Genomic DNA, 53,174 nt, shown 5'->3' on the forward strand with positions numbered 1-53,174 from the left:
CATCATGAATATTGATGTGGCAGCCAAGCCGCAAACAATATGATAAGAGGGATTACGGGCAACGATTGGCTGAGCTCCGAATAAGACTCGCATACCTTCCGTCCTTGAGAAGTCTTAGAAAACTGAGAAAGAGGTTTCCACAACGCGATATCGGAAATGTTCTTATAGGATTATCTATTGGAGTATCCTTTCACTGACCCGGTGTTCTTTGTCTCACAAGGTAGGAGGACAGCCACAACTGCAACCCTCCGTGCTTGAATTATAGTGATTAATGCAAGACTGCATTCCGCCGGTGCAAGTTCCCGGAGTTGACTTGCATATGGTGCCACTCTTACAGGTCTTATTTGTTTGGGACATCCACCTTTGTGTTGCATCATCCCAGAATCCTGTAACGTTTGCATTGCCGTGAGGTTTTTTATTGCAGGCTCCCACCACACCACCATCTGGTTTGGTCGTCTCCTCGCTCGACCCCGCTCCACATGTATTGACTTTTATGTCGATGAAGGGTGTCTGACAGCCCTGGAGCGCAAACAGTACCAGTGCTAGGCCTAGGCCTGCATAGGCGCCACTCTCTCGCTTAAGCCCATCAATATTCTTCATTTCCCCCCCCCTCAGTAGTGGATGGATTGTCTCTTTGATCGTGACCGCGGTGGCGCATCATAGCGAGAGTCTTGAGCTTCACGCGAAAGTTCCTGAAAAACTTGTTTTGCTTGGAGAAAGGCCCCCTTTTTTAGTGTGCCGGGGCCATCCTCCAGAACCTTGATCATTGGGATGTCGGTGGTCATGTCTCCGAAGAAAGTCCGCGAGAGAGCAGGAATCCCAATGGCAATGCAGGAGCATCCTAAATCTGGATGTCTATACTTTGCCTCCATCCGTGCGGTAGTGAGCTGTTGCACGAGCTCAGGTGATTCCATTTGCGAAATTCGGAGATCTTTTCCAATTGCCACAACGGTAACGGATGATCGAACCTGCGGTAGCTCATGTTTCGTTGTGGAAATTGGGAAAATCCAACTATGAGTGTTTATTAGTAATTCTCTTAGTAATTCTCCTGTATCACTTTTTGGATTGTCCTGTTCACTGTATGCTCGCAATTGATCTAAACGAACATGGTAGATTGGGAATGGAACTTTTGGTCTTGCCCGACGAGCCTCTTCAACCGAAGCAAACCCCAACTCCGTTGCGTATGATTCTGCAGTGGATGGATCTAAACCTGATATTTTGAAATCAAACAGCCGAGAGAAAGCGTCTTCAATGAGCGACTCTACTTCGGCAGAAGCGGTGAGGTTGTCCAGGATGATATCACTCTGTTTTTCTGCGGATGACCCACCGGCAATCAAAATGATTGATAATGCAGCGATTATCACTGCGGCGTTGAGCTGTCTCCTAGTTCTTACACTCAAAATTCTCACAGCGGGCAATCTTCCCCTAGGCATACGTAATCCCAATCATGTTCGTGATTAACTCCTGCCGCAACCGCGCCGGTCATGAATTGATCGTAACTCCAACGCTTCTTCTTGTGTGATTGATGGTCGATGATCCAGAGATACATCCCTGACCCATTCGTGTCGTAATCGCTAACTACGTATGAATGTCCTCCGCCTCCTTCAAAAAGAAGCAGGAAGATGAAGGGCCCATTGTTGCAGAGCTGCCAGCTAATTTCGTCTGGCTCAAGAGGTCGTGTAATCACCTTGAATGGGAACTCATACGCCCAAAATACCGTTTCTGGTCTTCCATTCCGTGAGCACTTGTATTCCTCTCGCTCCGACCCGCTGCAGCAATCCTTGGGATCGTTTCCGGATGGAACCGTCGAGGCTATTTCGCACTGTTCGAGGCCCATATCATGGGCTTTCATAACCACCTGAGCGCTTGCGATCCAGCACCAGCTATCCGTTTCTTGCCAATTAACTTCACCTTTTCTTTTTGTCCCTGGGCATGAGGGATCAGTTGTATGAGCTATGAAACGGGGAGATTGTGATTGTTCTAAACGTACGGGTCTCGTCGGAAGTCTCTCTATGATTTCGGGAATGTTTTCGTCTTTGAGCCTTTCAACTCCGGAAAATACAGGTAATTGATGTACTTGAACGTGAATTCTTGTGCAGGCTACACAAGACAAGGCCACATAAAACGCCAAAGAGGACAAGACAAAATGTCGCATAGCACTCTCTCCCTGATCATCCGTTCTACATCAATAAATGGGGCCTATTCTTTTTGGTGCGCTTAGTATTTCTGTTCCATATTTTGCTCAATAATCCTTTAATGTGATTCCATTCCCCTTCACGCGGATCTGCCAGGATGCCCCGCTCGGAAGAGCGGGAAGGAATGGCAGCCCGTAGCGTAGCGGAGGAGAAAAAACCCCTCCTGGTTCAGAAAGCCCCGCCTGGAAGGGCGGGGTTCTTTACTGATTTCTAGAATCCTCCAAGTTTCATCCCCCGGGCTACGTAGTCCTGTTGCGTATTTTCCACAATAACCCTTTCGTAGGGAATCCATGCTCCTTCACTGCCTTCGACTGGTTTTGCTCAGCTCGCAGAAGCAAAGTGCACGCCACTGACGCAACAGCGAACGAAGCCTTCACGAAAATTCGCGCAAACGATTCACTGTCGCACTGATGAAGCGCTTCATCCCCGACCGGACTGTCTTCGTGTTTCAAGGGAAGAAGCTGTCGGTGAATCCAAAGAGATTCACTAGTGTATCTAAACTGATTCACCAAAGCTGGTGACGAAGGGATCTACCACATCATCCCTCGAAGGTCTTTGAGCAGCATGAAGCAATGGAGTGGATCGGTCGGAGAGGGGAGGAAATCAAAGCGATCATAAAAGTTTCTCGCGGCCTCAGCTTTGGCATGGACCACCAACGTACGAATTCCTGCAATGTCGGCCGCCTGTTGAGTCCGCAGCGACGCATTCTTTAATAACGCCGGACCGACTCCTTGTTTCTGCCAGTTCAGATCGACCGCCAGCCGGGCAAGTAGCATAATCGGAATGGAGTGCACGGCCAGCTCTTTCTTGACCCGTTCCGGGACGTGTTCTTGCTCTACTGAACCCACTGCGAGAGCGTGGTAGCCGATCACGGTCTCGCTGACCAGCCCCACATAGGTCTGCGATCCTCCGCCGCGTTGATTCTGCAGGGCGTGTTCTTGAAGGAAACGATTGAGGGCTTCCGGTCCACAGTCGAATGCCTCGACAGCATGATGCGGTTGAAGTGTTTCAATACGCCTCGTCAACGTTTGTTTCGAGAGTCGGAGGGAGGCGCGCTGTCAAAAAAGTCTGGTTCCGTTATGAGGCGCTGCATCCGAGGGAGGGGGCGTGTGGGAGCATCCAGTGCAGCCAAAAACGCCCTCCATTGGACTTGCTCAAAGGAAATCTTCGGCGATCGGCCAAGGCTTCGTCTGCTCGAGCCAGTGCGCTTTCAAGGACAAATGCACTTCTGACCTTCCCCCAGTTTCGTGGACACCTGGTTACGCGACGGCCATCCTCGATTCGTACTCGACCGAGGAGCGATAGCCGATAGTCGAGTGCCGACGCGTCCAATTGTAGAACACCTCGATGTATTTGAAGCTGTCCTGCGTGGCTTCGGCTCGTGTGGCCTAGTGCCGATGGGACACGAGCTCGCGCTTCAGTGTCCAGAAGAAGCTCTCAACGCGGGCGTTGTCCCAGCAATTGCCTTTGCGGCTCATGCTGGCCGTGATGCCAGCGGTGGTGAGCAGCTGCTGGGACTTCCCTGCGGCATACTGACTCCCGAGATCGGAGTGATGCAGCAGTCCGGCTTGGGGCTGGCGAGTGGTGATCGCCATGCGGAGGGCCTGTTCGGTAAAATCCCCGGTCAAGCGCGGGCCCATCGCCCAGCCAATGATTGCACGCGAGTAGAGATCCAGCAGCACGGCCAGATACAGCCAACCCTCCAGGGTCCAGACGTAGGTGATATCGCCTGCCCGGACCCGGTTGGGCTGCGACACCGTGAACTGGCGTTGAAGCGTGTTCGCCGCCACGGGCCAGCGGTGCGGCGAGTGCGTCGCGGCCCGCCATTTCTCCACGGTCTTGGCCCGGAGGCCATCGTGGCGCAGCAGTCGAGCCACGCGATTCTCCCCACCCCGGTGGCCTTGGGTGCGGAGCGCTCGCCAGATGCTCGGACTGCCATACGTCTGGCGACTGTCCTGATGGAGCACGCGGATGGTGGCGAGCAGCGTACGATTGGTGGTCGCCCGCCGACTTTCTGCACGTCCTCGCCACGCATAATACCCCGCGGAGGATCCCGCCAGCGCACGGCACATCAGGCGGATCGGATCGCGACGGTCGTGCTCCAGGATCACGCCGTATCTCATTGGGACTCCCTCGCGAAGAACGCCGCCGCACGTTTTAAAAAATCCCGCTCCAGCTTCAATACGGCATTTTCACGCCGCAGCTGGACCAGTTCCGCCTGCTCAGTCTGTAGGGATTGTCGGGTCTGTCCACGCTCCTCTGCCTGCTGCTGCCCCGCTCGCCACCGGTAGAGGAGATGATCGGCAATCCCCAGATCCCGCGCCACCTGGGTCACGGGATGCCCTGACTTCCGTACGAAGCGCACGGTTTCTTCTTTGAATACCGCCGTATACGACCATCGTGTCTTCGTGCTCATGCTGTCCTCCCATTTCCTCGTTCTCCCACTTATGGAAGTGTCTGTGAAATCGAGGGAAGGTCAGACCTGATGCATTTCAGCCATCACGGCCTCGCATCTGTTCCAAGTTAGGACTGCTGCCGTGGATTGAACCTGCAAGCAATCTCGAAGTCATGGTCATCTGGATACGCTCTTGCCATTTCATCAGCGATACGCGCTCGCTCACTGTGGCACTCCTGGGATGTGGGATAGGTCTGTAGCAGCGTCATCCTGCTGATTCCGGGCACAGTGTTCAGCAGAATGATGACCAATAGTCACATAGTGCCTTTCCTTCCGACAATCATCACGATCTGGGGACTGATCGGCCCTATGCTCTGCTCGAAAAGCAGCAAAAGACGAGCCACTGGGGTGATATCGAACGCACATCTCCACAGGAATACGTAAAACAGTCGAATTGTCGCGATGATAGGTCTTTTCCCCCTACAGGATTTCTATCGATGAGGTGAGATGCGGAGATCGACAGTGAACACAAAGAGATTCACTCTGAATCTGATTCGATTCACTGCGAGCAGGCTGAGTTGGGTTTATATGCCTTGACCCATGATGCCGAATATGAAGCCGCTGTCTATGAAGCGATTGCAAAGGAGATGTGGCCCACGTGTGTGCCTTCCGACATTGACATGTGTTGCACATGTGAGTAAGCTGAACGACATGCCCAAGATGATTCAACTTCGAAATGTTCCGGATCAACTCCATCGAAAGCTAAAAGCGCGTGCTGCTACCGAGGGGCAATCGCTCTCGGATTACCTCCTTGCGGAAATCCGTCGCGCCGCCGATCGACCGACTCTGACGGAGATGGCCGAACGTTTGCAACATCGGACAAAAACGACTCCAACACCCTCTCCCGAGGAAGCTGTTCGAGCTGAGCGAGACCGACATTGATCGTGCTCGATGCTTCGGCGATTCTCGAAGTGCTGTTGTCGACACCAGCTGCTCCTTCGGTGTACGGTCGTCTCTCTGTCAATGGAGAAACTCTTCATGCCCCGCACCTATTGGACCTAGAAATCCTCCAAGTGTTACGCCGATATTGCGCGACTGGTGAAATCACCGTAGACCGGGCGGAACAGGCTGTGGCCGACTATCTCGATCTTCCAATTACTCGATATGCCCATGATGTCTGTGTGCGCAGGGTTTGGGAACTCCGGCAAAATTTGACGGCTTATGATGGCGTTTATGTGGCTCTGGCTGAGGCGCTTTCGGCTCCGCTGATTACGCGCGATCGAAGATTAGCGGCGGCGTCTGGACATAGGGCTATTATCGAAGTGGTGTGAGAGAGCGTGTCGGTGATCCATGGTAGCGGTACTTGACGCTGGCGGACTTGCGCTTCAAACTAGCTCAGCACTCAGCACATTGAAGAGCGCGCCCGTAGCTCAGTCGGATAGAGCATCAGCCTTCTAAGCGGTTCCAAGCCTTCCCTCTATCTCCTTGTTCAATCTGTGAAAAACCGCTCCAGTAAAGGTGTTTCGTTGTTTTTTGGGTTCAGTTTGACTCAGTTCACTTGAGGGGAATTTGGGTCAATTTTGCTCTTCTATTAACACGCCCGTAACACGTAGGGTTTTTCTCTAGATATGTCGGATACGCACGACACGCCTTGACCCGTCGTGGGACGCGCTCGGCTCACCGTTCTCTGCCCCGGTTGCTCTTTCGCCTGTCTGGTCGGTTCCTGTGCCCACATGGGTAGTCACTCACCACCCCCTTCCTCTTCGAGTTCCGGATGTCCAGCGAAGAGTTCAGCTCCGCATTCTTGACCATAGGAGTTGCACCGCGGGCTTCGCTGGGGGCAGCCTGACCTCTGAGGCACCGCGTCCGGAGACGCCGTGCCAGGCGGAGTCCGGCACCGTCGTGTCGCGCGACGCGACTCAACCGTGCCAAGAGAACCACCATCGCCCATTGAGGGGTGTGGCACGCCCGTGGCAACCGCGCCATCGTGAACGATGTCACGCCTGCAGCCGGGCGTGGCTACAAACAGGGAGATTCAGTTGCGCCCCGGTGTCGGTGAGGGGCGCAACAATGTGTTGAAAAGAGTTGGCTACGCGAGTCTGGTGTCTGAGACCGTTCATGATCGTGACGGCTCTTCAGAGAGGATCGGGCGGGCAGAACTGATCGGGAGTAGAGATGCGTTTCACCGTGTTATTTCCCGCTCTTTCGCCGCCGTGAGGACGGCGTCCTTGACGTGGCCCGCGTCAGTCACGGAGGTCATGCTCTCGCTCATCATCTTCTCGTGGGCTCCCGCACTTGAATGCCTAACGCACAGGTGTGCTATATCAGACCTGTATGAAGCACCAAGGGCCGGTTGGAACAAGTCAGGAGATTCATTCATCACCCACTGGGCTCGCTGCGCTCGACCCGGCGCTCCGCCAGGCACTCATGCGAGTGAACCCGGAATACTTCGCCTGGTCCCTTGATGCGCAGGAACGCTACCGTGTCAGCATGCCTGAACAGGACGCGTTCCGTCTCCGTCAGGAGTTGGTCAAGGCGCTGTTTGGTATTCAGGCAAAAACTGACGAAGACCTTTCCGAGATCAGCGACCAATTCGGCGATGAGGAACATCTGGTGTTTAACCGGGCGCTGTTGCCTGCCGCTGGGGTAGGTGAGGATTTCTTCTTCCTGAATGAATACCTGGATGAGGGCAAGACTCTGCTCAATTTTGACACCCTCTATGAGTACGACTACGACGACCACTGTTTTCAAGAACAGGCGCGCAAGGAGCAAACCCCGGAGTACGTCGTCAAACCCTACCGTGGCGCGTTCTATTATTCTTGGGCACGCCTTTTTATCAATGGGGCCTTTCACTACGCCTCACTCTGCATGGCGGCCGGCTACGTCTACAGCCGCATCAAGGAGTTCGGACAGGAGAAGGTGTCCACGCTCATTCCACACCGCTACGTGAACGCCAAGGATCACGGTAAGCGCGAGGGCAAGGGGACGATCTTCAGCCAGCGGATCGATGCGGATGGAAAGGAAGCGCAGGCTGAGGAATTGCAACGGAGGTTCTGGGACTACCTGTCACAACGCTACGATGCCCTCTGCACTGAATTTAACGGTGAGGCCCGGAAGGCTGTCTACATGGAGGATCTCAGTCGTCACAACGACCCACACATGACGTTCATCTTTAGCGACAAGACCGCTTTACAAGCCGTGCGATTCCGGCACTTCATGCGCGACTGCCGTCCTCTCGCCGCCGATCGTGCGGAACTGGATGCGGTCATCAACCGTGAACGCCAGGCCCTCGACACCTACCTAGAGTCCACCTGCCTGGATATTTTGACCAACTTCGATCCCAAGGTCGCCCCATTCCGCAAGAAGAACAAGATCATCATCGCTGACGGTGCACTCAACGAGCTGTTGTGATCCGTCCACGCCTTGTTCTCTCGAATAAATGGAATTTTAGTTATTGCGGTACGATGGAGATGTTCGTTGAGCCAACTGGCCAGCTGGCATTGAACGGCACGCCTCCCACGAGAACGCTCAACTAGCGTGGGTGTGTGGGCTAGGAGCTCTGTTTCATGCTCTCTCGATCCCACGGAGAATGAAAACGCGAATGAGGGCTTTATAGGAAATGCTTTGCTGGTCTGCCAGCACTTTCAGTTCTTGGAGGATGCGCTCGTCGAGGGCTACGTTCGTCGGTTTCTTCCGTGCCGTTTTGTATCGTCGCATGACCACGGCGGTAGAGTAGATGGTCTGCGGCGCTGAGGCCTCTAGAGACTTGCACCACTGACTGTGCCAAGCGGAGTACCAATCGGACAGTCTGCTCCTCTCTTATGCAGGTGTCTCTGAAATCGGGGGAAGGTCAGACATTTTCCCGTTTCACACGGGGTCAGTTGCACGCATTGACATTTGCCTATACAAGTGTATACATTGCGAGGTATGATGACAGTGCATGCGAACGGCTTTGACTGGGATCAGGGCAATCGTACCAAATGCGAGAAGCATGGCCTTTCCGTGGCGACGATTGAAGGTCTTTTTGCCCGACCGTTGGCTGTACTGCCGGACGAGGCCCACTCACAGCGCGAGAAACGCTTTTGCGCCATAGGCCACACTGACAAAGGACGCAGTGTGTTCATGGTGTTCACGTTTCGCAAGAAAGGGGACGACGTATTGATCCGGCCCATCAGCGCTCGATACATGCACAAGAAGGAGGTCGACGCGTATGAAAAAGAAAATCCCAACCTTTAAGAGCGACCGCGCGGCGGCGGCGTTCGTCGAAAAGGCTGACCTCACGCAGTATGACTTGTCGGGGGCGCAGTTGACCCGCTTTGAGATCAAACCGAAGGACAAGTCCATCAACCTGCGCCTGTCCGAGGAACTGTATGAGGCTGTCCGCAAACGCGCCGCGCGTGCCGGTGTTCCCTATCAACGGTTTATTCGTCTCGCACTTGAACAGGCTGTTGCTCCGAAGTAGTTGGAGGAGCGCCTCGGATTCACTGCTCTACAGTTCGCGGCGTTTCATAAAGAGTCAGTATGAAACCCGCACCACAGCGGACGGTGTCACGGGTGCAGTCGTGCGTGGCCACAGACTCGGAAGGTCTGTTGCGCCCCCGCGTGAGTGAGGGGCGCAACACGGTGTTGAGAAGAGGTTGGTGTGTGAGTCCGGTGTCTGTGTCCGTTCATGGTCGGCTCGGCTCTTCGAGGGTGACCGATGGGCAGAATGAGGGACACCATCTCGAGGGCGAGGAACCGCCGGTGACGCGACGTGGTGCAACTCCTCTTGTATGGTGTGAATCAACGCCTGTGGCATGGCAACGTCGAGGCGGGGTTGGAGGATTGGGAACGCTTGTCGTTCGACCTTGATCTCGGCCATTAATCAAGTGGTCAGCACACGCTTCGTTAAAAATAAAAGATGCCGTGCGTACCACAGAGAATCATCTTTCATGAGCACGACACATGGCGTACAACGAGAGCATGAGTAAAGCTGGACAGATGTCTATGTCTAACCGCATCAACACTCGTATTGATACTGGCCTGAAGAAGAAGGCCGTGAAAATCTTTGAGCGACTCGGCCTGACTGAAGCCGAAGCCATCCGTCTTTTTTATGCCCAGGTTGAACTTCACCAGGGGATTCCCTTTCCTCTCATGATCCCCAACCCGCACACGCTGGAGGCTTTTGAAGAAGCAAAGCATCCCAAGAAACTCCCCTCGTTCAAAAACTTTCATGCACTCAGAAGCCGCACGGGCACGTAAGCCTTGCTTCACATTCCAACCAGACTGGCTTCTCATCTACAGAATTCAAGCCGCGGTCCTCATTCTCGAACGGACAGGCACGCACGCCGACCTGTTTGACTGACGTTGAGTGCGAACACGATCAGGAGCTGTATCAATGGACGGTTAGGTGTTTCTCGCGACATGGCGGTTTGTCTACCCAAAGCCTCTACAAACAGCCCTGGCTTCTGGTTTGCCTTTCCATCTCGATTACGGCTCGCCCACGCGACGAAGCATGTAGAGCACCTCAAAGATTTCACGCCTCCTGTCTCATGGCAGCTCCCCTGCGGCCTCGCAGGCCGTTCGGTCTTCCCCTGCGTTCAGCGCCAATCTGGATGGGTGCGTCGTTGCCTGCTGGCCGACAAACGCCTCAAGGTCAAGACTGTCTCGGAGCCGATCCGTTGATTAGCCTTCACCTCGACAAGCGGGCGAACTCTGTCGACATGTGAGAACAGAACCCTCTCGCCTCGTCCGTTGAATCTGCTCTGTTATGCCGTGCTGGTGATGAGCGGGGACCAGCTTGTGGTTTCAGGGCCGGTGCCTGTGCGCATCTGGCCGCCGCCCTGGCTTTTCACCGGCGGGCTGCGTCGATCATGCCCGCGCGCCGCCTCTGAGGCGGCTCCTTTCCGCGGGCATTCCTCCGCATCGCGCCCGCCGGCCCGCCAGGTGGCGGCGTCCTCTCTGTCTCCTTTGTCGTCGCTGTGTGGCCTCCACGCCTGGTGAGAGGCCAACACATCAACTCTAACTAAAGGAGACAACAACATGGCACCTCAAGAACAAACACCAAAACCCAAGCCGGTCACCACGCTTCGATGCAGCAGCATCAAGGCGAGCATCTGGAAGAACGAGGGCATGAAAGGCCCGTTCTACAACGTGACCGTGGCCCGCTCGTACAAGGCGTCCGATGGGACCGTGAAGGATTCGGAATCCTTCGGCCTGGCGGACCTTGACGCGCTCGTGGTTGTCGCCCAACAGGCGAAGGTCTGGATCGCGGAGCGGTCGGGTCGCTGACCGCAAACTGGAAGCCTCCGGCCCTCGCGCCGGGGGCTTCCTACATCCGAAGAAAGGAAATAAGACGATGAAAAGCTATCAGGAATTTGCCACGCATCTCGATCACCTGCTTGGCGGTGTCCAGGCCGTCCGCATCACGGTCCCGGGCTTCATGCCACTGTCGGTTGAAAAGATTGGATCCAGTGAAGACGGACACCGATTTGTGTCCCTTTGTCAGTATAGTGAACAGAACGGCGACCTCATGCGTGATCCCGATCTGGTGTTCATGGTCACTGATCTGCCCGACGGCGCCGCAGCCGAACCGGTGTCCTTTCGGAACGACTACCTGGGGATCTTTCAGGAAGTCTATCGGTATGACGAAGTGGGCAGGCGCACTCATGTCCTGCCTTCGCTGAAACAGGACTTGCAGGAGTTTGGCCGAGCTTGGTTTGCCACGCTCCGAGATCAAGGCTTTTTTGCCCCTACAGCGGTTCGAGAGATCCTGTCTCTGTAATTTCGTCGATCCATTCACGGGGCATGATCTCATCACATCATGCCCCCTTTCCTGCTTAGACATATCAGGATCCTGAAGCCGTCATGGTGTATAGAGCGCTCGATCAGGTAGACAAGCCGGTGCCCGAATTCCTGGGGCTCGGGGGGGTGGGGAATGGGTGTTCTGTTTTCAGCCTTTCCGTCGTTTTCAGGGAGCCTGCTCCTCTGACTGACTAAAGCAGGAGAATACCCGACGTTTAAAAAAGGCGCCTTTGCCGTCCTCCGGGCGGTATCGGGGATGATCCTATCCTGGTCGGTTGGGGGTATGGCTGAAGGGGGATTGGGGCCGCTTTCGGAGATGACAGTAGGGGATACCATAGGGGGTTTTTGAGAGGTTGCAGGATATGGCTATGAGCCCCAGTTGTCTTACATCTTGATGTTGATGTATGCTCGCGCCCCATGCCCGCTGCCTCTCCAGAAAAGCGGACCACGACGATTACCGTGGATCTCGGTGAGCTGAAAGCTCCCTGGCAGGCTTGGTGTCAGCAGCAGGGTGTCACCCCGAGTCATGCCCTGCGACAGGTCCTGCGGCAGGCTCTCGCCAAGACGCCGCGTCCCCCGTTGGCGCCTCGGCTACACGTCACTCGGCGAAGAGAACGAGCCACCGCCCGCATTAAACTGAATGTGACACCGTCCGAACTCGCCGCGCTGCGCACCTGTGCCCGGCACGAGGGCTATCAGCCGACGGCCTGGGTGGTCGCGATGATTCGTACCAAGTTGACCGGGCAGCCGCAGGTCGGACAGCCGGAATTGGAGACCTTGGCCCGGTCGAATCAGCAACTGCTTGCCTTGGGCAGGAACTTGAACCAGATTGCGAAAGTCTTGAATACCACGCCTCAGAACCGGACCGCCTTTCGGGTCGAGGTCATCACCGAACTCTCTCGCGTGATTCAGACCCATACCAAGAAGGTGTCCAATGTCTTACGCGGGACCGTGGAGCGCTGGCACATCCAATGAGTTCGACAGGCAGCCAGATTGACCAGAAATTGGATGAGTGGGGGAGTTGGCTCTTCAATGTCTCAACGGAGACCCTCCCACGACCGAGGTCTAGCAGGAGTGTTCGTCTGAGTTCCGCCAAGCGCGTGAGTACCGGCGGACGGCTGAGCACGTCACAGGCTCGGGCGACCTATGTGCGGCAGAAATTACAAGCCATGGTCCGCCGGGCCCCGCAAGTGGTGGTGAAACTCGTCAGGGCGCCGAAAGGGATGAAGGGGATCTCGAACAACCTCACGTACGTTTCGCGGGATGGCTTCCTCGAGATCGAGGATCAGGACGGTCAGGTGATTCAGGGGAAAGACGCCGTGGCCGATCTAAAAGCCGAATGGCGCGATGGCGGGATGCCGATCGCGGCGGACTCGACCATGCGTGATGCCTTTCATCTCGTCCTCTCCATGCCGACACGCACCGACCCACTATCGGTCCAACGGGCTGCCCGTGACTTCGCGAAACGGGAGTTTTCAGGGTTTCAGTACGTGATGGTGCTCCATACGTTCGAAACCGATCCGGATCCGCATCCTTCTCCGCATCCACATGTCCACCTGACGGTCAAAGCGGCGGGCCTCGATGGGATGCGTTTGAATCCAAGAAAGGCCGATCTGCAACGCTGGCGGGAGGGGTTTGCGGAGGCCTTACGGGAGCATGGCATTGAGGCCACTACCACGAGCCGGATTCACCGCACGACGCATGAACGTTGGACCGTGCGGCATCTGCCTGAACCGAGCAGCAAAGGGCAGACGCTGGAGAGGTTGAAACGCTTCACGCGCCGACATGGTCGAGCCCAGGAGGTCATGCGGAATTATGAGCAGGTGATGCGGACGTTAGCCCGGTCAGATCGTGGGGAGGATCGGCAACTAGCGGCGGACCTGGGGCGCTATCTCGGAGGACCAGCCAGGACTCCGGAGTCTGAGCGGGACCGAAGGAAAGATCGTGAACGATGAGACGTTCTGCCATTGACGCAACAACGAGACAACGGTAAAGACGATCGACCACGGCGTTTGCACTCCTCTATGATGAGAATCCAACGTGAGTCCAGATGATGATGCGGAAGCAGTACGACGCGATGACGGAGGTCTATGTAGAGGAAGTGCAATGCCTGTTAGAGGGACTGAAAGTCGCGGTCACGCGAATCTGATCCAACGCTTAAGAGACTTCGCGTAGCCGCACCTGGCATGTTCATTGTGGAGTTTTTATTGGATGCAGTCAATGGGCGGAGCGTCAGGTACAGCGTTGGGGCGGGGGGGTAGCACCGTCTTCCCATGGCTTCAATCTAAGTAAGGACGTCATGCAGGTCTCTATAAAGACCACGTGATCAGTAGTCTCATAGTCGCAACTCGTTGAAACGATAACGGCTATGGCGTATTGTTCGCGAACGGCAGCGCCGTCTTGGTCGCATAAGAACTGGTAGATCTGGCTCTCATGCGGATCGACTTAAAGATAGTTGAGCCGACGCTTCGCGACGCCTTATGGGGCGAGTCTATAAACGACGATGTTCTCCGGTATTCGATCTGAGCAGCCGTGAGACAACTGATAACAGCGATTAGGAGCCGATTGGGCTGATGACAGACCCAACCGCCGACAAATTTGCAGCCGGCGAACAAGGTCTGGGTTACATCTACCAGGCGCGTCTGGCCTTGCTCTGTCTGTTCCAGATGTCGGAGGACACCGCCGTCTTCTTGGAAAAGGACGACGACCTCGATTTCATCGATAGTGACGGCGGCAAGTCCCTGGCCTCGCTCAAACACAAGGCAGTTGGCAACAGGCTGACCGACTTATCGACCGACTTCTGGAAGTCCGTCAATATCTGGCTGGCGCGGTACAAACGCGACGGCCGTGCCGCATCGAACTTGCGGTTCTTCCTGTTCACCACAGGCACAGTGTCGCCCGCCTCGTTTCTCGCCCGTCTCCTCCCCAGCCAGTCCATCGCTTCCGGCGATGTGACAACACTGACTGAACTAGCCAACGCCGCGCTCGCCGAGTCGAGGTCGCAACTCATTGCGCCGATCGCCACGGCGTTCAACGAACTGAGTGATCCTGAGAAGCAGAATTTCCTCGAGCGCATCCTGATCCTCGACGGCAAGCCGCGTATCGGCGATATCCCGTCGATCATCAGGGACAAGCACATGCGAAGCATCCGGCGTGAACACCGCGAGTTCGTGTTCGAGCGGCTGGAGGGCTGGTGGACTGATGTCGTGATCAAGCAGTTGACCGGTGCGAGGACAGAAGGAATCTTCGGATACGAGGTCTCGGACAAACTCTCCAACTTGGCCGAGGAATACAAGATGGACAACCTTCCCATCACCTTCCGCGGACAGGAGCCCGCCGAAGAGATCGACACCGAGGCCGATCTGCGCCTGTTCGTGGCGCAACTGCGCGAGATTGGCATTTCCTCCAGCCGGATCAGGAGCGCTATCTTGGACTACTACCGGGCGTTCGAGCAGCGATCGGCTTGGGCACGCGAGAATCTGCTGGTATCCGGAGAGGTGGAAGAGTACGAAGATCGTCTCGCCGACGAATGGAACCGCTACAAGGACGTTGCGTTCGAGCAGTTGAAGGACGACAGCGCCGAGGACGCACTTCGCGAAGCCGGTGCTACCCTCTATAACTGGGCGGAGTTCGAGACCGGGAAGATCGAAGCCCTACGCATCCGCGCACGGGTGAATGAGCCCTATGTCCTTCGCGGCAGCTTCCACATTCTGGCCGATGGCACACCCGAACCCAGAGTCTATTGGCATCCCAGGTTCCTCGACCGCCTCCGTACGGTGCTGGAGGTGGCCTCGTGAAGCGATGGAACCAGCGGCCCTTCGAGATTCGGAACCTATTTAACCCTGCCTTTTGTGGTCTTGTCCTGTTCCGCGCCCTCCATGGTTACGAGGAACAGGACGCCCGCGGCATGCCCTTCTCCTTGTCGCTGCTGGTGCTGCCCTTGTGCTTGCACAAGGATTCGCGCGAGGTGATCGCCGGCAGTCCACGAAGCTACTTGCTCAAGACCACGGAAAAGAACCAGCAGGTCATGGTGGGCTTCGCCGACCGCGTTACGCAGATGCTGCCCTATGCCTTCGAGGCGTTCGGCCTGCTGATGGAAAGAGGTTGCATCGCCGTCGCGGACGACGGTCGCATCCAGACCGTGCCTGACAAGGTGCGCAAGACCATCAGCGGAACTGACGAGACCGTCTCATGCCAGAAGGTGGCGCGCATCGTCGGACGGGAATTTGCACGCATCGCCGACCGGGCGACCGTATACACAACCTTTGGGATTCGTCCATGAAGATCAAGTCTATCCATATCTACAGCCACGACGGTCAGCGCCGAGATCTCCTGTTCAAGGTAGACCGGCTTAACGTCATCACCGGTCGCTCCTCCACCGGCAAGTCTGCACTCTCTGAAATCATCGAATACTGCATGGGACGCTCCTCGTTCAATGTCCCCGAAGGCGTTATTCGCGACAAAGTGGCCTGGTTCGCCGTGATCTATCAGTTCGAAAAAGAACAGGTGCTGGTCGCCAAGCCAACTCCGCCCGGCGGAGGAGCCAGTTGCAGTACGGCAATGCTGCGACGGGGTACCCAGTTACAGGCACCTGAGTTCAAGGACCTGGCGGTCAACACCGACGACGACAGCATCGTCGAATTGCTGTCGCGTCTGCTCGACATTCCTGAGAACCGCACCGATGTCGCACTTGAACACAGCCGCGACAGCTACGATGCGAACGTCAAACACACGTTCTACTATCTGTTCCAGAAACAGGGGCTGGTGGCCAACAAGGATCAGCTTTTCTACCGCCAGAACGAGCAGTTTCAGCCGCAGGCGATCCGCGATACACTGCCGATTCTGCTCGGCGTCTCTTCCCACGACCGGTACGAACTGGAATCCAGGCTGCGTATGGCGCAGAGGGATCTAAGGATCAACAGCAAGCAATTGGAGCAGGCACGCGACGCTGTCGACACATCGCATGAGCAGGCCATCGGCCTTTACTCGGAAGCCAGGACGGTCGGTGTCATCGCTAATATCGATGGGAACACGAACGCAGACGGGATTATCGACGCATTGAGGTCAGCACTGTTATGGAAACCCGAAACGGTGCCCGACGACGATGGCAGTCGGATTTCGTTTCTGGAAGAAGAGCTAAGCCAGTTGCGCCAGGATCGACGCGACGCCCAGACCAGGATCGACGCGGCGCGACAGTTTGCCAAGCGGGCAGGCGGCTACGAAAACGAGGCCGCCGAACAGATTGACCGGCTGGCCTCAATCAAGGCTCTGCCGAAGAATTCCGATAGCGGCGAATGGCAATGGCCGTTCAGCGAGCGGAACCTAGCACTGGAATCCCCGGTTGCCGCGGTTCTGCTCAACGAGTTGGAATCGCTCGACAAGGAATTGCGCATCGCCACCGGCCAGCGCCCTAAACTTGAAGCCTACCTGACGGAACTTACCACCAAAGCGGTCGGGATTGCAGCCGCCATCAAGCAGAAGGAGGCGGAGCTATCTGCTGCGATTTCGGCCAACGAGGTCATCGCACAGATGGGCACACGCAATAACGCAGCCGCGCGTGTGGTTGGTCGCATCAGCCTGTTCCTAGAGACGCTCCTCCCCAACGAAGATATTGCCAGGCTGGAAGCGGAGAATCGCCGCCTTACCAACAAGGTTAAGCAGCTTGAGAACCAAATCGGAGCCGATGACAGCAACTAACGCCTGACCTCGATCCTCAACAACATCTCCGCGCATGTGTCGCGGTATATCCAGAAGTTCGACGCCGAGTTCAGCCCCTATCCTGCGCGGCTCAATCTCCCACAGCTGACTATTATCTTCGATCGCCCCGAGCGTCCGGTCCCGATGGGCCGGACCGGGGGTGGCGAGAATTATCTGGCCTACCACCTATCGGCACTGCTCGCCTTGCATCTGTTCGTAGCACAGAACAACCGCCCGATCCCTCGCTTCCTACTGATCGACCAGCCGACCCAGGTTTACTTTCCGTCTGAGCAGGTCTACAAGGACGCCGACGGCTCGGTGCAGAAGACCGAAGCCGACGCCGATCTCAATGCTGTGCGCCGACTGTTCGAGCTATTGCTGAAGTTTACTCAGGAGGATGTTCCCGGGTTCCAGTTGATCGTCACCGAGCACGCAAATCTTCGTGACCAGTGGTTCCAAGAAGCATTGGTGGAACAGCCTTGGACAAAACCGCCGGCACTAGTTCCGGAGGAATGGCAAGACCACTGATCCGCAGGGCCGCTCGGTCGGCGACACGTGGAGGCGGACTTGACTGTAACGAGGTTGATTGACCGAACCGCAGACAACATGAGCTTACACCACTTCCACGAATGACGGGCGCATTTCCATCCGCCTAGTTATTCACAACGACATACGTCTGTCGTTTCTCCTCGACCGCTTTCCCCACGAGTCCAATGTTCTCTCGGCGCATGTCTGGGAGATCCCCGCAATCTTCCCGTACGACTCCGCTCATGTCTCACCGCTTCATAGGGCATCGACAGGAGCCAGCTATTCAGAACCTACCTCATACCCTCGCCAACGCCACGATCTTCATGACGTCCGTCTCGGTGTGCGCACAGCAGGGGGAATAGGGTGCCCACTATCTGACTGCGGGAAAGACAATTTCCACGCCGAGAATCCGTAGACAACGTCGGACTGAAAGTCGGACGGTCATCACCGGTTTGCCGGGGGCGAACGTTTCGGCGACAGCCATTTGATGATTTGCCATTTGGGCTATTAGCACAGGTCGATTTAGAAAATGGGGATTCTGGCGTTGTCGTACCTAGTGTGGGGCACTCGGCCCCGACCTTTGCCTGCTCAATGACGTGAATCCGACGCCGGTCCATAAGATCATGCGGCACCAGCACTATGCGACCACCAGGATGCATGTGGAGGAATTGCAGCGGCTGCTCGATGCAATGGAGGAGGCGGTCACTCAGATCTAGGAGAAATGCGGCGTTCCTCCCCAATCAGTTTCAGGTTGCTTGAGTTCATAGGAGCACGACACTCTATTACTGGATTCAATCGCGATTAGTGATTGGAAAGTTGTGGGTTATCTCAGACTGAATCCATTTGGATTCACAGTAGACTACAAATAGATACACCTCGCTACTTCTCCTCCTACGATTCTGTCAGAAACTGCTTGCAAACTATATGGGTTCATAAGTATTAACCTAGGCACAGTGCTTGCTGAGTTTAGCCGCCAAGTCTTTGCTGGTCTCGATCGCGAGCAGTTCCTTGTCTGTTGTCTCGATGCGAAACATGGGATCATCGGTGTGAACATCGTCTCGATCGGCTCGCTTACGGTCAGCATTGTTCATGTCCGCGAAGTGTTCAAGCCCGCCATCCTTCTCAACGCCTGCGCGATCATTGCGGCCCACAATCATCCCTCCGGAGATCCCACACCGAGCCAGGAGGATCGGGCGCTCACCACACGACTGCGGGAAGCTGGCGACTTACTGGGCATCAGGCTGCTCGACCATCTCATTCTCGGCGACGACCGCCACTATAGCTTTGCAGATCAGGGCTGGCCGCCGTGAGGCGACAGTGAAAATCCTGTCGCACCTCCCACCGATTATTCTTCTGGGCAGATGACGCATGTCGACACATTAGGAGAGTTCCAGGTCCCTACCACAGGTGGTGGTCTGCTTCTGACGCAGCGGATGCTTAAGAAATAGGCAACATGTGGAACAGGCGATGAGCCGCTGTGATGCGTGCGCACAACGTCTCTTGTTTACAAGGTTATCCCCAGAAGATGTGGAGGATGAGCTGAACGTAATGGCTTCGCTCTCGTGCTACTGAGTGCTGTATAGCTGAGTGGTGGCAATTGGTGTTCGCAGCGGGGAGGTGCATGGCTACAGCGAAGGAGTTTCTGTGGCCGGACTCTACCGTGACTTATAGGGGATTTTCGGTTGGATGTGGTCAATACGCGTATGAGCAGCCGATGGATCCGGCGGAATTTGTAAAAGGGTGAAATACCATCCGATCCCTGAAGCGACGTCCGCTCCAGGTGGTGACCGGTGTAAAGAAGCCCGGCATCGCGGTGCATAGATTGTGGCACTCCACCCCGACGTTTGCGCTGCTCAATGGCGCGAATCCCGCGCGGGTGCAGAAGATGATGCGGCATCAGCACTATGCTAGGATAAGAATTTATGTCGAGGAGGTCCAGCGCCTGCTCAAGGGGGTTGAGGAGACGGTCACGCAGATCTAGGTTGCAGAACTTGGAGTGTGTGCTCAACCGTCGACCTGGTGGTCAAAAATTCTTATATGGCTGTTCGGTTGGATGTGTACAATTGTCGTGAGATGGCCGCTGGATCTCGCCATCATCCTATCTCAAACAGTCGCCGCTTGACTCGTTAACGATCGTAGGAGTAATAACGCATCAACGATTCTCAAAGTACTACGCAGTCAGTTGTTTCACCTTGTCTAGCACCATTCTCATTAGGAGACGCACATGAGTCGAGAGCTGGACCGCCGCATCATCAGCATCAACAGGCTAACTGACTCACGCAGAGCTGAGCTGACAACTCGAGCGGAAGTTGTGTCGAACGAACTACCCGGTGCGCACCGCGTCCGCATCGAGCGCTTTGACGCTGTGACCGGTAATTTCTCGGCTGTGGTGTCGGAAAATTCCCCTGCAGAAGCGGGTAACTACGTTCAGCGCGCACTTAGCCACGTGCAACGGATCGGCCGACTTGGTCTGGAAGCGAACCAGCCAGCCGAGTTTGTAGCCGATCCCAACTTTCAATGCACGTCCAGCGGCGCGGTGGCAGTGCATCTGCAGCAGCAATTCAAATCGATCACGATCTTTCAGTCCACCCAGGTGGTGCGTTTCACGCCAGATGGCGCTATTCAAGACGTGGTAGGAATCCTCGTCTCGGTCGATCAGGATCTGACAGTCAGCCCGCGCTTAGCAATCGCGGAGGCGGTGCGCAAAGCCGCTGAGCATGTTGGTACCCCAACGGCCGACGAACAAGATCAACGCGATGTCTTCGGCGAACCACTAATCCCGGCCCAAGTCGATCTCACTGGCTTTGTCCCTCGGATTATCACGACTTTCCAAGGCCAGCCCGAGCAAGCCACGTTACTCGAACACGGCCCCTTCGAAGAGAACATTAGAGCACAGCTCACCTGGTTTGCCCTCGATGGTGGCTTACGATTGACATGGCACATACTGATTACGTTTCCAAATTTCGACGCCCAGTATCGCGTGCTGGTCGATGCCGACAACGGCGATATCCTGTATTGCCACCAGCTTGTTCGGACCGTCGTTGCTCGCGCTAATGTTTATCGAAAAGATGGTGGCACAGCGCGTGAGATGACAGATTTGCCGCAACCACTGATCGATTATGCCTTGCCGATCCCCTCCAATTTGCCGACGGGCTTCCCTGACCATTGGGTAACGCAGAATCAAACGGTGGGTAACTCGACTTACGCCCATTTAGGAGTTACTGGGTCGGTGGTACGAGGCAGCGTCCAAGAGGAGGTGTTGCAATTCAATCCTACTGACGCAACTGGTGATGATCAAAGAGTGCTTAACATTTTCTATTACAACTGTGTGATGCACGATTGTTTCTATTTGCTCGGCTTCCGCGAAAGTGATGGCAATTTCCAGGAGGATAATCTAGGGCGTGGCGGCTTGGCCGCCGATCGGGTTGATGCTCGCGCGCATAGCGGCGCTATTAATGGGACAGCAAACATGGCCACCCCGATTGAAGGACGTGGTCCAGTCATGAACATGGGATTGGTCAACAGCACTGGCCGGCACACAGCTTTCGATTCAAGTGTCGTATTTCATGAGTTTACGCACGGCGTCACCAATCGCTTTGTCGGTGGCCCATTGAATGCTGAAGCGTTAGATGCTCCGCAAAGTTCTGGAATGGGAGAGGGCTGGAGTGATTATATCGCTTGCACGATAAACGACACCACGGTAGTTGGGGCTTGGGTACTCAATGACGCTCGCGGCATCCGTAAGTTCGCCTACGACGGCAACTTTCCAGATACCTTCGCCAATATTGGCGAAGGCCGTTACAACGAGCCGCATAACATCGGCGAGATCTGGTGTGCTACGTTGATGGAGCTAAACCGCAAGATTGGCAAATTGCTGACACTGCAACTAATTGTCGATGCACTCAAATTAATGCCGGCCAATCCAAGCTTTTTGGATGCACGCGATGCGTTCTTTTTGGCACTGAGTGCCAAGCTTGCTGCAGGACAGCTCACCAGCAGTGAACATGGACGCCTCCAGAGTGAGGCATGGAAAGTCTATGCACGTTTTGGTATGGGGCCGCGTGCTCAGTCGATAGGTGCAACAATTTCTGGCATCGAACCGGATTTTGAGACGCCTACGGCTGGGTCCATGCCCGCGACGCAAGTACAAGTCGAGACGTCCCCCGAGCTGGCGATTCCGGACAACAACACGACCGGTATTTCTAGCCGCCTCGCCGTAAGCGAACTTGGCACGATTTCGCACGTGAGTATCGGGGTTGACATAGCGCACACCTATATTGGTGATCTGCGAGTAATAATTACAGCGCCATCGGGCACTAGAATGGTCTTGCATGAGCGCGCTGGTGGGAGCATGCGCGACCTCGTCGCCTCCTATAGCGATACTAAGCTTACTGCGCTGAGTGCGTTGCGTGGCCAATTGGTGCGAGGCGACTGGGTGCTGCAAGTAATCGATGAAGCAAGTCAGGATGAAGGCGTGCTTCGCCGTTGGAGTCTGACTGTCGAATTAGCAGCTGCCACCGACGTTGTACGCAACGAAGTTAGCCCTTCGTTGATTATTCCCGACAACGATCCCGTCGGTGTCAGTAGCCCCCTCTCGATCTCTAACACCGGAGTTGCGCGCTCGGTCAAGGTGGCGGTCGACATCACCCACACGTTCGTCGCTGATTTGCGTCTGGCCCTTATCAGCCCTACAGGGCGTAGCGCTCTGCTCCAAGATCGTGCCGCCGGCGATAACGACAATCTCATAACCTCGTATGACTCTGGTTCAAGCGCAACCCTCGCTGCATTGGTTGGTTTGCCGATACAAGGTGTTTGGACACTGCGCGTTGTCGATCTCATCAGAGGCGATGTAGGAATGCTCAACCGGTGGCAACTCGAGATCGGTCTTTGAACTGGCAAAAAGCGATTGCGTCACACGCAGGAGAAGAAGAATGGCCATGGCAGGGAATGAGAGCTATGACAACGCCATGTTGTAAGCAGCGGTCTTTGCAGCAGGCAGTATCGAAGACAGTGGAACATCAAAATCGACATAGGTAAGCCCTAGCGGGCTGTCCCTGCCACACCACCGTCTTTACGGCGGTGGTTTCCTCAGATTCAAGCTGTGTTTGTCCCGCGTCCCTTCCTCAGAGAGCATAAAATCCGGGGAGATGGCAATTGTGCTGGACTCATCCAGTATTAACGTCCCGAAACCAGGATAGGCTCTTGGCTTTTGTGACAGCTGCGCGCATGATAGTAGGACCTGCGTCATGCTCCATAATATCCGCAACGACGTTCCCTGGTGCTCTGTGTAATTCCGTCCGGCTCCGAACGTAGTCGAGGTGAACCACCGTGCGCAACTTTGCTCAGCCACTGGTCTATCAGATGCGCGTGTTTCTCCGAGGCATCAGCCCAATGATCACCTGAAAAGCGCGGCGTAGCTGTCCCGGATTTTTATGCTGTCCTCAGGATCCAGTATTTCGGACTCATGTAGCACGGACATCGGAGTCTCTTTGTCACCTGATTGAGCCATTCGCACTTTGAGGAAGGAGTCGTGTTAAGTGGTGAGTACCTGATCTGACATATCTGTCGATTGCCCGGCATACGTCGGGCAGGCTAGCAGCTCCTGATCGCAGGGCGGCGGCAAGACGAAGGCCGACACGCTCAGGTCCGAGGAGTTCGGTATCCTTCGGAAACCCAAACGTTCGGCTTTCATCGTCAGGTAAGGGTGTGCGGCCCCAGTACCGTGGGTCAAGAACCAAACGAGGGTCTGGCTGGACAAAGCAAGGATCGTTTGGACGTATGACCCCGCCCCAGCCAAACGGACGATCAATGACCAAGCTCACCAGAGGTCGGTGGAACTTGTCGACAACGTAGAACTGACCGAAATCGACCAACATGGCATCCATCCCCTGTGGCGGATCGGCGACACTTTGCAGGTTTATAACGTCCATCCCTTCTGTGTCGATACCCGTCGCGGTGCAGAATGCCGTGACATGCTCCTGGCTGCAAGCTGGGACAGTGAGGCTTCCGACCCGAACACTTACCTGCTCGGACGGTCTGCTTCGGGTCAGTCGGCTCGACGGGCTCGCTGAGGTGACCCCGAACTGTCTAAGCGTCATTTCTATCTCGACCTGGATGCGTTGACGGCGGGAATATCGCTGTGGCAACTCTGCGGCATATCGGCGATGAGCCCGACGCACGAGCAGACCAGCTGGCATCGTCAGAGTTCCGATGCGGCGGTCCCAGCACTGGAATCCAGTGTCAATCGCGGCGTATGCCGGCAAGATCCCTATTGGGAGCCCGGAAAGGGAGAAGATACGTGCGAGAAGCCGTTGATACAGGAGTTCGCGAAAAACCTGAAACAACGGAAACAGCCCGTCGCCATGCACGTCTCGTTGCGGCTTTTGCCCGGGGCAGACGCCGACACCCTTAATGTCCAGCCATCCCGCCTCTTCGCCCTCCCATAGAGACGCCTCGTTACAAGGCCATACACTGCGGCCAGCACGTGTTTCGAATAGAGCCGCTCGACCGTACCTCGGCGGCCGCCAGCCCTCGACATACTGCTTGCGATTGACTGGAGGGGGGGTGTTGACCTGGTTCGGCGTGGACTGAGATAAAGAAATCCAAGCTGATCTGCGCAATACCCAATTCGCGGTAATTCTACACTCCCTTCGGATGCGGTCGGACGGATTGAGCTTACATAGAGCAGGGAATCGAAGCGCCAATGCATCGCTGCGGAGCTGCGGAAAATCTTTCTGCAGTGCGGCGCGGTCAAGCCAGACCACTTTTGCTTTTCGAAGGGGTAGGAATAGGTCGCTCTGGAGTTTTGTCATTTCAATCGCCTGCGGAGACAATGGAACGGATTTCCCTCTTCCCCTTATGGTCACCCTGATTCCTTCCATAACTAAAGAATTGATCACGCCTCTGGCAATATTTCACTGCCCGCATGAGATGGCAGCTGAGGACAACAGATTCCGCGTTAGTCCAGGTAAGCCAAAAAACAGTTGACCCTGTTCCGATTATGCAAAGCCGTGCAGTCGATATTCTTGTTGCCGCGTTGATTGATGCAAGACTTCTACGCGGTTGATGTAGGTGGAATTGATGTGTTTAACTATCGGTACGGCCTCACTCTGGGAAGGGACATAGCTCTTCAGTTTATCACTGAAGAGCCAACAGGGCTCTCGGCCTTGGCCTTTCAAACAGCGGCGGCATTTTAAAGCAGGTTCTAGTATTTGTAGAATGCTTTTGAGCACATCCTCTGTTTTTCTTCGAGAAGTTGAGCGCATTCCCATACGCCATAATAACATTTGGCCTCGGCAGGACCGGCGAGATCCAGTAGGAGTTTAACGTGGCTAAGAACTGGGCCAAATATACGGTTGCCCGATACTTGCAGATCACGTTGGCCCCAGTGCACAAAAGCTTCAGCGCGGTATGGATCGATCATGGCGTAGGATGAGAGGGTATCGAGCAGGAGCGCCCAATCGCTAGGTGTTCCCTTCTTGGAGCGGACCTCGAGATGCAGCCGCCGCTCTATGCGTGAGGTCAAATCGAAGTCGACCTTCACCTCCGCGTTCAATGTCTCCAACTGCGCTAAGAGTAGGGTCAGACCATCTTGGATCCCAGGCGGTGCGACGCGGCGGATATACGCATCAATGCCGCCGGATTCGAATCCGTGCAAGCATGGTCGCACGAATGCAGCATCTTTCTTACGCCGCACGAACCCGACGCAGAACACGCATGCGCTCAACGGTAGCGTAGCTACGCATTTGGCGAGTTCAATTTCCGTCGTAGCGTCCGGCAGATCCCAACCTGTTGCGTCGGCGACCGACCTTAATAGCATCGCCTGTTCTGAGGCTGATCGTTCTACAGGGCCGTCGGGACCTTGACCACGACTGTGCCAGAAGAGAATGTTGGGCGCGTTTGGATGTGCGGCACCCTCAAAGCCGTCGAACTCCAACCAGATGTGACGGATCGAGCGTTCAAGCCGGGATCCGGGTGTTCGCCATACGTGAAGAAAGCCGAGGAGCCCTTGTTTGGGGACGTTTTTCGGAACCACACGTTCGAGCGTCTCGATAAGCGCATCCAGCTCTCCCCGGTTGGGCCGGACGCGAAGGAAGCAATCTACCTTATCGTCGCTTGCATCCAAGCGCGTTTCGAAGCCGAAGATACCGGTAGCCGTTTCCGGAAATGGGGCAAGTACACCCTTTAGCTGTTGCAGAGCAGTGTCGCTGATCAGCCCAGCTGGACCAGCCGTTACAATCGCCTCCACACGCTCCGACAACATCTCAGAACCCGCATCGTTGCCACCCAGACAGTTGGTGCTTAGAACCAGCCGTCGGTGTCATTATGGGAGCTATGATTGCCTTCAGCCGAAACTAAGCTTCCAACTCCCTCTGGTGCGATCCCCCTGGAAAGTTCTTTGAGCTTAGTAGTCAATTCTTGCCGCTGCTTCGCGTCCAATTTGGATACATCAAGACGGAGCCAGTGCTTGTCCGGCTTCAGCTCCGGCTGGTTGACGGCTTCTTCAGCTTTCTTGAGGACATCAAATGCCTTCATCAGAACTTGATCCTCGGGGCCTAGCCTACTTTTTTTGTCATCCATGCGGCACCTCCCATTTTAGAAGAGAATCGGGACGGCAATTTATCAGCATCGATAAAGGAAATCCAATGTTTCTTTCATCTGAAAAGCGTTGCTGCGAAAACACGCATTTTCTTTCTTAAGTTATGCACTTTTCAAACACTCGCGGCGCTTTATTTTGCGAACCCAATATTGTGTCGTGGGGCAGGTCCTGGATAGTACCCTACTGGGTCGTATCGTTTTGGCATCCCATTCCCTCCCGATCAATCGGAGTTCCCACCAATACCACAACGACAGCGAGTTCGCGACGGTGCGTAAGGATCCGATAGGAATCAAACGCATGCTATGACGGCAAGGCTCCCGCGTCAAGAGACATTTTTCAAGTGCTGCCACGTCTCACTTGTGAGCATCAGGCCGTTAGTTCGTGTCGCCTTATCAAGACATTTCGCAATCAACGTCGAAGCGTTGCAAAGACTTCAGGTCTAGACCCAACGTGGCGAGTCGCTGTCGGCCACGCGACTGAGAGGTATGCAGGACCTCGACAACCGATGCGACGGCAAGTATCTCTACGCCTCGCCCGCGAAGAGCTTCGATGGCACCGGCCAGAGTCGCGCCGGAGTCAACCTCGTCATCGACCAGGATCACCGACATACCTGGATGCGCACCATAGAAATAGAAAGTGGAATTCTGACAATGCGGTTCGGACCAAACCAACTCTCCGGGAAGATCGAGGCGACACTTATAGGCTATGACTGCCGGCACGTTGACAGCAAAGGACAACGCCATCGCGATGGGAATCCCTCCAGGCGCGAAGCCCACGATGTAATCGGGTTGGGAAGTCGTCTCGAGAGCCATCGCCATTCGCGCCGCTATTTGATGAATCGTACTAGGAATGATGGCATGCTGCACTGTGTCCCCAGAAGCGTTCATCAGGACTTTATAGTCCCTCGTATCAGTGTTCATCCGCCGTATCACGTTCACGACTAGATCGGTACTGGCCTTCATCTCATAGACTCCTTGTGTCTAGCAAACACTCATCTATTTCGTACCCCACGTATGATAACTCCTGAATCATCGTACTTTTCTCAACCAATCGACTGGGTTCGTTGTGACAATATAGAGTTCGAAATCACGTCGAACCTCGAAACGAGCGACTCCCTTGGAGCATAACATTTCCCCAACCGCACGCATCGCCCTATTGACCTTGCTTGGCATGTCTTCCGGCAGCATTTCCGGAACGTCCCGATGGCCGTCCTGAACGACGAAATGGCCGCCAACCTGTATGGAGCCAGCAAAGCCACAGAGTGCGGCAAGCGCCGTGTCGTACATATGGGCCGTGTCCTCGATAACCATTACCCGGCCATTCTGCGGGATAATTGTTACGACAGCTCGGGCGTACTCGGGTCGCGAACATCGGCTTCAATTAATTCGATTGTCCATTAAACCATGGATCGACATTCGCGAAGGTGTTGCGCGCGGGCGCGGTGTCTCGATCTAGCGTCATCACCAGGGGAGCGCAGACGCCTATGACGGGCATGCGTTATTAGGCGGTCTCGAAACCCAAGTGCGCTTCCGCCTAACTGCTCACAGCACGGTCGAGCGGGGAGTCCAGTCAGCGCGCAGCCACGGCAGGAGCCGGGATGCGTCGTTACGGGGATCGGATACTAACTCAATAATCGTCGGATTTCCGTCCTGCACTTCTGCGATCTCCACCGGACACCAAACCGGCGTCAGGCTGCCGAACGAAAAGAGGCCAGAATAGCTAATCTTGAGCAGTACCTCGCCCCGGGTGACGGGCTTCGGAGCGGGTTCCTGCAGCGCCGCGACGATGCGGCCGTCTACAGAAATCTCCAGGACAAGGATCGCCATCTCCGATCCGTCGGAGAGACGGAGTGTGGATCCGTGTGGTAGCTGGGAGAAACTGGTTCTGTCCCGTTGCCTCCTCTGAACAATCGAATCCAGCTGTATCCGCTCTGCCGACCGCATTGGGTAGTCGCAGTCTCGGCAGATTGCCGAGCGACTTCTCAAATCGCCCGCAATCGCAGCCTCCCGAAGCTCAGACATTCGCGCCGAATTCCAAATCGTGCGTACGCTCTGGGTACTTAGGTTGCCAAATGTCTCGTTGTGTTGCCAATCGTTGCAGCAAAGTATGACACGACCGTCAGCAAGTACATTCATTGTATCAACGGGATAATGGCAATAGCCGAAGTCATCGGCCACGAAACGCGCGTCGTCGGCTACATCGAGGCTGCCTGCACGGGACATCAGTGGAACGAGCCGCACGGCATATCCCGCGTCGTGCCACCGCTGGATGAAGGCACGCGCATCGTCTATCCGGCTTCCGTCAGCGATATACGACAGTCGAACACGTCCCCGCGCTCCCTTCCAGTTCAGCAGTGTCGATACGAGCGAAGCAAATCGGTCTACGCCCTGGATGCGTCGATATTCTTCCCCGTCGAGAGCGTTTACGGAAATCGTCAAGCGAAACCGCTCAAGAGACATTACGGCGTCGAGGAAATCTGGGCGCAGCGCACCGCCATTGGTTACGGTGGCGACATTTCGGATTGCGTCAGGCGCCGCGTGGAACTCTCGCGCGATCTCGAGAAAATCGCGATCCAATAGTGGCTCATTCTGGAGCATGAGGCAGACGTCGATCTTCCGAGCCTCCTTGCGCGTTTCTTCGATCAGCCGCGATAGGATGTTTCGATCGATCATGGCACGCTTGCGACCCTGTGAAACCACTGGATAAGGGCACATTGAGCATTTAAAATTGCACAGATTGATCGTCTGAATCTGCACTTTGGCTGGATAGTCGAAGATGGTTGTGGCCGGTACCCGGGAAATCATGATGCTGTGTTCTTCTCCGGGCTAGTCGAGGCCGCGCCGCACAGGAGTGCATGCACGTACGGTCCGAGATCGGGAAGCATCTGAATCAATCCCACCGGATCGCGCTGGAAGTTGCGGAAAGTCCAATCGAGTATGGCAAGTGTAAAACGGCACTCTTCGCTCTCGTATGGAACCGGCTCCAGAGAACCGTGACGGGCAAACTCAAGAATAGGAGCGACGCCGCAGTACGGGTTATACGCGCACTCGCGGCATACCGGATGCCGATCGCGCAGCGACATATTCATAGTTGCGAACGTCTCTGGCCGTCGAATGAGGTCGCCGTATCGATGTTCTCGAACATTTCCCAGAACGAAGTGAGGGCGAAGCGACCGAGCCTCGTCGGACGGCAAGACGGCACCATCATAATCGTAGGTGATAGCCCCGCTAAAATCTCCACAAGGATTGCGCCAGTCAACATAGCCGACGTCGCTATCGCCGAGCAGCTTGCTAACCACCACGCGCACCATACGTTCGCTATAAGCGACGCCGTCACGTGTCGAGCGTTCCATGAGATAGTCGAGAGCATCGAGGTAATAGTGGAGGAATGCGTCCATGTTGAGGTGCAAGCTGCCAGACTGCGCGTTCCCCAACGGACGTAGTTTAAGAAGGGCGACACTGTTGTAGCCAAGATCTATGAAGTAATCGATTAAATCTCGCAGTTGAGGCGCGTTGTCCGCGTCCACGACGCACAATGGAGAGGCACTGAGCAGACCAGGAAAGCGTTCCCTAACCTCGTGGAGCCGACGGATGACCCGATCATGCGAGCCGTGTCCACCCAACGTTTTGCGGTAATGATCGTGCATATCGCGGGGTCCGTTGAGAGAGTAGGAAATCCTTACGCCTTCGTCCCGGCACCACGAGAGCTGATCGTCGGTTGCCATCATGAGGTTGGTGACGACCGTAAAATCGAGTTTCTTGCCAACCCCAGCGTTTTGCGCACGCGCGGTTTCCACGACGTGCTTCATGCAGTCGAAGTTGAGGAAGGGTTCGCCTCCCTGGAACTCGATCTTGTTGACGGGGTTGGGGGTGTCGAGGATGAAATCAACGACTTGGTCTGCGATCTCGGAGGACATGTCAGTGAGGGTTTGTTCGGTTTTGATCGGTTGCGGCAACATATGGCAATAGGTGCAGGTGAGATTGCAACGTCGGGTGGTCACGACGATATGCAGAGTGGGTCCGGCGAATGTCCCGTCGAACCAAGTCGTCAGGTTTGACAACACGCGTTGCGCGTTTTCCATCGTAACGATATGCCCTGTTCTCTCCAACCTGGTGTACAAGTCATCGTCCATATATATTTCTGAGAGCTGCCGGTCCTCGTCAGGGGTCAGCAGAATGAACCGTCCGGTGCGTGACACTCGAACCACCGCATCGCTCACAATACGTCCAGGGAAAAAGTTGGGGAGCCACTCGTCCCGGTACCGACGTCCTTCGATCTTCATATGTTACTCCGAGTACGCCTTTTGGCAGCCTCGACTATCGCGTCCCAATTGGTATAGACGGGTGCGTTGTTTCGCGCACCGCCGCACTGTTGGGACACTTGCTCGATATGTTCGGAAAAGTGCTGCTGTATCTCTCGGAACGCCATGTCGGGCATCAGGGTCCGGATGGCCGCATGATGGCGGACCAACTCGGCAGCCACTTCGTTGAGGTAACGCGCCACCTCGCCACCGGCCGTCTCGAAGTCCATCAGCGTAGACCATGCGAACAGGTTGGCGCAATGCGTCCGTAATAGCGCCCCGAATTGAATTTTTCCTATCAGGCCGGTGTCGATCGCGTCAAGCCTGAACGCGTTCACGGCGGTGAATGCATGTAGCCCTAAATGGAGTCCGGAGAGCGGACGCGGATCGCCTCGATAAGGTGAGACGAACTCGCAAGTGTGGAGGCCAAGAGAATCCCACGCCACGTCCTGCGCCCAAAGATGGAAACGGTGATGCTGGCACTCATGCACCAGATCCTCTGCATGCCTCATCGGGTCACGAACATGCGAGAGACAAATCGGAAAGCCGGCGCCGTATGATTCCGACCGGCTGTCGCTCTTGGGCGGGGGCGCGCCCATGTATACCAGCGCCGGAACCAGCGATGCGATCCAATCGCGCCACAGCGGTGCCAAGGAGGAAAGGACGTCCATTGCCTGTTTCACGCTGTCGACAAATGACTGGAATTCCGTGGGTGACTTTACCGCCGCGCTAACCGGAATCCCCAATGCGGCGGGGTCGTCAAACAATAGAATTTGTGTCGCACCGAGACGCGGCACCTTCTGTGCCATCTTATCGCATTGCTCTAGCACGATCCCATCCGCAGCTGGCCGGTCGATCTCGCGTAGTGTGATAACCCCATCTTTGGCAGTGGCGCCGAGCGGAGCATCCGGAGCGAAAGGAGGGCGGATCCAGGCACCACTGCGTGTATCCAGCATGCGGCCGAAGGCGTCCAGCTCCGTTTCGACTGTGAAGCGCTCCTCCCGATCGGCGGCTAGAAACAAAAGGCCTGCAGCCAGGTTTCGCCGCGCCGCTCGCCGGTGCTCGCCAGTTGGCGCGGTGGAACGTATACGGAGGATCGAGAACAATTCGCCCCAATGCTCCAGGCACGTAGGTCGTGAGTTTGCAGCCGAGTCCATGAACTCCCTCGCCACGTCCATGAGGTATTGTGTTACGAGTGGTTCCGACCCAGCGGTCTCCGGCGAAGCAGCGATCGAAGCCAATTGACGGGATGCGAGGCGCCGACGATATTTCTGTAGGTCCTGGGTGAGCTGCTCCCTTGCTTTCTCAGACAGAGGAGGCGGAGAGAGGGGGGCGCATAGCGAGGTCATGACACCCATCCGATTGCTGCTGGCATCGTCGCTTCCACACGCAATACGAAAGTGGTCACCGCGGACATTGTGACATCTTCCGGGAGTCCTGTCGCCTCAGAAAGTGCTGAACTTACGTCGGACCCGGTTCGGCCATCTAGAAGATCAAGTATCAGCAGTTCTGTCGCGTCGAGTCCTATACTCCGAATGCCACTGGGCGAGGCCGCAATCAAGACGGCAGCCAATGTATCCTGTTTGTGGTCCGTTGCAACAAGGTGTGCGCTGTCGCGTCCGAGTAGCACATGATTGGACCGCAGCCGGGGACGGCGAGCCGGCATCTCCTGAGCCAGTCGATCCAGGTGCTCGCGCCGCAAATCCGCTTGCGCCTGGGACGGGGCCGCGCGGCGGCGCATGACGTGTTCTTCTCGACGAAGCAGGGATAGAGCACGATCCACCTCCAACGCCAACAGGGCTTCGGCGATCTTCTCACTTGGGTGGCTACGGATTGCCGCTTCGGCCGGCGCAAAGAAGGAGACATCTAGTGAGTTTGGGTCGTCTCCCTGAGGCAGTAGGGAGAGGATGCTCGCGATAGCCCCGTCGTCACCGCCGCGTGCCAAGCAGGTAATGGTACGGCTTGCCAGTGCTTGGGCAGGTGTGCAGTTCGCTTCAGGGCACCGGCGATTCAAAAGTGCCAGCTGTGGGCCCAGGGCGCGAACTGTTTCACGGGCCTCTCCCCAAGCGGCGTTCCATGCTGCCACGTTGGTTTGGGCAAGGCTTTCAAGCGGAATCCGGGGATCATGACCGCTGAAAAAGGTAGTCGCAAGCGCCTGCGGGCGACTAGGTGACGAAGCTGCGGTGAAATGCTTCGGCCGGAAGGCGCAGATGCGAGGGCTCTCGAACTTGCTGACGTCGACGGAGAAGGGTGTGGGCTCCACAATGATTCTTTCAGAGCCAAGGGTCTCCGCTATGGCTTTGATCACGCTGTGCAGAGATGCCGGATAGCGTTCAGGAAAGCCCAGCATAGGTTGCCCATCCATGGAAATGGCGCCACCCGCCAATGCAACCCTCTTAGGTGCGAGCCATGCGGCGAAGGCCACAGCTGCATCGGCGTCCATCTGATTCCATCCTCCCTCCCATTGCACAGATGTGCCCGCGGGGAGAAACGCAACATCAATATGTCCACGCAGGCCGTCGAGAGAACTCCTCAGTTCATTGGTGTCACGAACATCAACGGCGTCCAAAACTATGTGCCCGTCGAACTTGAAGAGCAGGATGCACTGGTGAACGCCGTCTGCTGAATCTATGGCTGGAATCGCTTTCACATCGAGGCCGGAGACAGGACTAATCTCCCGTTGCACATTTAGATCGACGACTTCTCGAAAACCTAGTGTGGTGACTTGCTGGCAAGACTCCTCCCCGAACGCAAAAACGGTAGTTGCAGGATCCAAACCAAGCAGGGAGGGTGGATGCAGATGATCGCCATGCGAATGACTGACAACCACGCCGCATATTCGATCCATCAGCTCAGGCCAGGCCCATCGCGCCACAAAAGGCTGCCGAAGCCGTAATGATCCGTGAGTAAGGATAGGGTCGACCAGCAGGATGTTGCCATCTACCTCGATCGCGAGGAAAGAGTGACCTAAATGATGAACGAGCACAGATTAATCCTCTTCTCATGGGTTCCATTCGTGCAGGATTATAGCTATAATTTTTTTTCCTGCCTAGTGGCCCTGATATATCTGGTATATTCACCGGACTCTCAAGGCGGCTTGGAAGATTAAGGGGCAGACGCAATGACGGTTCGACGTGAGGGAGGTCACTCAAAGCTGGCCGAACTGATCGTTCGTCGCGCTCAAAAGGCTACTCGGGCCTTATTGACTGGTCAGGATTTGCCCATTGGTGCGTTTGCAGAGGACGGCGTTGACCCGAAAACCTGGGAGCGCTTGGCTGCCGTGCGTTCCACTCGCGTCGCACTCGGAGCAGTGCGTGAGGCATTGACTACCGTCGATAACGTGGCCGCCAGTTATGAACGAACGCTGGAAGCGGAGAATGCAATCAGTCAGATGAGATGGTCCGTTAAGCGCAGTTTCAACGCCCTCGATGCGCGCCTTTCCGAGTTGGCCGAGTCGGAGTTACGCGCCGCCGAGATTCGCGTGACCATTTGCGCGGCCCTTGAGTCTCCTAAATTTCAACGGTTTGCGCAACGTCTTGCCGCGGTCGCCGATAGCCAGCGTTCCAAATCGGAGTGGTGGACCGATGCAGCAGGCGTACGCGCCGCAGGGGCCCGCAGCGCCCTGAGCCGGATCCAGCGAAGAATCACTGAGGGCTCGCCCGCTGTTAGCGACGAGGAAATCGACTGGGCCGAGTTCCGCGACAATGCCTCGTCTGTAATGGATGAAGCGCTTCTGACAGCGCAGGCTCTGGCCAGGCACGCAGACAATTCGTGGAAATGCGCCATAGAAGAGCTGAACGAGGCACTGGCGATCTTGACGCACCTAAGACAACGCACATAACTTGTAGTAGACCGAACCCTCACACCCGACTCTTGCTTTGTATCCCCAAACTCTGGACAGTAGCTTCTTGTGTGTGAACCTGCTCTACCATTCATTCAGATCAGCGTTCAATGAAAAATGGGGGCAAGATCACTTCGGGATGCCGACCGTCAGGGAGTTTAGGCCGATCCAACCCATGTGGGAAGGGCGAGGATACGCCGATCCTCCGCCATCACCAGCTGTTGAAAAAGGAGATCAGCTAGTGCTCGCTGTGTCATTGATTCTTCGAAGCCTTCTCGAACTTTGCGAATCACTTCTCCGCGACTCCTAATCGAATTGCATGCCAGAAGTAATTCGCGATGGACACCGATCCACTCTGAGCGCTCGTTCCGTCCACCTCGCGTGTCTTCCACCATAATCCTCCCGTCCCTTTCGCGCAGTTCACAACGCGCCGGCAGCGCAGAGCGACTGGCGTCCAGCCAACCGGCGACAGCCTTGCGGAACTCATGCGTGTAGCGGGCCACGTCTGCACGATCAACGCCATCGAATTCGAAAAAGTACGCGAAGTCTTCCGGTGCGACGATCTTCCGCGGAAACAGAAAGCGGTAATCGACACGCGCACGCACGCCTGTAATAGCGTATTCGTCGCGCTGTCGAAACAACGGACTGAAGCGGTGCAGCTCCACCAGGAAAACATTCTGAGTAGGTGGTGGCAGGTGTACGATAGCGGGCACAATTCGTGCCGAATCGAGATACCATTCTTCCTTCTCTCCTGGGAAGCCGGCCAGAAAGTTGTACGTTGGCGCGATACCCAATTCGGCGCACCATCTCAGAAACTGAATATTGCGCAGGGCAGAACCGAATTTTTTCATGTGAGACAACAGGGGAGTTGAAATTGCCTCGATTCCCGGCTGGATCCGCTTGATGCCAGCTTGGGCCATTGCGGCGAGTTCGTCACGGGTGAGATCAGGACGAGTCTCGTAGAAGATCTCGGTATCTAGGTCGAGAGCAGCAAGACGTGCGACTACCTCCCGCCGGTGTTCCCGTGAAATTATCCAGTCGGTCGCTAGGAGGCGTCGCACCCCGTAACGCGCTCGAAGCGAGAGAATTTCTTCGACCACACGTTCTGCGGATTTGCTGCGAAACTGTAATACATCCGGGTTCAGACCGCAGAACACACAGTGGGCTTGCTGACCCCACCAGCATCCCCGAGACGACTCGAATGGAAGCGCGTCCAAGTCCAACTCGACGCCTCTCTCCTGCTGGAACCGTTCCCGCTCGCTGAAATAGCCGTCGAACTGTGGTGATGGACTTCGGTTCATATCCATAAGCGGCCGGCCCGGTGTGTGCCTGATGACACCCTCTGCGGTGTAAGTCACGCCAGGCAAGCCAGCACAGGAGCTGCTGTTTATGAGGCGGTCGAGCATCTCCTCGAACGGCTCCTCGGCCTCACCTGTGAAGACATGGTTGATCACGTCGGGTAAGGCGCGATGGTAGGCAACCCCCATGTCCGCTTCGAAACACGCGCCTCCGAATAGGGTCAGGATCTCCCGGTCGTGCTGTTTAAGTCGGTTGGCTATGGCTAGGCTCGCCATAACTTGATTGAAAGTCGCCGAAAAACCCACGATCCGCGGCCGGAGGGCAGCGATGCGCGCGACTACGGAAGTCAGAAAGTCCGGCAATTCGACGTCCCGAAGTTGCGTGAGGCGACCATTGCCAAGGATCGGGGGCACAATGCCCGCGTCTTCGCTGGCCCGCAGGAACTCATCACTTCCTAACGCCTTCGAGCCAAATATGTCGACTGCAAAAAGGTGTTCGGACAGTCCAAACAGTGCTCGAGTATCTGCAAAGGTCTCCGCTACCTTGACGCCGATGGTTGCGGCTAGACTCAGATTGGCGTATATGGGCTCAACATGGAACCCTTTGCGGGTAGCAATCGCTTCTAAAATACCGAGCGCCAGATTGGGCCGAGTCGTGGTAGCCCACGGTGCCTGAACGAGCACCAGGGTCATTGATGTCGATGCTGCGGTATGGCCATTAGGCTCGGAACGAAGTGTGTGCACTATGAGTATCGACTGCTCCTGTATGAACCTTGATTTGTAGGCATCTTTTATTATATTTATGACCACGATATCGCGCAAGAGTAAGGGCACTATGTTCCTTATGGCCTAGTGGCAATCTCGGACCTGCAGGAGAATGTGACACTTGGGCAATCGACGCACCAGGCAGGACAAAGAGCCGACATGGCCTGTTATCCCCAATCTGCCGACCGATCTCTTCAAAGGTGCGGCCCGAGATTACGCTGAATTCCGGGTGCCTTACCCTCAAAATCTACTAGAGGACTTGATCGAGCGTAGCAGCGCAGCACAGTCGGGCTTGCTGGTCGATCTAGCCTGCGGCACCGGGCAGTTGGCCTTACCGTTAAGCCAGCATTTTGCATCCGTGGTCGCGATCGATCAAGAGCCTAACATGATTGAAGTCGCGCGCGCGGTGGCGGCTGAGATCGGAAACATTACGTGGGTTACAGGACGTGCCGAGGATGCTAACTTCCTCCCCAGCTCGGTCGAAATGGTAACGATCGGTGCTGCATTCCACCGATTGGACCGTCGACTGGTTGCGGCCCGCGCCCGCGAATGGCTGCGGTCCGGCGGCTCGCTCGCCGTGGTTGGATCGAACAGCTTATGGACCGGCAAGGAAGCATGGCAGGCCGCTGCGATCGAGATACTCGATGACTTTATTGCACCGCCGCCCTCCCCCGGGAAAGAAGTTGAGCCGGCGGCGGCGTCCGTTCCGAAGATGACACATCGCGAGATCCTTGTCGAAGCAGGCTATGATGTTTCGGAGCACGAATTCGCGGTTCCACATATCTGGAGCTTGAACTCGTTCTGGGGCTATTTACTCTCAACGTCCAAACGCTCGGCGATCCTGGCGGCCGGACCAACGTTGGAAAATGCGCTGCGGCGTCGCCTACTTGGAATCGATTCGAGTGGCATGTACGAGGAAACGATGATGTTCTACTATTTGTTGGCGAGAAGAGCTGACTAGTAGCTAATCGAGCTCATGGTCGCCAACGGTGCCAAACTGATCAACTGACTGTCGGAAGACGCGCTCCACACGCGATGATGAAGGACCGCCGCAGACAGTTGTTTTCGAGTTCCTCTCTAAGACTTAGCCTGATGGATGTTGCGGAAAAAAATGACCTGCAGTTATTTCGGAGTACTGCCCAGTACTACCATGATTTCCGCGTACCATATCCTCCAGTGCTTTTGGAACAGCTTTGTTGCGATGTCGGCGATGCGAAATGTGCACATCTCCTTGATCTTGGATGCGGCACGGGAGAACTCGCCGTACCCCTTGCATCTTGTTTCCATGCTGTTACTGCGGTCGATCCCGAAGCCGAGATGCTCAATTTTGCCCGAGAAAAAGCTCGTGGCCATAATAACATCACTTTCGTGCTCGGCCGGGCTGAGGATCTGAATCTGCCTCCCATGTCCGTGCATCTCGTGACGATCGGAGCGGCGTTCCATTGGATGGACCGGGAACTCATCACACGCCGCTGCCGACAATGGCTGGCCCCTGGTCAGCCAATGGCGATCCTCGGAAGCAATAGTATCTGGACGGGTACGGCAGCGTGGCAGGAAGTCGCCCGCCGGGTGTTGATTGATTGGTTCGGTAACCGCCGGGCTGGCAAGGGCAGATTCCAGGCGCCTCTTGAACGCCACGAAGTCGTCCTCGTACGAGAGGGGATGGCGCTCAAGCGTTTGGAGTTCCAGATGCCATACGTTTGGACGCTGGAATCTTTTATCGGCTATCTGGCTTCGACATCGTTCGCCTCGGCTGTTGTCATTGGTGGCGATCGCACCGCATTCGAGAATGCGATGCGCGAGGCGCTTCTAAAATTTGATGCGAGTGGCCATTATTCCGAGACGCTGACGTTTTATTGCATCCTCGCCTATCCGAAACAAGGAGATGCCGTCTGACACAGCAGTGGACACGTGTAGAGTATGCCGATACCACAGATTTCGGCCGGGTTGTAATTGAATGGATGCTTTCGAGTATATGCGATTACCAATGTGCATACTGCCCTGAGCGTCTTCATGACGGTCGTGTCCGGTTTCCATCTTGGGAGCAGGCGCGGCGTGCCTGCCGTAACCTGGTGTCGGCGCGGCCGGCACATGCCATCACTATCCTATTCACAGGCGGAGAACCTACGCTATACCCTCATCTCCAGTCGCTCGCATATTACGCCAGAGAGCTTGGTGCCCGCGTGGCAATTTTGAGCAATGGAGGCCGGCCGCGCGCCTGGTGGAACAATGCTTGGGGCTGGCTGGATCATGCAGTCTTATCATTCCATCCTGGTCAGGCCAACCCTGACCATTTCCTCGATGTGGTCTGCGACGGTGTGCGGCGTATCCCGATTCAGGTTAATCTGATGATGATGCCAAGCGTCTTCGACGACTGCATCGCATTTGCCCACCGGCTAGATTCGCAGGCATCGGGCGTAGTCATCCACTATAAGCCGGTTCAGGATAACTGGTGCAGGCTTGGTGATTACTCGCCCGCCCAGCAGGAGGTATTGTTGGCCTTGAACCAGGCGACGATTGATGCTGAGAGGACCTGCGTGACAAGTGTGCTCAAGGGCAATCTTAAATGTTTTGGGCCTGAAGGTCAGATGGCGATTCGTACGCCGACTGAACTTCTGCTACGAAACGAGAATCATTGGCGCGATTGGACTTGCAGCGTCGGTCTCGATTCCGTGTTCGTGCGCTGGGACCAGGTCTTTCGTGGGGTCTGCACCGTTGGAGGCGTGATTGGTTCGATATACGACGAGAATCTGGAGTTGCCCGACAAACCTGTACAATGCGACCGCCCCGCCTGCACCTGTATAGGCGGAATCAAGTCCCTTCGATGGGCGCCGGGCGAAGAGTATCGGCGCCAATTACCTGTTCGGAGTTAATCACAATGGGCCGACATCTATACTTCGCTTCCGAGATTGACCATGTTCATCTTGAGCCAACGACTCGCTGTAATGCGGCATGCCCGATGTGTGCGCGGAATTTGTACGGTCGTACTGCTCCGGAGTTGAAGCAATTGGAATTGAGTGAAGAAAATGTCCGCTTAATCTTGCCGGCCGAGTTTCTGGCGCACGTCCGTTCAGTTGATCTTTGCGGCGCGTATGGGGATCCGATCGTCGCCTCTGAATTGCTGGGCATCATCCGGCATCTACGCCCCCGTGCATCCGATCGCAAGGTCACGGTGTTCACGAACGGAGGTGTGCGGCCCCTCGCGTGGTGGCGAGAGTTGGCGGAGGCGATCGGCCCGTCCGGAGTTGTAGTCTTCGCGATCGATGGCCTAGAGGACACTCTGTCCGTCTACCGTCGCGGCGTCTGCTTTGAGTCCGTGATTGAACGGGCACGGGCATTCATCGAAGCCGGAGGGCGCGCACGCTGGGATTTCCTCGTGTTTCTCCACAATGAGCATGAAGTTAAACAGGCGCGTATGTTGAGCCAACAATTGGGATTCGAGGAATTCTGTTTAAAAAGGTCGTCGCGCTTCTTAAAGTCGGCATACGAATACGTGCCCGAACTCGAAGGGCGAGTCGATCTTGAGAAATTTCCAATTTTCGACGCGACCGGCCGACAGGTGGGTACGCTTCGTCCACCAAGAGATCCCAAACTCATGAACGACACTCTGTTGCGATACATTTCGCACCCAGAGCCGCAACGCGGGCTAGAGCTGCTGTTTGACAGGACAGCTATTCGGTGTCGGGTCCAGGAAAGCCGCAGCGTCTTCGTGAGCGCTAGCGGGCAGGTGTTTCCCTGTTGCTGGACCTATGTTCAAGCGACGACTCCGGTTCTATACGGTATGGGCAATGGCATCGATACGGCGATGTACGATCTCGTTCTCGCCACCGGTGGTTTCGAGGCGCTCGACGCGCGGACCAAGGGGATAGCGGCCGTGATCGAGGGCCCGCTTTTCTGTGCGATCCAGGAAAGCTGGGACAAGCCATCCTTGGCAGAGGGACGCCAGAAGGTCTGTGCCCGCGTTTGCGGGCAGGAGTTCCCGGCCTTCGATGGTCAGTTCACGAACGATTTGGAAATGCCTCCCGCCTGCCGGCCGCTCACGGCGGAAGCGCTAAAGAAGGTCTTGCCAACTCCCCGCATCGGTTTCTTCTCTGGTGCAGTTCCGCAAGAGCTCGAGCCCTCAGGTCTCCTGCTGTGTGACCCGTTGACCGGGCTCGTGGCATATCCGTCCTTTGAACGCTATCTTGTTGCAAATTTGCCCGACATTGCCCCGTTTGGTTTGCATATCTCCGTCGGCGATGTCGACGGACTGAAAGAGTACGTAACCCGCAAGAACGCCGAGGATGAGTTTCTTTTCGGCCATCTGGCGGGCAATCATTGTATGCAGGAGGTTGGCCGTATCACGAGGAGCTGGGCTCATCAGGCATTGGAGGACGTGCCGTTTTCCCTGTGCGGTACATTCGGCGGCGATGAGGTTATCCTGGCAGTCGCCGGGATCGAATACGACCGGTTTGTCACCGCCATCCGGTTGCTCGCTACGAAGCTGCGCCATGAGGCTCCCCGCCCTTGCAGCTTCGCGGCGGCGACGCTTTTTAACCGCACTGTCGAACAAAGGAATGCCCACGAAATCTTCCGGAGACTAGTCTCCCAGATCGATCGGGCTCTATTCCGATACAAGGCCAAACTGCCGGGTGATGCCGGCGGTGGAGACAATGGGGTGGTCGATGTGGGTACGCTGTTGCTGTCTTCCCTGAATGAAACCGACACGGTCGTCAATCTGTTCGAGTAACATCGATGAAGGATGCAACGACCCTCGACGACATTCACCGGATCGCCAGCGAGCACGCTATGCCCTGGATCGATCTTCTGTTCATCGCCGTAAACGCTAATGGGGCATCGTCGACTTTCGATCTTCCGCGCGTGCGCACGCAGTTGCGGCCAAGCGGCTCAATGGACGCGTGGCAAATCATTTTGCCACTCGCATCCGGGGAGTCACCATTTTTTCTAGATGAGAAAGGGCTCTCGCTGGCCGGCGAAACTGTTGCCGATCTTGTGACATTGGAGAATGACGATGTCGTTTTGACGTATCTTCGAGGCGGGGGACGATCGATTACTTTAAATACGCATGCGCGTTCGGCGTGCACAGGTTGCGTCTTCTGTCCTAATGTTATCGAGGACGCCGCGGATGCGATGATCAATGGTGTTGACGGATTGGCGGGCGTGCTCACTTGGGTACGTGCGGATAATGGATGGGAGGACCTTTCCGGCGTTGAAGTCATAACGGTCTGCTCGGGCTGCTTCCAGCATCCTGATGCCGCAGTTCGCCACATGACTGACTTACGCGAGGCGGCGAAACGGCAAGGCTTCGACGGACGGTTACACCTGCTCTCGTCAGTCGTGCGTGACCGCAGCCATATTGAGCAGCTGGCTGATGGTGCAGGCCCGTTCCACTTGACCCTGACGCTCGAATGCTTCACGCGGCGCAGCATGCTGCTCAAGGAGTCGAAAGCGTCCTTGACGCTGGACGATGCCTGCCGGACGCTTGATTTCTGTAAGGAAGGTGGAGTTGTAGGCGACTTTACCTATGTAGCCGGGATCGATCCGTTGGCTGATGCAATCGAGGGTCTCAAGCAGCTCGCTAGCCACGTGACGACCTTTCCCCGTATCCAGATATATCAGGCACATAATGAATATATGCGCGTAGTCCGGCCTGCCGATACTGCAACGATCGCCTTTTACGTCGCGCTACGGGAAGCCATCGAGCCAACTTTCGCCGAGCGGGGTCTGCGACCCGTTTCATGGGAAAACTACCGTCCCCTATGGTACACGGATTTTGCCGGCCAACCGATCCATGGCCCGCGTATCTGAACGGTGCTGAGATGGTCTTGGCATCTGCCCTACCGCATCTGAATCTCCACGGCTTGCTCTGGCGAAAGAAGCTATGATGTCGGAAGCCTATCCGTTGCATGCTATTGTGGTGCAGCGTTACACGGTCCCAGCCCCACCCCCAGAGCTTCATGTATTGGAAGCTTCTGGTCGTGCACGAACGGATTCTGTCGAAGGATGGTTGGTAGGCGCTTCTGACGGCCGATTGTGGGGATGGTGGGGGCCAGTACCCGATAATGTCGCGCCATTGGTGGAGCCACTTTTCGCAGCTGCGGCCACCAGGGAATGGCTTACAACAGGCGATTGGGCACGGCGCCTTCGGCGAGCGATGCGCCATACGTCGAACGGACTCCTCGGAATTGCCGTAAGTTGCATGGAGCTGGCGTGTTGGGATTTGTTAGGATGGCGGCAGGAAGCCCCCGTGTGGTCCATAGTCGGTGGCGTTGATCGCAGCAACGTCGACAGCTACGCTACATGTTTCGGAATCGACCCACACGACAATGCCTCAGCCGCCGTCGCTAGCGAGGTCGCTTTCCGTTGGGCTGTGCAGAAGTGGCGGCCGACGCATTCGGTCGATGTGATGAACAAGTTAGCTGAGGCGGCGGGAGGAGACGGTGCGCTCTGCCTAGATTTCGGGGGGCTGTGGAACAGTGACGCCATAGCCAGGTTGTGTGAAGACCTTTCATTCCGACTTGCTTGGATTGAGGAACCCTTTCCGCCTGAAGAAATGCATCAAGCCATCGGCTGGCGGCGTCCAGCGCCACATGCAGCTGGCGAGCATTGCTATAGCCGGGCGGAGACGGCCATCCTTGAGGCTGCGGGTGTCGAGATCTGGCAGCCCGACGCGGTTTTCTGTGGCGGCTTCCAATCTTTTCGTTTACTCGTAGAACGGGCCTCGGAGATCGGAGTCAGGTGCATGCCGCACGGTGGTAGTTTGCTGCCGGCTCTGCATGCCGCTGCCGCAGGCGATGCGGTCGAATGCGTTGAGTATCACATGCTGCTGGAACCTAGACGTCAGGCACATCTGGCCTCTCCGGTAATGCCCGTCGAGGGACGGCGTTTGGTAGCGCCCGATGCGCCCGGCTGGGCAGGGCCGTTGAATCCGAACCTTCGAATGGGAGCAGTTCTGTGATAGGGACGCCGACGCTGGTGGTAGACATCGGCGGCACGCTTTTAACGCGGTCTCGACCTGGCGCGACTGCCCGGGCATGGTCCGTGGTGGAGCCGCTCTTGAACGATCCTACAGACGTAGTACAGCGTGTCGATGTTGGCCGTGCTGTACTCACAGCTCATACTCGTGAGGAGGCAGCCGCTGCCATCGCAGCCGCATTTGACCTGATTCCCCGTTACCATGCTGCGGTGCTCGAAGCTCTGCGCCTTCCGGAGGGTGAAGCGATTGTTCATCCAAGTGCAGTGCATACCCTGGAGGTTGCGCGTCGGCTCGGATGGCGGATCGTTGCTGCGACCAATGCTGCTGGCTGGGTTCAGGATCTACCGTCCCAACTGTCGCGGAGCATCGAGGAGGTTGTTAGCTCTAGCGCGGTCGGCTGGACAAAGCGCGATCCAGAGTTTTGGCATCATCTGATCTGCAGTCGAAACATTGATCCAAACTATTGTCTCGTGGTGGGAAACGAGTCCGTTGTGGACGCCGAAGTGCCACGTCGCGCCGGTCTGCTCGCGCTTTGTATCGCCGATACGTTGGGACGGCTCGAAGTTCTGGCTGATGGTATGGAGCAGGCCGGCTCGGCGCCGGAGGACTGCATCGGTATCGTGGCTGGCCGTCCTTTTGAGTGGGCTGACCTCCAGGTCATCGAGGTGCCGCATCTTACCCGAATGGTCGAACACGTAACACGGTATCCGGTTCTGGCCGTAACTGCGATGGACCCCCCGCTCCGGGCCTGGATTCTCAGGCGACGCATCGGGCCGCCCGTCTATGCGGGGCGCGACGGTGGCGGGCCACCGCTTCTCGCGTGGCTCGTCGCGGCCAAAGACCGGCGAAAGCGCAGGCCACCCCCAGATCTGGCCGCGGCACTGACTTCCGCAAACCTTTCGCTCGATCATCTTTCCGTACGTGATCGGAGACACCTTGTTTCGTTCGTCCACGAGGCGCACGACCAGCAAACTCGGCGTGCTCGGATTGATTCCATTGTCGCTCTCCTGTCAGGACGAGATGCTGACCAATGACGAATCGCGACACTATAGGTGAGCAGGAACGGCTCCTACGGCGAGAGGCCGCAGTCGCGTTCTGGCGCGTAACCTCAATGCTTGCGGCGGCACACGTCTTCCAGCTGTTTTGGCCGCCACACGGTGGCTCGCAGAAACGCCACCTGGTAGGTCATTGGGGTTGCAATCCCGGCATTGGTTGGATTGTCGGACATTTATCGTCTCACTGGCTGTATGAGGAGCCATTCCTTTTGGTAGTTGGTACCGGCCATGCTAGCAGCTATCTCTTCGCTCATCAGGCCTTAGCGGAAGGTTGGACAGCGCAACATTTCTCGGCTGCGGCGGATCGCTACGGACAGCCGGGTGGCGATCCATCGGAACTCCCGCCACCCCACGGCGCGCCCTATCAGGGCGGGGAATTGGGCGCAGCGCTGGCAGTGACACAGGGACTTTCTGCATTTTCGGATCACCGGCTCACCGTCTGCATCGTCGGTGATGGCGAGTGTGAGACGCCATCTGCACTGGCAGCGTTTGTTCACGGCGATGTGCTTTTAGGGTGCGGTGCAGGCCGCCGGGCCTGGTTACCCGTGATCAACGCGAATGGCGCAAGAATGGGCGGTCCGTCGGTCTGGGACGGGACTCGTCTGGAGCGCTTCCTCACCGGACTTGATTACGAGGTCATTCGATCGGGTGAGGACCCGCAGGAGGCGTCGGACGCTGCCGACTTGGCACTCCGGCGATGCCTGTCGAACGATAAAGTGGTCTGGATTTCCGAAACGGAGAAAGGTTGGCCAGCGCCACCATCAATCGGTGACGTTCCGTTCCGTGGACATCGGGCTCATCGGCCTCCCCGCATTGATCCGGGCTTGGTCGAGCGTGATCTGATGCGGTGGTTCGAAGAGTTCGGTGGCAAAAATATCCTGAGCGAGGGCAACCAGAATGTATCTACCGCTCGACAGCTCGTAAAACGAGTCACCTTTTCGCTTGAGGCCAATCGGTCGTCTTCGTCCGAATCATCCTGGCTGCTCCCCCATGGCGCCGCGAACAAATCGTGGCAATCACCCATCGGTTTAGTTGACAAACTGCTCGCGCACCGGGACACACTTGTCTTTTGTCCTGACGAAGCCGACTCCAACCGCCTTCATACCTGCCTCGCTTCGGGCCGCTTGATTGAAGTGCTGTCAGAAGTGACATGTCTGGCTTGGACGTGGGGAGCTGTTGAGGCCTCCCGCGAAGCCGTATTCGCCACCTACGAAGCTTTCGCACCGCTTACATCAAGTATGCTCGCCCAGTATGCCAAGCTGTGCGATTCAGACAGGCAACGTGATCATCCCCCACTAATCGTGCTGCAGACGAGCCTCGGGTGGGCCAACACTCCGAGTCATCAGAATACCGACCTTGCAGCTACTTTCTTGGTAAGGCCACGGGCGCGATTGGTCTGTCCGATAGGCGCAACATCAGCGATAAGGCGTACCCACGAGCTGTTTCGTGCCCGCAACACCATTGGTCTGCTGGTTGTATCCAAGCAGGCACTTCTCGACCTTCCGGACCCGGGTGGCTCCTCCGCCGTCGAACTTCGCGTCAGCGACGGGAATGTGCCCCGCGCAACCATCGTCGCCGTCGGCGACATCTGCGTGACCGAGGCGGTTGCAGTAATGGTAGCGGGGGTGGAAATTGGCTTGGCTATTCGCGTGGTGGCTATTGTGGAGCCGAGGTCGGTGTCCGACTACGGAACTGAGTCTTCTTATTCATCTGAGAATATGGCAGGGGATGGGCCGTATGTGGTAACAGTTCCTCCCGCGGATTCGACGGCGATCGGCGTGTCCTGGTGCGCATCCCGTTTCATCGCGACAGCTATGTGGGACACCTTTGGTTCCTCGTTTCCGATCTATGGTTTTGTCGAACGCTTTGGCTCTACGCCTTGGGAGACTCTTAAAGCGAATTCCCAGGACCGGTTGTCATTGGCTGCGGCCCTGGTGGGTGGGGGTTTGGCTCCCGGACGTCTTGTCGACGCCGTTGAGTGTCAAATCGCGGATGTCCATGATCCCAGCCACGCGGGGAGTGTGCCACAATTCAACTGCCCGCTTCTGTCTGCCGCACCATGGAAACCTGCCCAGTTCGATGTCGTAGTATAGTCCGAATGCCGTGCTTATGAGCCGCAAGCGTACTTGAGATGCAGCGAGAGCACGTAGCGTGGTGCGGCGGCGGCGGCGACCGACCCCAGGCCATGCAGCGACTGAGGAGATCGAAGAAAGGTCAGCATGCGGTTCGCACGGAACGCAACGCGCGTATGAATTCGATGATTGTTCCAGTCTTCATGCACATAAGTAGAATCTGTGTAATCGCCATCACCTGGCAGGGAGTCTGTGCGTCGGGCGGGGTCGAGAGGCTCGAACAGTAAGGTCTCAATGCTGGTGTCCTGTTGAGCAGCCGCTAAAAATACAATGCACTTAACGAACAATGATGGCGCGTCGGTGTGCGGCGAAAGAGACGACCTTGCTAAGTCGCAGTCGATCCATAGTTCCCTGCGGAGCGGTCGCCGGAGCCGCGCCATTTGTCCAGCATCGACAAAAGGCATGAATGTTGCCCGCAGCGCCGACTCGACCGCTGGGTCCGAAAGGCCTAGTTCTATCGCCATCCAGACGGGTCCCGAATCGGTAAGCTCCGACAAACGCTGCGCGCCGCGTCGGCTGTATTTGGTGACACTACCGAAACCGATCCTGTCTAGGGAAGTGAATGACGTGGGAGCAGGCAGAGCTTTAAGAAGATGGTCAAAAATCATAGGCGGCAATGCCGAATCGATGATCGCATGGGGAAAGGGTTCAGTATGGATCTTGGTGCGTCGGATCCCCCACTCGACGTGATGTGCTACATCTTCACTCATGCGGTGGAGATCATTCATGTTGGATCTAATCTAACAAACGGATAAAAACTAACGTATCATTTTCCTTGACACATTGACATGGTAGCTGAAATGCCAAATTTTGTCCTTCCGTTTTGTGGCCAGCTTTTGTGCTCATTTTCCAGGGCTTAATGCCCACGATGCCTTGTATACGCTCTTCCGAGAAATCATATTTCCCGAGTTGGTTAATAAATGGTAATTAGGGCGAAACGTAACCAAAGAATGTTTGCAGGAACAGTTTGAACAGGTTGTCCCTGCGGTGATTAAAGCGGTACTCAATTTCCTTCAGATACATCGGGAAGTGATATTGGGAAACGCCTCTGTAGTTATAGAGAATAGGCTTGCCGAATGACCAGAAGCCTTCGATTCCATTGATATGGTTCTTCGTGCGTCTATCAATGAGGCTCTTGGTGTGGTTGACGGTATGGTGCTTGCCGTAACGTTTGAGTGACTGATAGCCCTTAAACGCATCGGTGTAATAGACTGATCCCTTGCGGGTGTTGGTGCGGATATGGGTCATGAGCATCTCGGCAGAGAAGTTCTCCATGACCTTGGTGTATACCCGCCCCATTACGCTCTAACAAGCCAAACACCACGCTTTTCCCGGCAGCGCCTCGCCCGCGCGTGCCCTTGCATCGCCCACCGAAAGAGGCTTCATCCAGTTCAATCTCGCCGGAGAGCTTGCTTTCCATCGCTTCCAGTTCGGCCACATGGAAGGTGGCGTCTTACGTTTTGCCTGCCGCAGCACGGACATTGGCCGAGGCGTGTGATCAACTGAACACTGAGCTGGTAACGAATCGTGGCGATCGAGTGTGGCACATGGCGCTGCGCGCGCTGGGCTGCCGCGAGGGAGGTAATCAGCGGGAAGGGCAGGCATTTGGCGTGCGGCGAAGTTTTTTTTGGTGCCGGCGGCTTTGCCAGCGGCGATGCGTTCAGCCACCAGAAATCCATACGCCGCTATGCTCAGCGTCGCGTGATGGTGGAAGCCACGCCAGCCGCGTCCTTCGTAATGGCCGAGCCCCAGTTCCTGTTTCAGCTCCTGGTAGTCGCGTTCAATGCGCCAACGCGTATGAGCCTGGGTGACCAGTTCAGTGAGCGCAGTGTCTTCGGGGAGGGTGGACAGATAGTATTTGAGTGGCTCAACATCGTTCGCTGGCCACTCGATCAGCAGCCATTGCGCCGGGTGCAGACGCGCTTTGCCGATGTTGCTGCCGGCCTGACGCACCCGCACTGCGGCAAAGCGCCCACTGAGGGGTTCGTTCGTTCCCTCGCGCCAACTGATCTTCTGGAACGCACTCGCCGGAAGCCCATGCGCCACGTCCTTGACGGAGACCGGCTGACGCTGGTTCGTCCGGCGCGGCATCACGGGAGGGCGACCCCTCCCGGAATAACGCTTCGGCGGCAACGGGTCAAGGCCCGGGGGCCAGACCACGACGGCCGACGTAATCCCAACGACATAGGGCAAACCAAGTTCGGTCAGGCGCTGCCGAAACGATTGATTGACGCCATAGCCGGCATCGGCCAGTACGCAACACTTTGGGGCGCCCTCCACCAGCAACGCCTCCAACCGTTGCAGGGCAATCTCGGGCTTGGTGGCAAATTTCACCTCGTCGGGGACGCCGGCTTTCTTGCGCCGTACCGGATCTTCCGCCCACTCCTTGGGCAGATACAGTTGGTACGCCACCGGCACGCTGGCCTGCTCCGTTGCCAACGAGACACTGACTGCGACTTGGCAGTTGTCCTGCTTGCCCAGTACGCCGCAGTACTGTCGCGCGACCCCCACCGAGTGCGTTCCCTTCTTCGGAAAACCCGTGTCGTCAATGATCCAGAAGCCGCCGCCAGACCGATCCATCTTGGGCACGACCCATTGACTGACCCGTCGCAGCAGTTCTTCATCCGACCACTCGGCCTTGGCCACGAAGTGATGCAGCGACTGATGCCGCGCACTGGCGTGCAGCGGATCGACCCGTGCCGCCATCGGTTCTACGCTCTTGCGCGCCAGCGGCAACATCAGTCCAGTGCAGTAGCCCTTCAGCCCCGCATGCCGATCCCTATGCCCGAGTCCCTCAGCCAAATGCTCCATGTATTGCCCAAATCGCTGACTTGCTCTCATTGCTCCTCCGAAGCAGGACGAAGAAGCTCATACAATACATTGTTTTTATTGACACAGTAAGACTAGTTGTGCTTTGGCAGCATCCAAGAAGTTTGTCGGCATATCGAGCTTGACCTCTATCGTAGGCGTGAGATTCAATCCGAACCCCGCCGATATCGTATTCCACGGACTGGATACAAGAGCGGAAAAATGAGAGTGAAAATGGCTCTATTTGAAATCCCTTGCCCGATACCGTCTTGTCGTCTGACAATCCCGGTAGACAATCGTGAGCCTGTCCGCATACTCTACGATAAAGTCCGGGTATGTTGCGGCCACGTGTCTGTAAACATCACTGTTATCCTCTATAAAATAGAGAAAGTTCCGAGCTAAGTATGGAGTCATCGTCCGCATAGTGCGGAGAACAGCTTCGGTGTAGTGGCACCCATCGTCGATCACAATATCAACCTTGTCGTCTTGTAGTATATGATCTATCAATTCCGTATTGTCTTCAAATTGATCAAGCTCGTAGAGCTCCGGCAGCTGGCCTGGGAATGCGCCGCGAAGGAGCAGGTTCTCCATATTGCTATAGATGTGCCCGAGATCAATGTCGAGACCGATCACGCGGCCTCCCCTAAATAATTCTGACCACATCGCAAGACCTGTTCCATTAAGGATTCCGATTTCGATCAACGTAACGGGCTTATTGGATTTCACAATGGGCAGCAAATGTTCCGCGTATTTTTCAGCATATGCTTGATAATACATGCGATCGCCCCCCACCATTCTGGGGAGAGGTCGTACGTTAGCTCGAGGATCATGGGGGCTGATCCGCTTTCGAGGAATGTCTCTCTGAAGGCCTCCATAATAAATCTCACTACCGATGAGCCAGGTCGCCGTGCCAGACAAATCGTTCCTATATTGGCGTAGGTATTCTCGCTTGTTGAACCACAGCGAAATAGTTCTTATTACCCTGGAATACCAAGCGCCCGGCTTTTCCATCATAACTAAATTACTTCAAGGACAATTGACGTTGGTCCCGTTCCGAGACAATTCTTAACCAGAGCAGATGGCCTCTTCTGCAGTCGCTTCTCCCTGGCATTATGTGACATACGCATTTGGGCTCATGTGCCCTAGTGAGCTGTACGGGAGGTGGAGATAGTTCACTTGCCAGGCGTCGACGATGGCTTGCGCCTCGGCCAGCGAGGCGAACCGGTGCATGTCTGCAAGACTTCGTCGACCGAGACCGCACGGGCCGACGCTCGACCCAGCCGCCGATCTGCTAACCCCTTCGCCCCGTCGGCCTCATAGCGGACGCTCCACCGACGAAATGTGCGTTCCGTCACGCCGAGCATCCCCGCTGCCTCCGCCATCGTCAGATCTCGCCCCTGTCGTCGTGCATATAACTCCTCAAATCGCATCTGTCGCACCTCCTGTAGGACGGTTGCCCGTGTCATGGTGGCCCTCCTTGAGGGCGCACCCTAAACCGGACACTTCACGGGCCACCAAAACCGGACAGATGATGTGCTATCTACAGACTATCGGTCAACCTCTTGACTTTGTTTTTGTCATCACCTACGTTGTTATCGGTATTCTCACCCCAAAATTAGGAGGGCGTTATGTCCAATGAGTTAACTCCTACCGCTTTCGCATCAGTGGAAGACCTCATCGATTCTATAGGAAAAGATGTTGGGATCACACCCGTTCAAGTCAGAACAATACTGGCCAGCGCCTGGCCTGCCCTATGCGTATCCGAGGCAGCAGGGCTTCGTCCCATGCTTGCAAAGACTGCGGGTGTTACCGAAAAGCAGGCAAGCCGGGTTATTGGCTTAGCCTGGAAAAGCGCATTGGCGGTTGTCATTAGACAAAATAAGAAAGCCAAAGCCCTAGTTGACAGCGCTTATCTTATGCACGATGCTGCGTAAGCATGTCGAACTAGTTGTCAGCAGGTGGCCTGCAAGTGCTTAAGCCAGTTGGTGTGCCATCAACGTCGCGAGATTATCTCTTTATCAAGAAACAAATAAATAATTCTTGCTCCGCCCTTTGTGTATTAGATAGGAAATCAAATCTCCCCTTCTCCCCCAGAGTGGATGCGAATGTAAGATCGGCGGCACAAAATGTACCATTCTATCGGCGCCTACTTAAGAATGGTCGTAGCCTACCTTCTCGACAACTTACTCCCAAAGATTTTGAGAAGCTGCCCTTTCTTGGAAAGTCTGCACTCAGAGAAAACATATTAGATTTTTACTCTGACGATGTAGTCGAAAAGGATCTGTTCCACAGACGAACTTCGGGCACCTCCGGAATACCACTTGTTATTGCCTACGATAGAGATGCCATGAATTTAGGATGGGTATCTTTTTTCTTGCGTATGGAAAAACTAGGAGCTAATTTAGCAGCGAAATCACGAGGTAGATGGCACCTCGAATTCCTCTCTGACTTCCCTAATGCCACGGCTGTTTCTTATGATCTAGCTGCACCAGGGATCCCAAAGGCAGAGCGTAAGTTGGTCCTTCCCAACATGCCTCTACTAGATAAAGTTAGTCTCGTCAAAGGTCTGAAAACCGCAACGCCTGCAGTATGGAATGCCAAACCGAGCACTTTATTGTTGCTTAGTACGGTCTATGATGAGTTACAAGAAGCGCCTCCTACGCCAAATCTAATCATCACTAGCGGCGAGTCCTTGAGTTATGAAGTCCGAGGACAGTTACAAAAGATATTCAACGCCCAAGTCTATAACCTGTACGCCATTGCCGAAGTCGGAAATGTGGCTTTTGAATGTTCCAATTCACGAGGCATGCATGTCCTTTGGGATCATACATATGTCGAAATAATAAGGGACGGTCGTCAAGTTGCCTTGGGTGATAGTGGTGAAATAGTGGTTACCAGCCTTGTGAATAGAGCTATGCCGTTAATACGGTACCGCACAGGAGATGTTGGTCGCTTTATTACCAATAGCTGTCACTGTGGATTTGGAGGACCGGAACTCGAAATTGAGCACGGACGCATAGTGTACTACTTTCAAAGGCAGGGAGGGACTTTATACAACCCTCATGTGATGGAAAAAGCGCTCGCTCAATGTGGTTTTCTCCAATATCAAGTAAGACAATGCGGCTATGACAGAATAGAGTTTCGTTACTTAGCAAAAGAGAATTGTTGCAACATTCGGGAAGCAGTTTCTGTGATAAAAGGCATCTGCGGTGATGTCCACGTAGAGATTCAGCCAATGTCTACCTTCGAACCCACAACGCTCAAGCGGTCTAACTTCGTATCCGAACTTCCCAATCCGTTCTTGTCGGCATTAATCAAATAGATGACCTTCCCCCCGAAAACTAGACCATTGGCGTGGAAGCTCACCTGTGCTGAGATGGGCCCCACAGGAGGGGTCCATGACAGTATCCTGCTCCCCTTGAAATTGAGACCACCCCTAAGACAAGGTCCTGACGTGGACCGAGGAGGTGGCGATGGCATCAGAAGCAGCAGACCCAATTGAACGATGGACAGCCAAACGGCGTGTCACGCTGGTCGTCAGTATTTTGAAGGGAGAGACCTCGGTGGCAGAAGCGGCCCGGACACATGGGCTGACGGTAGCGGAGGTGGAGGTACTGTGGCACGAATCCTACTAGGAGCCTGTCCGACATTGACCTGAACAAGCCCGAATCAAGGCCGAGGAGGCGGGCTTGGCTCGTCGGGGAGTGAAGGAACCCCGTGTTTTTCGCTATCACCGGCCATGTCCCATCCTCTTCTGCACCCCACACAGCGCTAGGAGCTCATCACCAGGACGGCGGCGACA

49 protein-coding genes and 2 pseudogenes (1 of these 51 only partly in view) are annotated in these 53,174 nt (G+C 55.8%); 31 read left to right on the plus strand and 20 right to left on the minus strand.

Features of this window, described 5'->3' with window-relative positions:
- From P0119_22135 to P0119_22160, 6 genes are all read right to left on the minus strand, one after another.
- Positions 1 to 3, minus strand: the beginning of a protein-coding gene (locus tag P0119_22135; protein MDF0668760.1) for a filamentous hemagglutinin N-terminal domain-containing protein. The gene continues 2,970 nt to the left of window position 1, outside the view; only the first 3 of its 2,973 coding nucleotides appear in the window; its start codon is at positions 1 to 3; its stop codon lies off the left edge, out of view.
- Positions 4 to 611: 608 nt separating this feature from the next.
- Positions 612 to 1,409: a hypothetical protein gene (locus P0119_22140; GenBank protein MDF0668761.1), complete on the minus strand. Its 798-nt coding sequence runs from the start codon at positions 1,407 to 1,409 to the stop codon at positions 612 to 614.
- Positions 1,406 to 2,155 (minus strand): hypothetical protein, encoded by a 750-nt coding sequence (locus tag P0119_22145; GenBank protein ID MDF0668762.1) that lies wholly within the window; start codon positions 2,153 to 2,155, stop codon positions 1,406 to 1,408. The genes P0119_22140 and P0119_22145 overlap by 4 nt, the downstream gene beginning before the upstream one ends.
- A gap of 570 nt (positions 2,156 to 2,725) precedes the next feature.
- Positions 2,726 to 3,220, minus strand: coding sequence for a GNAT family N-acetyltransferase (locus tag P0119_22150; protein MDF0668763.1), 495 nt, complete (start codon positions 3,218 to 3,220; stop codon positions 2,726 to 2,728).
- A 363-nt stretch (positions 3,221 to 3,583) separates the two neighbouring features.
- The gene (locus P0119_22155) at positions 3,584 to 4,318 is read right to left on the minus strand and encodes an IS3 family transposase (GenBank protein MDF0668764.1); all 735 of its coding nucleotides are present in this window, start codon (positions 4,316 to 4,318) and stop codon (positions 3,584 to 3,586) included.
- Positions 4,315 to 4,611, minus strand: a complete 297-nt coding sequence (locus P0119_22160; GenBank protein MDF0668765.1) for a transposase — start codon at positions 4,609 to 4,611, stop codon at positions 4,315 to 4,317. Before P0119_22160 ends, P0119_22155 begins: the two co-directional genes overlap by 4 nt.
- A gap of 672 nt (positions 4,612 to 5,283) precedes the next feature.
- Between P0119_22160 and P0119_22165 the strand changes: the two genes are divergently transcribed.
- The 18 genes from P0119_22165 (at position 5,284) to P0119_22250 (ending at position 24,044) form a co-directional block, all read left to right on the plus strand.
- Positions 5,284 to 5,532 carry a hypothetical protein gene (locus tag P0119_22165; GenBank protein ID MDF0668766.1) on the plus strand — a complete coding sequence of 83 codons (249 nt, stop codon included), beginning with the start codon at positions 5,284 to 5,286 and terminating at the stop codon, positions 5,530 to 5,532.
- Positions 5,533 to 5,534: 2 nt separating this feature from the next.
- On the plus strand, positions 5,535 to 5,921 hold the full coding sequence (locus tag P0119_22170; protein MDF0668767.1) for a type II toxin-antitoxin system VapC family toxin: 387 nt from the start codon (positions 5,535 to 5,537) through the stop codon (positions 5,919 to 5,921).
- Between the two features lie 1,102 nt (positions 5,922 to 7,023).
- A complete protein-coding gene (locus P0119_22175) occupies positions 7,024 to 8,001 on the plus strand; it encodes a hypothetical protein (protein MDF0668768.1) in 978 nt (325 codons plus the stop codon).
- Positions 8,002 to 8,517: 516 nt separating this feature from the next.
- Entirely contained in the window at positions 8,518 to 8,826 is a 309-nt protein-coding gene (locus P0119_22180; protein ID MDF0668769.1) for a BrnT family toxin, read from the plus strand.
- Complete coding sequence (locus P0119_22185) at positions 8,801 to 9,052, plus strand: BrnA antitoxin family protein (protein MDF0668770.1); 252 nt, start codon at positions 8,801 to 8,803, stop codon at positions 9,050 to 9,052. The genes P0119_22180 and P0119_22185 overlap by 26 nt, the downstream gene beginning before the upstream one ends.
- Before the next feature lie 482 nt (positions 9,053 to 9,534).
- On the plus strand, positions 9,535 to 9,831 hold the full coding sequence (locus tag P0119_22190) for a type II toxin-antitoxin system RelB/DinJ family antitoxin (GenBank protein ID MDF0668771.1): 297 nt from the start codon (positions 9,535 to 9,537) through the stop codon (positions 9,829 to 9,831).
- Between the two features lie 780 nt (positions 9,832 to 10,611).
- Entirely contained in the window at positions 10,612 to 10,860 is a 249-nt protein-coding gene (locus tag P0119_22195) for a hypothetical protein (GenBank protein MDF0668772.1), read from the plus strand.
- A 67-nt stretch (positions 10,861 to 10,927) separates the two neighbouring features.
- Positions 10,928 to 11,353 (plus strand): hypothetical protein, encoded by a 426-nt coding sequence (locus P0119_22200; protein MDF0668773.1) that lies wholly within the window; start codon positions 10,928 to 10,930, stop codon positions 11,351 to 11,353.
- Positions 11,354 to 11,790: 437 nt separating this feature from the next.
- Positions 11,791 to 12,348, plus strand: a complete 558-nt coding sequence (locus P0119_22205) for a hypothetical protein (GenBank protein MDF0668774.1) — start codon at positions 11,791 to 11,793, stop codon at positions 12,346 to 12,348.
- Positions 12,345 to 13,328 (plus strand): relaxase/mobilization nuclease domain-containing protein, encoded by a 984-nt coding sequence (locus P0119_22210; protein MDF0668775.1) that lies wholly within the window; start codon positions 12,345 to 12,347, stop codon positions 13,326 to 13,328. The genes P0119_22205 and P0119_22210 overlap by 4 nt, the downstream gene beginning before the upstream one ends.
- A gap of 618 nt (positions 13,329 to 13,946) precedes the next feature.
- Positions 13,947 to 15,170, plus strand: a complete 1,224-nt coding sequence (locus tag P0119_22215) for a hypothetical protein (protein ID MDF0668776.1) — start codon at positions 13,947 to 13,949, stop codon at positions 15,168 to 15,170.
- Positions 15,167 to 15,655 carry a DUF6521 family protein gene (locus tag P0119_22220; GenBank protein MDF0668777.1) on the plus strand — a complete coding sequence of 163 codons (489 nt, stop codon included), beginning with the start codon at positions 15,167 to 15,169 and terminating at the stop codon, positions 15,653 to 15,655. The genes P0119_22215 and P0119_22220 overlap by 4 nt, the downstream gene beginning before the upstream one ends.
- Positions 15,652 to 17,070, plus strand: coding sequence for a hypothetical protein (locus P0119_22225; GenBank protein ID MDF0668778.1), 1,419 nt, complete (start codon positions 15,652 to 15,654; stop codon positions 17,068 to 17,070). The genes P0119_22220 and P0119_22225 overlap by 4 nt, the downstream gene beginning before the upstream one ends.
- 12 nt (positions 17,071 to 17,082) lie before the next feature.
- The gene (locus P0119_22230; protein ID MDF0668779.1) at positions 17,083 to 17,598 is read left to right on the plus strand and encodes a DUF3732 domain-containing protein; all 516 of its coding nucleotides are present in this window, start codon (positions 17,083 to 17,085) and stop codon (positions 17,596 to 17,598) included.
- A 953-nt stretch (positions 17,599 to 18,551) separates the two neighbouring features.
- Complete coding sequence (locus P0119_22235; GenBank protein MDF0668780.1) at positions 18,552 to 18,908, plus strand: JAB domain-containing protein; 357 nt, start codon at positions 18,552 to 18,554, stop codon at positions 18,906 to 18,908.
- A 470-nt stretch (positions 18,909 to 19,378) separates the two neighbouring features.
- Positions 19,379 to 19,579, plus strand: a complete 201-nt coding sequence (locus P0119_22240) for a hypothetical protein (GenBank protein ID MDF0668781.1) — start codon at positions 19,379 to 19,381, stop codon at positions 19,577 to 19,579.
- Positions 19,580 to 19,822: 243 nt separating this feature from the next.
- On the plus strand, positions 19,823 to 22,489 hold the full coding sequence (locus P0119_22245; GenBank protein ID MDF0668782.1) for a M36 family metallopeptidase: 2,667 nt from the start codon (positions 19,823 to 19,825) through the stop codon (positions 22,487 to 22,489).
- Between the two features lie 1,273 nt (positions 22,490 to 23,762).
- Positions 23,763 to 24,044: a hypothetical protein gene (locus P0119_22250; protein ID MDF0668783.1), complete on the plus strand. Its 282-nt coding sequence runs from the start codon at positions 23,763 to 23,765 to the stop codon at positions 24,042 to 24,044.
- 758 nt (positions 24,045 to 24,802) lie between these two features.
- Here P0119_22250 and P0119_22255 read toward each other — a convergent pair.
- From P0119_22255 to P0119_22275, 5 genes and pseudogenes are all read right to left on the minus strand, one after another.
- Positions 24,803 to 25,861, minus strand: a complete 1,059-nt coding sequence (locus P0119_22255; protein ID MDF0668784.1) for a hypothetical protein — start codon at positions 25,859 to 25,861, stop codon at positions 24,803 to 24,805.
- Between the two features lie 38 nt (positions 25,862 to 25,899).
- Complete coding sequence (locus tag P0119_22260; protein MDF0668785.1) at positions 25,900 to 26,178, minus strand: hypothetical protein; 279 nt, start codon at positions 26,176 to 26,178, stop codon at positions 25,900 to 25,902.
- A 411-nt stretch (positions 26,179 to 26,589) separates the two neighbouring features.
- The gene (locus P0119_22265) at positions 26,590 to 27,159 is read right to left on the minus strand and encodes a phosphoribosyltransferase family protein (protein ID MDF0668786.1); all 570 of its coding nucleotides are present in this window, start codon (positions 27,157 to 27,159) and stop codon (positions 26,590 to 26,592) included.
- Positions 27,160 to 27,225: 66 nt separating this feature from the next.
- Positions 27,226 to 27,546: pseudogene (locus P0119_22270) on the minus strand (hypothetical protein).
- Between the two features lie 192 nt (positions 27,547 to 27,738).
- Positions 27,739 to 28,023, minus strand: coding sequence for a hypothetical protein (locus tag P0119_22275; GenBank protein ID MDF0668787.1), 285 nt, complete (start codon positions 28,021 to 28,023; stop codon positions 27,739 to 27,741).
- Positions 28,024 to 28,278: 255 nt separating this feature from the next.
- Here P0119_22275 and P0119_22280 point away from each other — a divergent pair, with 255 nt between their 5' ends.
- Positions 28,279 to 28,776: a hypothetical protein gene (locus P0119_22280; GenBank protein MDF0668788.1), complete on the plus strand. Its 498-nt coding sequence runs from the start codon at positions 28,279 to 28,281 to the stop codon at positions 28,774 to 28,776.
- Between the two features lie 221 nt (positions 28,777 to 28,997).
- Here P0119_22280 and P0119_22285 read toward each other — a convergent pair whose 3' ends face one another.
- Genes P0119_22285 through P0119_22295 form a run of 3 tightly spaced genes read right to left on the minus strand, consistent with a single transcriptional unit; the run spans position 28,998 to position 33,483 of the window.
- Complete coding sequence (locus tag P0119_22285) at positions 28,998 to 30,479, minus strand: radical SAM protein (GenBank protein MDF0668789.1); 1,482 nt, start codon at positions 30,477 to 30,479, stop codon at positions 28,998 to 29,000.
- A complete protein-coding gene (locus P0119_22290; GenBank protein MDF0668790.1) occupies positions 30,476 to 31,846 on the minus strand; it encodes an HEXXH motif-containing putative peptide modification protein in 1,371 nt (456 codons plus the stop codon). The genes P0119_22285 and P0119_22290 overlap by 4 nt, the downstream gene beginning before the upstream one ends.
- Positions 31,843 to 33,483, minus strand: a complete 1,641-nt coding sequence (locus P0119_22295; GenBank protein ID MDF0668791.1) for an MBL fold metallo-hydrolase — start codon at positions 33,481 to 33,483, stop codon at positions 31,843 to 31,845. The genes P0119_22290 and P0119_22295 overlap by 4 nt, the downstream gene beginning before the upstream one ends.
- Before the next feature lie 135 nt (positions 33,484 to 33,618).
- Here P0119_22295 and P0119_22300 point away from each other — a divergent pair, with 135 nt between their 5' ends.
- Positions 33,619 to 34,338, plus strand: coding sequence for a hypothetical protein (locus P0119_22300; protein ID MDF0668792.1), 720 nt, complete (start codon positions 33,619 to 33,621; stop codon positions 34,336 to 34,338).
- A 158-nt stretch (positions 34,339 to 34,496) separates the two neighbouring features.
- Here the strand turns inward: P0119_22300 and P0119_22305 are convergent, their stop codons facing one another.
- On the minus strand, positions 34,497 to 36,329 hold the full coding sequence (locus P0119_22305; GenBank protein MDF0668793.1) for a RiPP maturation radical SAM C-methyltransferase: 1,833 nt from the start codon (positions 36,327 to 36,329) through the stop codon (positions 34,497 to 34,499).
- Between the two features lie 193 nt (positions 36,330 to 36,522).
- On the opposite strand from P0119_22305, the gene P0119_22310 reads away from it, so the two are divergent.
- From P0119_22310 to P0119_22345, 8 genes are all read left to right on the plus strand, one after another.
- Positions 36,523 to 37,362 (plus strand): class I SAM-dependent methyltransferase, encoded by an 840-nt coding sequence (locus P0119_22310; protein ID MDF0668794.1) that lies wholly within the window; start codon positions 36,523 to 36,525, stop codon positions 37,360 to 37,362.
- A 131-nt stretch (positions 37,363 to 37,493) separates the two neighbouring features.
- Complete coding sequence (locus P0119_22315) at positions 37,494 to 38,297, plus strand: class I SAM-dependent methyltransferase (protein MDF0668795.1); 804 nt, start codon at positions 37,494 to 37,496, stop codon at positions 38,295 to 38,297.
- Positions 38,298 to 38,362: 65 nt separating this feature from the next.
- Entirely contained in the window at positions 38,363 to 39,274 is a 912-nt protein-coding gene (locus P0119_22320; protein MDF0668796.1) for a radical SAM protein, read from the plus strand.
- Positions 39,275 to 39,279: 5 nt separating this feature from the next.
- Positions 39,280 to 41,130, plus strand: a complete 1,851-nt coding sequence (locus P0119_22325; GenBank protein MDF0668797.1) for a radical SAM protein — start codon at positions 39,280 to 39,282, stop codon at positions 41,128 to 41,130.
- Positions 41,131 to 41,135: 5 nt separating this feature from the next.
- Positions 41,136 to 42,209, plus strand: coding sequence for a hypothetical protein (locus tag P0119_22330; protein ID MDF0668798.1), 1,074 nt, complete (start codon positions 41,136 to 41,138; stop codon positions 42,207 to 42,209).
- A gap of 439 nt (positions 42,210 to 42,648) precedes the next feature.
- On the plus strand, positions 42,649 to 43,359 hold the full coding sequence (locus P0119_22335; GenBank protein MDF0668799.1) for an enolase C-terminal domain-like protein: 711 nt from the start codon (positions 42,649 to 42,651) through the stop codon (positions 43,357 to 43,359).
- Complete coding sequence (locus tag P0119_22340) at positions 43,356 to 44,411, plus strand: hypothetical protein (protein ID MDF0668800.1); 1,056 nt, start codon at positions 43,356 to 43,358, stop codon at positions 44,409 to 44,411. Before P0119_22335 ends, P0119_22340 begins: the two co-directional genes overlap by 4 nt.
- Entirely contained in the window at positions 44,408 to 46,525 is a 2,118-nt protein-coding gene (locus P0119_22345) for a hypothetical protein (protein MDF0668801.1), read from the plus strand. The genes P0119_22340 and P0119_22345 overlap by 4 nt, the downstream gene beginning before the upstream one ends.
- 14 nt (positions 46,526 to 46,539) lie before the next feature.
- Here P0119_22345 and P0119_22350 read toward each other — a convergent pair whose 3' ends face one another.
- From P0119_22350 to P0119_22370, 5 genes and pseudogenes are all read right to left on the minus strand, one after another.
- Positions 46,540 to 47,274, minus strand: coding sequence for a hypothetical protein (locus tag P0119_22350; GenBank protein ID MDF0668802.1), 735 nt, complete (start codon positions 47,272 to 47,274; stop codon positions 46,540 to 46,542).
- 217 nt (positions 47,275 to 47,491) lie between these two features.
- On the minus strand, positions 47,492 to 47,863 hold the full coding sequence (locus P0119_22355) for an IS1595 family transposase (protein ID MDF0668803.1): 372 nt from the start codon (positions 47,861 to 47,863) through the stop codon (positions 47,492 to 47,494).
- Positions 47,864 to 48,112: 249 nt separating this feature from the next.
- A pseudogene (locus P0119_22360) lies at positions 48,113 to 49,405 on the minus strand (IS701 family transposase).
- A gap of 207 nt (positions 49,406 to 49,612) precedes the next feature.
- On the minus strand, positions 49,613 to 50,149 hold the full coding sequence (locus tag P0119_22365) for a hypothetical protein (protein MDF0668804.1): 537 nt from the start codon (positions 50,147 to 50,149) through the stop codon (positions 49,613 to 49,615).
- 395 nt (positions 50,150 to 50,544) lie between these two features.
- Positions 50,545 to 50,838 (minus strand): helix-turn-helix domain-containing protein, encoded by a 294-nt coding sequence (locus tag P0119_22370; protein MDF0668805.1) that lies wholly within the window; start codon positions 50,836 to 50,838, stop codon positions 50,545 to 50,547.
- A 162-nt stretch (positions 50,839 to 51,000) separates the two neighbouring features.
- Here P0119_22370 and P0119_22375 point away from each other — a divergent pair, with 162 nt between their 5' ends.
- The 3 genes from P0119_22375 to P0119_22385 all read left to right on the plus strand — a co-directional run bounded on the left by P0119_22375 (position 51,001) and on the right by P0119_22385 (position 53,007).
- The gene (locus P0119_22375; protein ID MDF0668806.1) at positions 51,001 to 51,306 is read left to right on the plus strand and encodes a hypothetical protein; all 306 of its coding nucleotides are present in this window, start codon (positions 51,001 to 51,003) and stop codon (positions 51,304 to 51,306) included.
- A 35-nt stretch (positions 51,307 to 51,341) separates the two neighbouring features.
- Positions 51,342 to 52,694: a hypothetical protein gene (locus tag P0119_22380; protein MDF0668807.1), complete on the plus strand. Its 1,353-nt coding sequence runs from the start codon at positions 51,342 to 51,344 to the stop codon at positions 52,692 to 52,694.
- Between the two features lie 151 nt (positions 52,695 to 52,845).
- Positions 52,846 to 53,007, plus strand: a complete 162-nt coding sequence (locus P0119_22385) for a hypothetical protein (GenBank protein ID MDF0668808.1) — start codon at positions 52,846 to 52,848, stop codon at positions 53,005 to 53,007.
- Positions 53,008 to 53,174 lie beyond the last annotated feature (167 nt).

This window comes from Nitrospira sp. (assembly GCA_029194665.1).
Classification (GTDB): Bacteria; Nitrospirota; Nitrospiria; order Nitrospirales; family Nitrospiraceae; genus Nitrospira_D.

Coding starts and splice junctions, on each gene's coding strand:
- P0119_22245 (MDF0668782.1), top strand. CDS start 19,823: ATGAGTCGAGAGCTGGACCGCCGCATCATCAGCATCAACAGGCTAACT.
- P0119_22160 (MDF0668765.1), bottom strand. CDS start 4,611: ATGAGCACGAAGACACGATGGTCGTATACGGCGGTATTCAAAGAAGAA.
- P0119_22185 (MDF0668770.1), top strand. CDS start 8,801: ATGAAAAAGAAAATCCCAACCTTTAAGAGCGACCGCGCGGCGGCGGCG.
- P0119_22385 (MDF0668808.1), top strand. CDS start 52,846: ATGGCATCAGAAGCAGCAGACCCAATTGAACGATGGACAGCCAAACGG.
- P0119_22320 (MDF0668796.1), top strand. CDS start 38,363: ATGCTTTCGAGTATATGCGATTACCAATGTGCATACTGCCCTGAGCGT.
- P0119_22290 (MDF0668790.1), bottom strand. CDS start 31,846: ATGACCTCGCTATGCGCCCCCCTCTCTCCGCCTCCTCTGTCTGAGAAA.
- P0119_22365 (MDF0668804.1), bottom strand. CDS start 50,149: ATGTATTATCAAGCATATGCTGAAAAATACGCGGAACATTTGCTGCCC.
- P0119_22305 (MDF0668793.1), bottom strand. CDS start 36,329: ATGACCCTGGTGCTCGTTCAGGCACCGTGGGCTACCACGACTCGGCCC.
- P0119_22350 (MDF0668802.1), bottom strand. CDS start 47,274: ATGAGTGAAGATGTAGCACATCACGTCGAGTGGGGGATCCGACGCACC.
- P0119_22215 (MDF0668776.1), top strand. CDS start 13,947: ATGACAGACCCAACCGCCGACAAATTTGCAGCCGGCGAACAAGGTCTG.
- P0119_22375 (MDF0668806.1), top strand. CDS start 51,001: ATGTCCAATGAGTTAACTCCTACCGCTTTCGCATCAGTGGAAGACCTC.
- P0119_22250 (MDF0668783.1), top strand. CDS start 23,763: ATGAGCCCGACGCACGAGCAGACCAGCTGGCATCGTCAGAGTTCCGAT.
- P0119_22285 (MDF0668789.1), bottom strand. CDS start 30,479: ATGAAGATCGAAGGACGTCGGTACCGGGACGAGTGGCTCCCCAACTTT.
- P0119_22210 (MDF0668775.1), top strand. CDS start 12,345: ATGAGTTCGACAGGCAGCCAGATTGACCAGAAATTGGATGAGTGGGGG.
- P0119_22195 (MDF0668772.1), top strand. CDS start 10,612: ATGGCACCTCAAGAACAAACACCAAAACCCAAGCCGGTCACCACGCTT.
- P0119_22325 (MDF0668797.1), top strand. CDS start 39,280: ATGGGCCGACATCTATACTTCGCTTCCGAGATTGACCATGTTCATCTT.
- P0119_22265 (MDF0668786.1), bottom strand. CDS start 27,159: ATGAAGGCCAGTACCGATCTAGTCGTGAACGTGATACGGCGGATGAAC.
- P0119_22145 (MDF0668762.1), bottom strand. CDS start 2,155: ATGCGACATTTTGTCTTGTCCTCTTTGGCGTTTTATGTGGCCTTGTCT.
- P0119_22260 (MDF0668785.1), bottom strand. CDS start 26,178: ATGGATGACAAAAAAAGTAGGCTAGGCCCCGAGGATCAAGTTCTGATG.
- P0119_22355 (MDF0668803.1), bottom strand. CDS start 47,863: ATGGGGCGGGTATACACCAAGGTCATGGAGAACTTCTCTGCCGAGATG.
- P0119_22275 (MDF0668787.1), bottom strand. CDS start 28,023: ATGGCGATCCTTGTCCTGGAGATTTCTGTAGACGGCCGCATCGTCGCG.
- P0119_22315 (MDF0668795.1), top strand. CDS start 37,494: ATGGATGTTGCGGAAAAAAATGACCTGCAGTTATTTCGGAGTACTGCC.
- P0119_22190 (MDF0668771.1), top strand. CDS start 9,535: ATGGCGTACAACGAGAGCATGAGTAAAGCTGGACAGATGTCTATGTCT.
- P0119_22205 (MDF0668774.1), top strand. CDS start 11,791: ATGCCCGCTGCCTCTCCAGAAAAGCGGACCACGACGATTACCGTGGAT.
- P0119_22200 (MDF0668773.1), top strand. CDS start 10,928: ATGAAAAGCTATCAGGAATTTGCCACGCATCTCGATCACCTGCTTGGC.
- P0119_22180 (MDF0668769.1), top strand. CDS start 8,518: ATGATGACAGTGCATGCGAACGGCTTTGACTGGGATCAGGGCAATCGT.
- P0119_22345 (MDF0668801.1), top strand. CDS start 44,408: ATGACGAATCGCGACACTATAGGTGAGCAGGAACGGCTCCTACGGCGA.
- P0119_22370 (MDF0668805.1), bottom strand. CDS start 50,838: ATGACACGGGCAACCGTCCTACAGGAGGTGCGACAGATGCGATTTGAG.
- P0119_22225 (MDF0668778.1), top strand. CDS start 15,652: ATGAAGATCAAGTCTATCCATATCTACAGCCACGACGGTCAGCGCCGA.
- P0119_22155 (MDF0668764.1), bottom strand. CDS start 4,318: ATGAGATACGGCGTGATCCTGGAGCACGACCGTCGCGATCCGATCCGC.
- P0119_22330 (MDF0668798.1), top strand. CDS start 41,136: ATGAAGGATGCAACGACCCTCGACGACATTCACCGGATCGCCAGCGAG.
- P0119_22255 (MDF0668784.1), bottom strand. CDS start 25,861: ATGTTGTCGGAGCGTGTGGAGGCGATTGTAACGGCTGGTCCAGCTGGG.
- P0119_22300 (MDF0668792.1), top strand. CDS start 33,619: ATGACGGTTCGACGTGAGGGAGGTCACTCAAAGCTGGCCGAACTGATC.